This is a genomic window from Brevibacillus nigriterrae (assembly GCF_049846925.1).
Taxonomy (GTDB): domain Bacteria; phylum Bacillota; class Bacilli; order Brevibacillales; family Brevibacillaceae; genus Brevibacillus_H.
Genome location: NZ_JBNCMT010000038.1, coordinates 1 through 57631, shown reverse-complemented (window position 1 = coordinate 57631; position 57631 = coordinate 1). Strand labels below are relative to the sequence as shown.

40 protein-coding genes are annotated in these 57631 nt (G+C 38.9%); 19 read left to right on the top strand and 21 right to left on the bottom strand.

What is annotated here, in order from left to right:
- Positions 1–373: 373 nt before the first annotated feature.
- The 15 genes from ACPW7N_RS22350 (at position 374) to ACPW7N_RS22280 (ending at position 17523) form a co-directional block, all read left to right on the top strand.
- Positions 374–970: a hypothetical protein gene (locus tag ACPW7N_RS22350; RefSeq protein ID WP_425653610.1), complete on the top strand. Its 597-nt coding sequence runs from the start codon at positions 374–376 to the stop codon at positions 968–970.
- 439 nt (positions 971–1409) lie between these two features.
- Positions 1410–1481, top strand: coding sequence for a nuclease-related domain-containing protein (locus ACPW7N_RS22345; RefSeq protein ID WP_425653613.1), 72 nt, complete (start codon positions 1410–1412; stop codon positions 1479–1481).
- Between the two features lie 250 nt (positions 1482–1731).
- Complete coding sequence (locus ACPW7N_RS22340; RefSeq protein ID WP_425653607.1) at positions 1732–2778, top strand: hypothetical protein; 1047 nt, start codon at positions 1732–1734, stop codon at positions 2776–2778.
- A gap of 220 nt (positions 2779–2998) precedes the next feature.
- A complete protein-coding gene (locus ACPW7N_RS22335; protein ID WP_425653605.1) occupies positions 2999–3325 on the top strand; it encodes an HNH endonuclease in 327 nt (108 codons plus the stop codon).
- Between the two features lie 400 nt (positions 3326–3725).
- Positions 3726–4145 (top strand): DUF3010 family protein, encoded by a 420-nt coding sequence (locus tag ACPW7N_RS22330; protein WP_425653602.1) that lies wholly within the window; start codon positions 3726–3728, stop codon positions 4143–4145.
- Complete coding sequence (locus ACPW7N_RS22325) at positions 4145–5239, top strand: serine/threonine protein kinase (protein WP_425653599.1); 1095 nt, start codon at positions 4145–4147, stop codon at positions 5237–5239. Before ACPW7N_RS22330 ends, ACPW7N_RS22325 begins: the two co-directional genes overlap by 1 nt.
- A 381-nt stretch (positions 5240–5620) precedes the next feature.
- A complete protein-coding gene (locus ACPW7N_RS22320; protein WP_425653597.1) occupies positions 5621–6451 on the top strand; it encodes an abortive infection family protein in 831 nt (276 codons plus the stop codon).
- A 207-nt stretch (positions 6452–6658) separates the two neighbouring features.
- Positions 6659–7204 (top strand): hypothetical protein, encoded by a 546-nt coding sequence (locus ACPW7N_RS22315; RefSeq protein ID WP_425653595.1) that lies wholly within the window; start codon positions 6659–6661, stop codon positions 7202–7204.
- Positions 7205–8059: 855 nt separating this feature from the next.
- Positions 8060–8512 carry a GmrSD restriction endonuclease domain-containing protein gene (locus ACPW7N_RS22310; protein WP_425653593.1) on the top strand — a complete coding sequence of 151 codons (453 nt, stop codon included), beginning with the start codon at positions 8060–8062 and terminating at the stop codon, positions 8510–8512.
- Between the two features lie 210 nt (positions 8513–8722).
- Positions 8723–10501: a type I restriction-modification system subunit M gene (locus tag ACPW7N_RS22305; protein WP_425653591.1), complete on the top strand. Its 1779-nt coding sequence runs from the start codon at positions 8723–8725 to the stop codon at positions 10499–10501.
- On the top strand, positions 10498–11703 hold the full coding sequence (locus tag ACPW7N_RS22300; protein WP_425653589.1) for a restriction endonuclease subunit S: 1206 nt from the start codon (positions 10498–10500) through the stop codon (positions 11701–11703). Before ACPW7N_RS22305 ends, ACPW7N_RS22300 begins: the two co-directional genes overlap by 4 nt.
- A gap of 5 nt (positions 11704–11708) precedes the next feature.
- A complete protein-coding gene (locus tag ACPW7N_RS22295) occupies positions 11709–14762 on the top strand; it encodes a type I restriction endonuclease subunit R (protein ID WP_425653587.1) in 3054 nt (1017 codons plus the stop codon).
- A 172-nt stretch (positions 14763–14934) separates the two neighbouring features.
- Positions 14935–15690 (top strand): ABC-three component system protein, encoded by a 756-nt coding sequence (locus ACPW7N_RS22290; RefSeq protein ID WP_425653586.1) that lies wholly within the window; start codon positions 14935–14937, stop codon positions 15688–15690.
- Complete coding sequence (locus ACPW7N_RS22285) at positions 15672–15926, top strand: ABC-three component system middle component 7 (RefSeq protein WP_425653585.1); 255 nt, start codon at positions 15672–15674, stop codon at positions 15924–15926. Before ACPW7N_RS22290 ends, ACPW7N_RS22285 begins: the two co-directional genes overlap by 19 nt.
- Positions 15904–17523, top strand: coding sequence for a DUF2326 domain-containing protein (locus tag ACPW7N_RS22280; protein ID WP_425653584.1), 1620 nt, complete (start codon positions 15904–15906; stop codon positions 17521–17523). Before ACPW7N_RS22285 ends, ACPW7N_RS22280 begins: the two co-directional genes overlap by 23 nt.
- An 871-nt stretch (positions 17524–18394) precedes the next feature.
- Here ACPW7N_RS22280 and ACPW7N_RS22275 read toward each other — a convergent pair.
- From ACPW7N_RS22275 to ACPW7N_RS22265, 3 genes are read right to left on the bottom strand one after another with little or no spacing between them, the layout of a single operon-like run.
- Positions 18395–19363 (bottom strand): tyrosine-type recombinase/integrase, encoded by a 969-nt coding sequence (locus tag ACPW7N_RS22275; protein WP_425653582.1) that lies wholly within the window; start codon positions 19361–19363, stop codon positions 18395–18397.
- On the bottom strand, positions 19344–20456 hold the full coding sequence (locus tag ACPW7N_RS22270; RefSeq protein WP_425653580.1) for a tyrosine-type recombinase/integrase: 1113 nt from the start codon (positions 20454–20456) through the stop codon (positions 19344–19346). The genes ACPW7N_RS22275 and ACPW7N_RS22270 overlap by 20 nt, the downstream gene beginning before the upstream one ends.
- Before the next feature lie 55 nt (positions 20457–20511).
- Positions 20512–21780: a tyrosine-type recombinase/integrase gene (locus ACPW7N_RS22265; RefSeq protein ID WP_425653578.1), complete on the bottom strand. Its 1269-nt coding sequence runs from the start codon at positions 21778–21780 to the stop codon at positions 20512–20514.
- A 603-nt stretch (positions 21781–22383) separates the two neighbouring features.
- Here ACPW7N_RS22265 and ACPW7N_RS22260 point away from each other — a divergent pair.
- Positions 22384–23289 (top strand): hypothetical protein, encoded by a 906-nt coding sequence (locus ACPW7N_RS22260; RefSeq protein ID WP_425653576.1) that lies wholly within the window; start codon positions 22384–22386, stop codon positions 23287–23289.
- A 350-nt stretch (positions 23290–23639) separates the two neighbouring features.
- On the top strand, positions 23640–24764 hold the full coding sequence (locus ACPW7N_RS22255; protein ID WP_425653574.1) for a tyrosine-type recombinase/integrase: 1125 nt from the start codon (positions 23640–23642) through the stop codon (positions 24762–24764).
- A 437-nt stretch (positions 24765–25201) separates the two neighbouring features.
- Here ACPW7N_RS22255 and ACPW7N_RS22250 read toward each other — a convergent pair whose 3' ends face one another.
- From ACPW7N_RS22250 to ACPW7N_RS22225, 6 genes are all read right to left on the bottom strand, one after another.
- Entirely contained in the window at positions 25202–25327 is a 126-nt protein-coding gene (locus tag ACPW7N_RS22250) for a hypothetical protein (RefSeq protein WP_425653572.1), read from the bottom strand.
- 172 nt (positions 25328–25499) lie between these two features.
- Positions 25500–26402 (bottom strand): tyrosine-type recombinase/integrase, encoded by a 903-nt coding sequence (locus ACPW7N_RS22245; protein ID WP_425653570.1) that lies wholly within the window; start codon positions 26400–26402, stop codon positions 25500–25502.
- Positions 26403–27056: 654 nt separating this feature from the next.
- Complete coding sequence (locus ACPW7N_RS22240) at positions 27057–27554, bottom strand: arsinothricin resistance N-acetyltransferase ArsN1 family A (RefSeq protein ID WP_425653567.1); 498 nt, start codon at positions 27552–27554, stop codon at positions 27057–27059.
- Between the two features lie 29 nt (positions 27555–27583).
- Positions 27584–27742, bottom strand: a complete 159-nt coding sequence (locus tag ACPW7N_RS22235; RefSeq protein ID WP_425653566.1) for a hypothetical protein — start codon at positions 27740–27742, stop codon at positions 27584–27586.
- 14 nt (positions 27743–27756) lie between these two features.
- Entirely contained in the window at positions 27757–28623 is an 867-nt protein-coding gene (locus ACPW7N_RS22230; protein WP_425653564.1) for a permease, read from the bottom strand.
- A gap of 55 nt (positions 28624–28678) precedes the next feature.
- Complete coding sequence (locus ACPW7N_RS22225) at positions 28679–29128, bottom strand: MarR family winged helix-turn-helix transcriptional regulator (RefSeq protein ID WP_425653562.1); 450 nt, start codon at positions 29126–29128, stop codon at positions 28679–28681.
- A gap of 236 nt (positions 29129–29364) precedes the next feature.
- Between ACPW7N_RS22225 and ACPW7N_RS22220 the strand changes: the two genes are divergently transcribed.
- Together ACPW7N_RS22220 and ACPW7N_RS22215 are read left to right on the top strand one after the other, a co-directional pair.
- A complete protein-coding gene (locus ACPW7N_RS22220; RefSeq protein ID WP_425653559.1) occupies positions 29365–29691 on the top strand; it encodes an ArsR/SmtB family transcription factor in 327 nt (108 codons plus the stop codon).
- 345 nt (positions 29692–30036) lie between these two features.
- Entirely contained in the window at positions 30037–30231 is a 195-nt protein-coding gene (locus tag ACPW7N_RS22215) for a hypothetical protein (RefSeq protein ID WP_425653558.1), read from the top strand.
- 80 nt (positions 30232–30311) lie between these two features.
- Here the strand turns inward: ACPW7N_RS22215 and arsC are convergent, their stop codons facing one another.
- The 12 genes from arsC to ACPW7N_RS22155 all read right to left on the bottom strand — a co-directional run.
- Positions 30312–30740: an arsenate reductase (thioredoxin) gene (gene arsC, locus ACPW7N_RS22210; protein ID WP_425653556.1), complete on the bottom strand. Its 429-nt coding sequence runs from the start codon at positions 30738–30740 to the stop codon at positions 30312–30314.
- A gap of 75 nt (positions 30741–30815) precedes the next feature.
- On the bottom strand, positions 30816–31454 hold the full coding sequence (locus tag ACPW7N_RS22205) for an aquaporin (RefSeq protein ID WP_425653554.1): 639 nt from the start codon (positions 31452–31454) through the stop codon (positions 30816–30818).
- A 2-nt stretch (positions 31455–31456) separates the two neighbouring features.
- Positions 31457–31786: an ArsR/SmtB family transcription factor gene (locus tag ACPW7N_RS22200; RefSeq protein WP_425653552.1), complete on the bottom strand. Its 330-nt coding sequence runs from the start codon at positions 31784–31786 to the stop codon at positions 31457–31459.
- 340 nt (positions 31787–32126) lie between these two features.
- On the bottom strand, positions 32127–34034 hold the full coding sequence (locus tag ACPW7N_RS22195) for a serine hydrolase domain-containing protein (RefSeq protein ID WP_425653550.1): 1908 nt from the start codon (positions 34032–34034) through the stop codon (positions 32127–32129).
- A 106-nt stretch (positions 34035–34140) separates the two neighbouring features.
- Positions 34141–35223 (bottom strand): sensor histidine kinase, encoded by a 1083-nt coding sequence (locus ACPW7N_RS22190; protein ID WP_425653548.1) that lies wholly within the window; start codon positions 35221–35223, stop codon positions 34141–34143.
- Positions 35213–35911, bottom strand: coding sequence for a response regulator transcription factor (locus ACPW7N_RS22185; RefSeq protein ID WP_425653545.1), 699 nt, complete (start codon positions 35909–35911; stop codon positions 35213–35215). The genes ACPW7N_RS22190 and ACPW7N_RS22185 overlap by 11 nt, the downstream gene beginning before the upstream one ends.
- Positions 35912–35989: 78 nt before the next feature.
- Positions 35990–39724, bottom strand: coding sequence for a non-ribosomal peptide synthetase family protein (locus ACPW7N_RS22180; RefSeq protein WP_425653543.1), 3735 nt, complete (start codon positions 39722–39724; stop codon positions 35990–35992).
- Between the two features lie 18 nt (positions 39725–39742).
- Complete coding sequence (locus ACPW7N_RS22175; protein WP_425653542.1) at positions 39743–40660, bottom strand: CPBP family intramembrane glutamic endopeptidase; 918 nt, start codon at positions 40658–40660, stop codon at positions 39743–39745.
- 35 nt (positions 40661–40695) lie between these two features.
- Positions 40696–44244, bottom strand: a complete 3549-nt coding sequence (locus ACPW7N_RS22170; RefSeq protein ID WP_425653539.1) for a condensation domain-containing protein — start codon at positions 44242–44244, stop codon at positions 40696–40698.
- Positions 44231–45529 (bottom strand): ACP S-malonyltransferase, encoded by a 1299-nt coding sequence (gene fabD / locus ACPW7N_RS22165; protein ID WP_425653537.1) that lies wholly within the window; start codon positions 45527–45529, stop codon positions 44231–44233. The genes ACPW7N_RS22170 and fabD overlap by 14 nt, the downstream gene beginning before the upstream one ends.
- 26 nt (positions 45530–45555) lie before the next feature.
- The gene (locus ACPW7N_RS22160; RefSeq protein ID WP_425653536.1) at positions 45556–55041 is read right to left on the bottom strand and encodes a non-ribosomal peptide synthetase; all 9486 of its coding nucleotides are present in this window, start codon (positions 55039–55041) and stop codon (positions 45556–45558) included.
- A 72-nt stretch (positions 55042–55113) separates the two neighbouring features.
- A partial coding sequence (locus ACPW7N_RS22155; protein WP_425653534.1) for a condensation domain-containing protein occupies positions 55114–57631 on the bottom strand: 2518 nt, incomplete at its 5' end.

Here is a 57631-nt window from a genome sequence, read left to right as displayed (position 1 = left end):
ATCATGAAAAAGTTACCCACCCAGCGGGTGGTTATATTTTGCCATGGTGGTCAATTTTTTGATGAGCACGGTGGTCAACTTTTTGGTTGACATTCACATTCTTTGTTATTATCAAGATATTATACGAATTTATTATTACATTTTGGTTTTCTTTCGTAATAAAATTTCTAACTTTCTTTTTAATAGGTATTATTTCTATTGCTCTAAGCTTTATTTTACTAATTTTAGTTTTTCGTTTAATTTATTTAATTTGTGATAGGTGTTACTTAAGTTTAGGTAAGATTAAAAGTACTGATCAACAAAAGGTTACTGAAACTGGTTGAAGTAATAACAAAACCATTTTATATACAAAATACGATAAGGGGAATTTAATATGTTAACTTCTTTAGAAATAGACGGTGATATTGTAAAGAAAAGATTACAAAGTGTTGATTTAATCGAATTTACTAATTTAATTAAGACTACACTAAATATTACAAGCGAAGAGTATGTAACAGAGTACGTTTATGAATATGCAGTGGTGGATTGCGAAGGATTCCAAGAACCGGAAATTAAAGCAGGCTTTGGAATTGAAACAAGAAAGTTGAATTTTTTTGTGAAGAGTATTGCTCAAGATTTTAATTTAGTCTTTGGTCATCGTATCCACGACTGGCAAACGTTTTATAGAATTCTTGATGTTATTTTAAAGTTATACATCGTACATGAATTAATACACATTCAGCAGATACAACAAGGGACACTTACATTAGAAGTTAAAAGAAATTTTGAGAGAACTACTCCGTATTTACAGCGTCCTTATGAAATAGAAGCTCATGATCGATCGGAAGAAATTATCGCTGCATTAGGAGAATTTGAAACGGAAGTTCTTAAGTATGTAAGAGCTAGAAGTCCAGAAATTCTAGTTAATGATTCTGGACTGCAGCTTGAAAGATTATGTAAGTCGCTAAATTATCCTGAAATCAATATTTGAAGGATTAATAAAATTCGATAATTTTGGGTATAAAACACGTAATTATTCGTCTAGTTGAATGCTAGAATCTGCACGTATTGTAGCTATTTTTATTTGAAAGATGAACTCTTCAACAACAATAGGTCCGATAAGGTTTAGTATCGGGCTTTTTATTTTTTGATTGTGGATTTTATTGTATAATACCCTATTGTTGGAATCTAATATAATTAAGATCTAGTAGGCTAAAGTGAGAGGAACATTAAGATGATATCTAATTTGATCAAACTTTTTCAGCGGAAAAACAAAACAGAAGAAAAAACGTAAAAAGTTAAAAGTAAAGAAATACAAAACAAAAAGGCAATTAGAATAGGGAGTTAGGTGAATAAACAGTTAACATTCAATTAGACCAAATGCCTAAAGAATATTAACATCTCACTGATTTGCTCTTAATTAACCCTAAATCAAAATCGGGATTTCTCAAATAGACCACGTTCTCCTTACTCCATATGCTGTTTTTATAATTGAGACATAAAATTACTCCGGAGAGATTAAAGGGAGTCAAGAAGAGAAACAATGGAGCGTAAATAAAAGGTTCAAGATGATGAATCCTTTTTTCAAAACTTTGGTCACACAGAGTCCATTCTTATTCATTATTTTTTATTGTATTTTGATGAATATTTGTCCCAGAGTGTTATTTTAAAATATGTAGTGTATTATGTAGTCAACCTTACAATCAATATTAATTTCTTTAAAAATAAGGTAGATCAAGGGAGAAGTGTGCAATGACTTATTCAGAATATACTTTAAGTTTTGAAACAGTTTTAAAAGGAGTAACAATAAATGGTTCTCTTGATGAGTCATTTCTAAATTCTTTCAACACATCTTACTCAAGATTACATAAGGTGAGTTTCATTAATGTTGATGACGATGGACACTGCCATACAATTATTACAGGATGTGTAACAACTACAATTTCATCCTCAAATATAGATGTACTATTAGACGGAGAAACATTAATCAGTAGTTTTTATAATAAATTAAAAGCTGCCATAATGTTTAATATGGTTTCTCCAACGTATGGTAGCATACCAAGTTTGCAACAAGGTGAAGCTCTAAAAATCACAACAATTAATCAAAAAGGTGCTCAAATTCCTGAAGGGCCAAGATTCTATCCTTCTTCGACAATGGTAAAACTTAAAGAAGAGTTTAAGGTACCCGTACCTATTAATGATATTACAACTGTAATGACAAATATGAATAAAGTGATTACTACTCCATTACAACAAAAAATTATCGATTCTATTCAAACCTCTTCATACTGGCTACGTGGAGCTAATGAAATAGGTGAAGGAAATGGACTTACTTTCTTTAATCTTGTGTCAAAATTTAGATTACTTTGGACTTCATTTAATGCACTATATAATCTTGAAGTTGGTTTAAATAGTGAAAAGGAGCAAATAAAGAACTATATAAATAATAGATTTTATGCGAGAAAACTTTTGAAAGACTATTATGATAACAATAAAAGCCCGATTCAAAGACTTGCAGCAAGTGCTTTGACACTAAAGAGTAGACGTGGTCCTATCAATATTTCAGATGAATTACAATATCATATTGATACAACTGAAGGTGTTACGACTTCAATTTCGATTTCTCCTTCACAAACTAGTAATCTCCAAGAAGGCATTATGCTTGCGCTGTATGCTGTTCGAAATCCGATTTTCCATGGTAATAGTGACAGACAACCATTGGAACATACGAGGGAATGTATTGATATTCTTGATACACTTGTTAAAACATGTATTAAGGAAGAGTTGGCGAATGTTTAATGAATTAGTTTTTACAACCGAGATTAAACTAACGGTAAATTATTAGATTGGGTATCAATGTGTACGCAAAAGTTACATTGGTTTAGCAAGATTACTTTAAGCTTATTTGAGAAAAAACTGGAGCAATTTGGCTTTGGGTTTCACTTCGCCTGGAATTACATCTCTGGGCAATTAGAAGGATTTTACCCAGACGAAGTCTCTGATAGTTTTAGAAGAAGGTATGCGAAAAACGGTTACGGTCAATGTATATGAAAGAAATCCGATTGCTCGTAAGGAATGTGTTGGTCATTATGGGGTTCAATGTCGAATCTGTGATTTAGATATTTATAATACATATGGAGAAATAGGAAAAGACTTTATTCATGTCCATCATATTAAGCCTCTTCACGAAATAAAACAGGATTATATTGTAAACCCTATAAAAGATTTAATTCCTGTTTGTCCGAACTGCCACGCTATGCTCCATAGCAGAGAAAATGGTGTGTATTTATCGATAGAACAATTAAGAGAACGTATCTTTTATAAAATAATGGGGGTTTTACTTTAAGAATGAGTTGCGCACTTTCTTATTAATCTAAAGAGGATTTATAGTAGAATTAAATGACCTATTCCTAATAAATAGGGAACTAATCAAAAATACTCTCCTGTAGTTTTTCTGCATAGAGAGTTTTTCTATATTCTGGTACCGATAAGACTTATTATCGGAAGTAATATTAAATCCACAACTAGGGTGTCTGGCCATTTATGGATCACCTGTACCTTAATGCTGCATGTCCACCTCTTTGGATTCAATAAAAACAATTATAGAAGTATACAGGACATAATGGCAAAATGTTATAAATAGTCGAAGTTCTGTGAGGAAGTCGAATAGTACAGAATAAGTTTGCAGAACATTGTCAGTAATCTTATCATAAGATTATAACGTTTTTTTAAGAGGGAGGAAACAAATGTTGAAAGTAGTATGCGGGGTAGATATACAAGGGTCTACAGCTGTAGTAGTCACATTATCGGGAGACAGAAAAAACCCAGAGTTAATGTTAAGTGCGGTTAAAAAAATCGAACTAAAAGATGATAATAATCAAGCAGACATACATTCTTTTAGACAAACGATTGCCAGCTATATTAACAGTGAAGGCATCACTGATGTAAGTATCAAGAAACGGGCTTCCAAAGGTCAATTCAGTGCTGGAGCTGCCTCTTTCAAGATTGAAAGCATTTTTCAAACGTTAGACGTACCGGTCACACTTGTACACACTGCGACAATTGCAGCTACTTTGCGTAAACAACCTATTGATCTCGACAAATTTAATTTGCTAAAATACCAGGTCGATGCATTTACAGTTGCATATTATCTTCTGGAGGAATAATGGATATTCAGCAGATTTCCGCACCAGCAGTCATTATCGACTGTTTACATACGTTAAATGATATAGAAATTGATGGTTATTCAGAAAAAGGTGGAAATGGCTATGTCTTTTTTGGATACCATAAAATAATGAAAAAAAGAGTTGCATTAAAGTTCTATTACTATGGGGATGATGCAAACAAAGAAGTTGAGTTGTTAGCACAAATAAAACATCCAAACATAATCGATGTTTGGGATGCTAGAAGTGTCGGCGATGGTTGGGCGTATTTTACGACCGAGGAAATTCGAAGTGGCGACTTGGATAAACACATTGAGGCTAATAACATTGGCACGAAGAAAGCATTTAACATCATTAGAGGCCTTCTTGATGGAGTAGGAGCCATGCACAATGAACCCAATAACATGGTTCATAGAGATTTAAAGCCAGCAAACATCTTATTGGATTTTTCAGGAAATCCATTGATTGCAGATTTTGGTTCTGTCAAGAGAATTCCCGAAGGGCAAAGCTTTGTTTCTGGTTCTCAACACGCAGCATTATACCGACCACCGGAGGTATACGAACAAGGTTCATACACTTATAGCTCTGATATTTATCAGATAGGTATGGTTCTTTATCAGCTTTTGGGAGGGTATTTGCCTTACGGTGAACAGGATTGGTTAAATCAAGCTCAGCAAAAAAAATACAATGCTTTGCCGGACGATTTTGAAAAGTCAACTTTCGTTGATAATCTGCTTCATACAAAAGCGAAAAAAGGTCAGTTGTTACACTTGGACAGTTTGCCCGCCTATGTTACGCAAGCAGTAAAACGTATTATTAGAACTGCTACAAACCCAGATTTCGGTAAAAGATACCAAACAACTACCGAATTTCTGTTAGCAATACATAAGTTAGGTGAAATTCCAGAATGGATAACAATAGATGAACATATTGCTTTGATCAACTACAAAGGCAAAGACTACCGCGTTGTTCGCAGAGGGGCGGATTTTGTTTGTGAAAAGAAGTTGTCGCACTCCGCTTGTTGGCGAAAGGAAAGTGGTATTCAAGAAGGTACTGAAACGGGGATTATCGAAAGCATCTTGAATAAGATAACTTAATGCTTCTATCAAAAAAAAGGACTTCGGTGCTTTTTGAATGGGCAAATGCAGCAACAATTTAGGAAGCTCAGGCAAAATAATTAGATATTTATTCTTTGTGTTTCAAGGCACACTTCTACTAACTTTTATAGTATATAATCAATTAACTGGAGCTTCATTTATGGATATTTATAACAAAGTTAAGATTATGTTAACTGAAAATAAGAAGAAAAAGCTAATAAAGACTTAACTAGACTTATAACCCCGATAATGTCTATTATCGGGGTTATTTAATTTTAGAAAATGGCGATTGTTGTCAGGATATAGTAGTTATTGGAAAATGATTAAGAAGCTATTATAATATTTATAGTTACAATAAAATATCCTTCAAGGAGTAAAATAATGAAAATAACCTCTGCTCCTATTAATGATTCAATTATCTTGTCTGTTTCTAAAATGATAGATGATTCTTTAACTGAAAATAAAAGAGAACCTAGCCATTCGGAACTTGATTTCTTGTTTGGACAAGTTAAATTACAACATGTTGACCCTAAGTCACTAGGTCAAACTGTTGGAAAATATAAAAGAGTTCGGGCAGTTTTGAATTGGGCAATGGAGAATGATAATGATGCAGGAGAAAGATTACTTACAAAACTAATTGAATTAATACGTGGTTGTGGCGGATTCAGGCAAGATTCACCGAATTACGTGGGGAAAGAAGCGATAAATAATGCGATTTCTGCTTTTCGCTCTGAAGGGTACGATTTATCATTAAATGGTGAGTTGAATTCATTAGTGCTAGATAACTTGACTGAAAAAGACATGACTGAAGCACTTCAAGCTTACGTTCGAAGAGCGAAGCGAGGGTCGATGGATGCTGCTTTATTAGCAGGGACAGGTAAAGATTTGCTTGAAGCTGTAGCTAAACATATTTTATTAGTAAAGTGGGGACAAACAAACACTAATAATAATTTTCCGTTTCTTTTAGGGCAAGCTTTTACGGCTCTTAATCTAGCAACTTCACAAGCAAAAGCGGAGCCAAACGAATCACCAATGAAACGCTACGAAAGATCATTATATGAATTGGGTTGTTCAGTTAATGCAATACGTAATAAAGAGGGAACTGGCCACGGACGTCCATTTTTGCCGAATATTAGTCAAAAAGAAGCAGCTAATTTAATTCAATCTATTGGGATAGTTGCTGATTACCTACTAATGAAGTTAAAAAGTTAACTTATTAATTTGAGATTTAGCTGTCTCTATTTTTGGGGGACAGCTTTTAGATTATCATCTTTAATTACATATGGTAGATATAATCTTATAAGAATAAATGATGTAGCTATAATAAATTATCCATTTAATACTTAAGGCATCTGGATTTGTAGATACACAAAAGTTGTCTGAAATCGTCATTAGGTACTTACAAGAAGGAGATTTTTAATGATTAATAACACTATATTTAATAGAGTTAATAATGCCATCTCAAAACTATTTGAAAGAGATCAATATTTACTCGTTAATAATTTAAATGAAAGAACAATAGCTCATAAATTTGCTGTTTATCTCCAAGAAGAATTTTTCGACCTAAATGTCGACTGTGAGTATAACAAAAATGTTGATGAAGATGATGGCTCTAAGAATATATATGTGGTAAAAGTTGAGGCGGAAAGGTTAAGAAAGAGTATTAACAAAGAAATTGTTATTGATGAAATTATTCACTCTGTTATTTCAATTTACCCGGATATTGTGATTCATAATAGAGGTGAAAATAACAGTAATCTCTTAATAATTGAAATTAAAAAATCAACAAATTTAATTGACAGATATTATGATTTTAAAAAATTACAGTGTTATACAGATAACACTCCCCATAACAAACTCAAATATCAATATGGTTTATTTATAGAATTTGAAACAAATGTACCCAAACCCAGAAAACCTGAACTAATTTGGTTTAAAGATGGTGAAATAGTGTCACAGGAGTAGGTACTAAACATTTTAATGTTATATAAATTATATTCATTTTAACCAAATGCACATACTCACTATTATCGGATTTTCTGATTTCGACAGGAGAAAAGAGATAACAAATAGAAAATGTTTGAAAACAGAAACTTAGCGAGGTAATACTATGGGGGACATCAATTAATAGCAGCAATGTGAATGAACTTCAAGGACATTCCGTAATTGAAAGTTACGAGTGGAGTTAATCGTTAACTACATAATGGTTCCACATAATTGACATTATGTGATCTGTCTATTATTACAAACCCTTTTTTTGTATTTAGATTAGAATTAGTTGCGTAGAACCTTATCACAAATAATGGTAAACTAACAAATAAAGCTCGTAATTGATAAATTGTTTAATGAAAATATAATAACATTAAAAAGGTGAGAAGGTTTCTTGAAATGCAAGTCGTACGTTCGAATCGTAACGGGTACGCCGCTCAATAAAGTAAGTTGGTTCTTTGCGATTTTAGCGATATTGCTTTTAAAGTCGACAACTTTGGTACAGAGACTATTCAAAAGATCGAGAAGAATTGGGATGACGTAAAAAGGCGATTAGATTGGCAATCAGTCTAGTCTCCAATTTTGGGTTTAACCAAGAAACATTAACGTCAAACAATGCCATCATTCCAATAGCTTATTATTTATTGAAAAGAGGTTTGCCCGCAAACTACGTTCAATCTTCCGCATACGAGAGCGACAGACAGCTGGTACATAAGCGGTTGATTCTGGCGTTGTTAAAAAGAGTTTTCAGTGGTCAGCCAGACAACGTGCTCAGACCGTTAAGGAAAATTATAATGAATAATTACGACAATTTTCCACTGGATATTATCATTGAAGAATTTAAGGGCGGAACAAAGTCTTTCACGTAACCTGCTGACTTATCAATATGGTCAGAAGCATACATTCTCAGTGTTGGCTCTACTTTACCCGACTTTAGATTTTAGAGATAAGTTTCATTTGGATCATATCTTTGCTAAGAGCCTATTCACAAAGAAAAACTTATCAAAAATTGGTGTTCCAGAAGACAAACAAGATGCCTTTATTAATGAGTGTAATGTCATTGTAAATTTACAATTACTCGAAGGAGTGCCTAACCAACAAAAGTCGAATATGAATTTTAATGAATGGATAGTTAAGACGTATCCTGACCTATCAAAGAGTAAAGATTATATGGAGAAACATTATATACCTAACATCGATTTGAAACTAACGAATTCTGACAACTTTATTGAGCAGCGCAGGCAATTATTCATAAGCCAGTTGACTTCTATATTAACTGTATAAATAGATCAACAAATTTTCTGAGCCTATAATCGTTATAGGCTTATTATTCTTTAAAAAATCACCTTATCGCTAAGAACAAATACTTGCTGACAACGTAATGACATTATTTCGTCGTATGATTATGGTGCCAATTGTCGAATGAAGGAGAATATAGACAAACTGTGGAATAAGTCTACGGCAGTATTTTTCAACGAAAGAGGGATAGGCAGAATGTCAGAAGTTTATTCAAGCAAACAAACAACAGTAAACATCCAAGAAAAATCAAATATGATTTGGAACAATGCAAATCATTTAGTAGGACTATATAAACCACATGAATATGGCAAAGTTATTCTCCCGATGACAGTTATTAAAAGGTTTCACGATACACTTTTGCCAACAAGGGAAAAAGTGCTTGAAACTTACGAAAAGGTCAAAAACTTTGAAGTTAAAGATGGCTTTTTGGAAGCAGCTTCAGAACTAAGTTTTTATAACACAAGCTCATTTACCTTCGAATCTCTCTTGGCAGATTCATCTCATATTGAAGAGAACTTTCGCGCATACCTAAATGGTTTTTCTGACAATGTTCAAGATGTACTTGCTCACTTTGATTTCGATAAGGAAATCACTAAACTTGCTAATAATAATATTCTTTTCTATATCATTCAGGAGTTTAATAAAAAATCAAGCTATCTAGGTGCTGACATAATAACTGCTGTCGATATGGGCTACATATTTGAAGACTTAATCAAAACATTCTCAGAAAGTTACAACGAAGAGGCGGGGGCGCACTTTACAAGCCGTGACATTATATATCTAATGACGGACCTTCTTATTTGTGATGAGAAAGATGCTCTTATAGAAAATGGTGTTGTTAAAACTATATATGACCAAACTATGGGAACATCACAGATGTTAGGGTGTATGGAGGAACGCCTGCGCGCATTAGATGCTGATGCAGAAATTCGTTGTTTTGGGCAGGAATTCAACCCTGAAACATATGCTATCGCAAAAGCCGACATGATTATCAAGGGTGGTAACGCTGATAATATGCGGTTTGGCGACACACTTTCAGATGATAAATTCTCTGGCTATACCTTTGACTATTGCATTTCAAATCCACCGTTCGGTATTGATTGGAAACGTGAAGAAGCCGCAGTTAAGGCAGAACATAAGCTTGGAGATAAGGGTAGATTCGCCCCAGGACTGCCCAAAATATCTGATGGTCAAATGCTATTTATGTTGAATGGTGTAAGCAAGCTAAAGGACACAGGTGGCAAAATGGCGATTATTCAAAATGGCTCACCATTGTTCTCTGGTTCTGCAGGTTCTGGCGAAAGTGAAATTCGAAGATACTTAATTGAAAATGATTGGGTTGATGCCATTATTCAGCTTCCAACCGACTCATTTTATAACACTGGTATAACAACTTATATATGGATAATTACAAAAACTAAGCCGTTCCATAGAGAAGGGAAAGTTCAGCTTATTGATGCTTCAAATATGTATGAACAAAGAAAAAGATCTATAGGTAATAAGAGAAATGATATAACAGATGCTTGCAGAGATCTTATTGTGAAGACTTATGGTGAACATCAAAATAAGATCTATTCACTAGGTGATAAAACTTGTGAGTCCAAAGTTATTGAAAATGTTGAGTTTGGTTTTAACAAGATAACTGTTGAAAGTCCACTTTTTGATGAAGATGGTAAACCCGTTATGAAGGGGAATAAGAGCGTACCTGATCCTGCAAAAAGAGATACAGAGAATGTGCCATTAATAGAGGATATTGATATTTACTTTGAAAGAGAAGTCAAACCGTTCAATCATAATGCTTGGATTAATAAGAACAAAACAACTGTTGGTTATGAAATACCTTTCACAAGATATTTTTACAAGTATACATCTCCAGAAATAAGTGAGGTTATTGCAGAGAGAATTCGTGAACTGGAACAAAGCATATCCACATCCCTTGAACGCTTGTTTTCAAAGGATGGTGTCAACAATTGAGCCGCAAAATGAAAGTAAGTGGCATTGAATGGATAGGCGTGATACCAGATCATTGGAGAATTGTGAAAATAAAGAACATCTGCTCGATGAAAAGTGGTTTAAACTTGATATCAGAGCAAATAGATGAAAAAGGTAATTATCCAGTTTATGGTGGAAATGGGTTAAGAGGATATTACCATGATTATAATCAAGACGGTGAATTCGTACTTGTCGGTAGACAAGGCGCTTTGTGTGGTAATGTAAATTTGGTAAGTGGTAAATTTTGGGCAACAGAACATGCTGTTGTGACTACTTGTAATTTAAATAGTAATGTTAATTACTGTTATAGGCTTTTATACGCAATGAATCTAAATCAATATTCAATTTCTACAGCACAACCTGGATTGGCTGTAAACATGATACTTAACTTATATACCTGCCTTCCACCTATGACCGAGCAAATAGCAATAGCACAATATCTTGATCAAAAATGCAATGAAATTGATAGCATTATTCAAAACACTAAATCATCAATTGAAGAATATAAAGCGTATAAGCAATCGGTTATTACAGAGGCGGTTACTAAGGGATTAAACACTAGTGTGTCAATGAAAGAGAGTGATGTTGAGTGGATTGGGGAGATGCCAGAGCATTGGAGCCTAACAAAAGTTAAATATTTATTAGACGAAAGTATTGAAAAATCAATCGAAGGTAAAGAAGAACCGCTTTCAATGAGCCAACAATTCGGGATAGTCAAATCAACCGAACTTTATATTCCACACGCTACTTCTAGTTATATTGGTGGGAAATTAGTATATAAAAATTATTTGGTGTTTAATAAGTTGAAAGCACATTTAGGTGTTTTTGCAGTATCTCCTTATAACGGAGTTGTTAGTCCAGATTATGCTGTTTATGTTGGAAAACAGGGGACTTTTGTTAAGTTTCTTGAATATCTTTTTAAAACAAAAAAATGCATACAACAATTTAAAAGATACATCAGAGGTGTTGGTGCAGGTTTGAGTCGTCTTTATACAAGCGACTTATTTAATATTCAAATTGCTTTGCCAAGTTACGAGGAGCAAATAGCTATAACGGAATATATTGAAAAAAAATGTGTTGGAATTGACAGATTAATAGCCGAAAAACAAAAGTTGATATCAGAACTAGAAAACTATAAAAAATCTTTAATTTATGAATGTGTAACAGGAAAAAAGGAGGTGTAGAAAAAATGCAGGACAATGAGAAGCGGTTCGAGCAGGATATAGAAAGTTTTTTCCTTTCCCCGATGGGTGGTTATATTAAAGGAGATCTTAGTACATATAACCGTGAAAAAGCAATTGATATGGACAAACTCATTACCTTTATTTCCAATTCACAACCCAAAGAATGGGAACGCCAAGTTAAACGTGATGGAGCAGATGCTCAAACTCGTCTTTATCGTTGTTTGCAGACCAATATTGATAGTGAAGGCTTAATCTATGTTTTGAGGCACGGCATTATTGATCGTGGCATCAAGTTTAAACTTGCCTTCTTTAGACCAGAAACAGACCTTAATGATATCGTTATCAAGAAATATAGTGAAAACATACTAACGTGTACTCGTCAATATAAGTATTCCATACAAAATGAAAATTCAATTGATATGGTGTTATCCCTGAATGGTATACCTATTGTAGCCGTGGAACTAAAAAACCAGCTAAAAGGTCAATCCGTCGATAATGCCAAAAGGCAGTTTATGTATGACCGTGATCCTAAGGAGTTCATTTTCGGCTTTAATAACAGAATCCTTGTATATTTTGCTGTTGATCTTTACGAAGTTGCAATGACAACACATCTAAAGGGAAAGGATACTTTCTTTCTACCCTTTAACCAAGGATCTAATGGCGCAGGCGAAGTAGGCGGTGCGGGTAATCCTGTCGGTGATGGTGAAAGCTATATTACCTCTTATTTATGGGAAAAGGTTCTGCAAAAAGATGCCTTACTGGACATACTTCAGAGATATATACACTTGGATGTCTCAGAAACAACCGAAAAAGTGAACGGAAAGCGCAAAACGAAAACAAGCAAGAAAATAATCTTCCCACGATATCACCAGCTGGATGTTGTGACAAAGCTGGTAGCTAACGTTAGAGTTAATGGTAGCGGAAAGAACTATTTAATTCAGCATTCCGCAGGATCGGGGAAAAGTAATTCTATCGCCTGGCTTGCTTACCGCCTAGCTACCCTTCACGATAAGGACAACAAAAGTGTGTTTACTTCCGTAATCGTGGTTACAGACAGACGTGTGCTTGATAATCAACTACAAAATACGATATCTGGATTCGATCATATTGACGGCGTAGTCGAAACCATTGACGAGAAGAAGACCTCAAAGGATCTGCGTGATGCAATAAACGATGGCAAAAAAATCATAATCACTACGCTTCAAAAGTTTCCTGTTATCTATGAAGAAATAGATGACAACAAAGGCAGAAGGTTCGCCATTATTGTGGATGAAGCCCATTCCTCCCAAAATGGGAATAGTGCAAAGAAATTAAAGGCAGCTCTGGCTGATGTAGAAGAAGCATTAAAAGAATATGCCGATATTGAAAACCAAGCAGAATCCGAAGTGGAAGATGCTGAAGATCAGCTTGTTAAAGAGTTAATTACGCACGGTAGACACAAGAACTTATCTTTCTTAGCTTTTACTGCAACTCCAAAAGAGAAAACCCTTGAAATGTTTGGTGAAAAGCAAGGCGATGGCACTTTCCGTCCATTTCATATTTACAGTATGCGACAGGCTATCGAGGAGGAATTTATTCTCGATGTGCTTAAAAACTATATGACATATAAAACTTGCTTTAAAATTGCCAAGAATACACCTGATAACCCCGAAGTTCCAGCAACAAAGGCGGTTAAAGCGGTTCGCAGATATCAGGAGCTGCATCCGCATAATCTACAACAAAAAACAGCTGTTATGGTGGAACATTTTAGAGAGATAACAAAGAAAAAAATTGGTGGAAACGCAAAAGCAATGGTGGTTACTGCATCTCGCCTTCATGCTGTTCGCTATTATCACGAGTTTAAGAGGTATATTGAGAAAAATAAATATGACGATATTGATATATTAATCGCTTTCTCAGGTGTAATAAATGATCTAAACGAGTATGGAGAAACAGTAGCCTATACTGAAGAAGGTATGAATAAGCGTGCCGATGGATCCACGATTAAAGAAAAGCAGTTGCCTGAAGAATTTCATCATGACTTCAACTGTCTAATCGTTGCGGAGAAGTATCAGACTGGGTTTGATGAACCATTACTGCACACAATGTTTGTAGATAAAAAACTTGAAGGTGTAAAGGCAGTTCAGACACTTTCAAGACTGAACCGTACTTGCCGTGGCAAAGATGACACGTTTATTTTGGACTTTGTGAATTCTGCAGAGGATATGAAAAAATCATTTTCCCGTTTTTACGAAGCTACCATTCTTGATGAGGAAATAAATATCAACTTAATTTATCAAACACAAAGTTTGTTGCGAAAATTTAAGCTTTACAATGATGCTGACATTGAAAGTTTTATCAAAATTTACTATAAGAATGGCGAGCAGACAGATAAAGACCTCGGCAAAATGACCGCCCTGTTAAAGCCAGTAGTAGATAGATACAACAACCTTGATGTCGAAAAACGTTACGAATACCGAATGACGATAAGGAATTTTAACAAGTGGTATTCTTATATCGCTCAAGTAGTAAGAATGTTTGATAAGAGCCTCCAAAAGGAATTTGCCTTTACTTCTTATCTTGCCAAAATGATCCCTAAAGAAAACGATAAAAAGATTATTTTAGAGGACAAGTTGCGCTTGGAATTTTATAAGCTCGAAGAAACATTTAAAGGAGATATTGTCCTAGAAAGCAATACGCAGTATCAAATTCTCTCAAACCCCAAAAGGTTCGTTCCAGAGTCTGTAATAGTTAGTGATGATGACCTTTTGGAGAACATCATCAGAAAAATTAACGAGCGGTTTAATGGTACATTTACAGAGGGCGATAAGGTTATTGTAGAAACGATTTATAATAAGGTTGTTAAAGATAATAAGAAGCTTAAGACGTATGCAAAAAATAACGATGCTGAGGTTTTCGAGCGGAGTATCTTCCCTGACATCTTCAAAAAAATCGCTCAGGAATGTTATATGGAGTCAATGACTTCTTTCTCAAAATTATTTGAAGATAAGAAGTTCTATAACTCCGTAATGGAAGAAATCGCAAGGGAATCTTATAAGGACTTACGAAGTGAAAAATAGTATTGCAATGTTTACGAACTAGGGGCATATTGCTTCTGGTTCTATTTTATGTTTGCCATGTAGGACATTAGATTATTTGTTTGGAAGGAATTAACTGACAAATGTCGAATTCTTCAACAGGATTCGACTTTGAATAATAGATCCAATGATGTGAATGTGGGTGATCGGAAATATGGATGATAACAGACGGGAGTTTAGTCCGAATGAAAAAATGCTTTTATTCAATGAAGTAGGCGGATATTGCCCGTTGTGTGGGGACGAACTAACCCATCGTAAAAGTGGAAAAATATTTAGATCTTTTGAAGTCGCTCACATTTATCCAGCTAATCCTTTGCCAGTAGAAGTGGAGTTATTAAAAGATGAAGAAAGATTATCGGAAGATGTTAACGACTTAAAGAATGTAATTGCTGTTTGTGGGAAATGCCACGGGCGTTTTGATAACCCGCGAACTGTTGAAGAGTATCGGAAATGGGTTAGATTAAAAAAAGAACTTCTTCAACAGGCAGAGATTAAAAGTACATACTACCTGTTTAACATAGAAAGCGAAATAAGAGTTGTATTGGAAAAGTTGCAAAATATTGATGGGGAACCCGTTCCCTTAAGTTATGAGTCTTTAAAGATTGCTGAAAAAACAAACGATACGCTACCGTTCATACTAAAGCGGAAAATTACAAACGATGCAGTCGACTATTTTGATTTTATAAGGAATATTTTTGTAGCAATCGATCATGCTACTCCACATAAATTTCAAACACTTGCTTCACAGGTTAGGAGTTTTTATTGGAAATGTATGCAAACTAATACTAACCAAGAATATATATATAATGCATTAGTGGAATGGCTCAACGAAAAAACTGAACGCTTATCTCGTAGGGCTTGTGAAATTGTGATTGCGTACTTTGTCCAAGATTGCGAGGTATTTTCTTGATATTACCTAATAAGCTATTTCCATTTAAGGAAAGTATCCTAGCAAAGATTGTATACTTACTAAATGTTTTGATAGTAAATAATGAAAGCGTAGAGAGTTTATTCGAGAAAACTAGACAGAATTTTGAAGATATAAACCAATTTATTTTGGCTTTAGATGTTTTATTCGTTCTAGAGAAGATTGAGTTTGACGAAGAATTGAAGGTGATTCGATATGTTAAAACAGATAATTTGTAATAAATTTGTTGAGCAAAGGGTTATTTTTCATAATGGTTTAAATGTTGTTTTAGGAGACGAATTAGCTTCCAATTCTATCGGCAAATCAACGATGTTGATGATTGTTGATTTTTGTTTTGGAGGTGATGATTACATCACCAAAAACCGTGATGCCATAGAGAACTTGGGTCATCATGTCTTCAAATTTTCATTTATATTTGAAGAAGAAGAGTTCTTTTTCTTACGTAAAACAGCAGAGTATAAGTTTGTTTCTGTGTGTAACGAAAACTTTGAGGTTCAAAATGCAATCAAAATAGATGAATATATAAAACTTCTTCAGGTGAAATATAACTGTGAAGTTGATGAGTTGTCATTCCGCAACATTATAGGAAGATATTTTAGGGTGTACGGAAAAGAAAATCTAAATGAAAGAAAACCAATACAGTATTTTGAAAAGGAAAAGCAAAAGGACTCCATTGTTGCCTTATTGAAACTTTTTGACAGGTACAAAAGTATTAAAGAGTTTGAAAATCAAATCAAGGATTTGACTGAGGAAAAAAATGTAATTCTAAAAGCTGCAAAGAAAGAACTGATTCCAAAAATCAATAAAAGCTTATTTAGCCAAAATGAAAAAAGAATTAAAGTGCTAAATGAAGAACTCACCAAATTAAAGGATAGCATAGTTAGTGCTACTTTAGATATTGAGGCATTAGTGTCAAAAGAAATATTAGCTTTAAGAAAGAAAAAAAGTGATCTCGTTACACAAAAAAATATGTACGAGAGCCGATTGCAGAGAACATTAACGAATATTGCAAACAGAAATATTAACATAGATTCTGAACTGGAACAACTAGTAGAGTACTTTCCTAATTTTAAAATTGATCAGGTAAGAAAAATTGATCAATTCCATACTTCAATCACGAAGATCTTGAAAGAAGAGCTTCAGAAGACTGAAATAGAAATAAAGCAACAAATCGCTCTAATTACGAGTGAGATCTTCGATATTGACCAGGTAATTAAAGAAAAATTAACTATTCAAAACGCTCCTAAATATACAATAGAAAAAGTTGTAGAAGTTGCATCTAAAATCAAGCAGCTGACAGACGAAAATGGTTTTTATTCGAGAAAGAAAAACCTTGAGGGTAATATAAAAAGTGCAAAAGAAGATTTGAGTCTTCTCAAGGAGAAAATTTTATCTGATGTTTGTAATCAGATCAATATCAAAATGTTTGAATTGAATAAAGAAATCTATGATGATAATAGACGTGCGCCTACGTTAACGATTGTTGGAGAGAGGTATTCATTTAATACGTTTGGGGATACTGGCACGGGGACAGCATTTGCAAATCTAATAACATTTGATTTGGCATTGCTAGATTTAACTTGTTTACCTGCGGTAACACATGACCTGCCACTGTTAAAAAATATTGAAAATCCTGCATTGGAGAGCATTGTTGAGCTTTATAGTAATAACAAGAAACAAATATTTATTGCGATAGATAAAATTAATTCATATAAAGCTGAAACTGCAAAAATTATTATGGAACACAAAGTACTTGAGCTATCCAGAGATAAAATATTATTTATAAAAAATTGGAAAAAAGATGGGCAAGGATAAAAGGATTAACTTAGACGAAAAAAGGAAGTCGCTCGCGTTAGTTTTGGGCAGCCAAAGCAAGTGCGTAAAAAGTTTTGTGTAAATGGTTAAACCTTCCATTAAGGAGATGATCATTTATGCAAGACAAAAGAGATCGTACGATCAAGGAATTAGCCAAAAAATTGCCGTACCATCGAGGTCGTTTACGTTATGTTTAAAGACCTGTTTCGAGACACGATTTAGCTGTAAGAAGCTGAAATGGAAGACCACTTGGACTATGCCAAGCATCATACTGATGGCGTTCATACAGTGAATAGTCGAAGCGGATATAGTAAAAAAGCTGAAAACCAAGTTCGGCAATACGGAGCTCCACGTACCCGTAAATCGAAACAGTGAGTTTGACTCACAAATCGTAAAGAAGCATGAGGCAGCGGTCAATAGCACATGAAGGACCTCTATGGTATTGATGTGTCACCTACGATGGTGAGTAAAGTGGCAGATGTGAAAATGCCAATGGTCTCAGAATAGCAATGCAGACCGCCCGTTCGTGTATACCCTATCGTGTTTCTAGATGCCAATCAATTTAAGGTTAGTCAAGAATAGTAAATTGTTATCAAAGCAGCCTACAGTGTCTCGGCTTTTCCATGTCTGGTGACAAGGACATTTTAGACATTTGGATCGGCAAGCACGAGAGAATTACATAGATTTCACATAATCATTGTTATGTGAACTAATACAAAAAGGGAGCGGGGTAGAGGAAAACCGCTCCTTTATATGCAGCTGAGACTCATTATCTTCGTTTCAGTGCTATTCCAATAGGGAGATATAAGGTCCATCCGTAAGATTACACTCCTTTTATACTCATTAATTTTTACGAGTCAATCTATTTAATTTAACACCAATTTATAACTTTACTTGCTACACCATAAACTTCCTTATTTTCTTTGATTACTATTCCATAATTCCGTATATAATTTGGGGTTACGTAATTCTGTGTTGAACTTAAAAAACTATGATCTAATAACTGTTGAATAACTATTAACTCACTATCACTTTCATACATAAGGGTCGCAAATGAATGACGCAATCCATGGATATTCATCGGTTCTAACTTAGAATATGATAAATACTTAATTAATAGTTTCTGAACATAATATCGGGTAATCTTTTCTTTTTCATCTGTACAAAAAAGGAAATCTTGAGAAGTTAACTTTTTCAATTCGATGTATTTTTTTATCGCGAGTCCAAATTCGTCCCTAAGCATTACTTTACGTTGTGATTTTTTCTTCGTATTTCTTAAAAAGAGAGAGTCTTCTTCACAATTTACATCGCATACTTTGAGATTAAGTATTTCAGAGATTCTACATCCGGTGCAAATCAATATCGAAAATAACAAGGGTTCTAAATACAGATCTTCACAATGATGAACAATATTGTGCATTAATAATAAAATTTCATGTCTACTGAGTATCCTTTGTGGTCTTTTTGATTTTTTATATTCGCTAAGATCAAACTTCATATCTCTAGGAATATTAGGGAAATCATAATTTCTGTGAAGATAAAGAAACAAGCTACAGATAGCAGATCTAGATTTTTTCAACCAGTGGTATCCTTTTTCACTATGATCAAAAAGATATTTATCTAATAGATCTGCGTTTATAGGGCGGAAGAATAGAAATACTCCCGTTGAGCTATGAACCTTATAGAAGTCTTCTAAATGCAATTCACATAAATTCAATTTGGTGAGAGCAGACAAGTAGTTTGCAAATTTATATAGGTGATTGAAATAATTCTTTTTGGTCGAGTTAGCAAGTTTACTTTTAGTAATAAATTTATTTATTTCAATCAGGATTGTGTCCATGTTCGTTTTCCCCTATGCCATATAATTGAATTAGTAATTTTTCAAGTGGAAATGGAAACTTTTCCATAACTTCACGTTTTAAATCAATCGGGAGCATTTGAATATATATGTAGGTTGTTTCGGGATTCTCGTGACCCAAAATTTGACTAAGATATTCGATTCTCATACCTGCCCGTAAACAATTAACAGCAAACGTATGACGAAAGGAATGGACATTTAGATGGTCATCAAGTTTTAGATTTTTAACAATGTCATGTATTTGATATTGAACACTACGTATGGATACTTTCTTTTCTCGAATCATTCCATGGTCTCTAGCAAACAAATACCCAGTAATATTTTTGTTCCATTCTTTTACACCTGAAAGAAATAAGTATTCTTTAATTACTTCTTTAACATGAGGGTATATAGGGACATAACGTTCTTTTTTCCCTTTCCCCTTTACATAAAGAAGATTTGATTCAAAATCGAAGTCTTTTACACGTATACTTACTAGTTCACTAACTCGGCAGCCTGTTCCTAGTAAGAACCAAATTATTGATATCCAAAGGTAAGCATGCGTTTTATGTTTTGTGTAATCTAATATTTTTTTAATTTGTTTTTCTTGAAAATATCGAGGGAGGAGCTTAACTGAATGTCTTTGAAAACGGTAACGGAGATCTTTGTTTATGTAGCCTTCATTGAGTGCAAAAGATAATAACTTTCGTAAAATCGAAATATATGTATTCAAAGTGCCTGGAGATAGAGTGGTATTTTTCCTACCATTGCAACCTAGAATAAACTGATCAAAGAGCCTTTCATTTAACATATTTACTTTCAAATCAGGTTCATTTTTAGATATAAACCTTTGAAATCTATTCAAAAAATTTAAATAATACCTTATGGTTTGTTCAGATTTTCTCCCAGAATCCCTTTGATTTATAATCATTTTTTTGAAGTGTTCTATAATTTTTAGAATTGTATGCTCATCTGTTTGTGGTGTTGTCTCTGACTTTTTTTTGTTATTTACTAATGAAAATAAATCATCGAGTAAGATCCCCAATTCTGCACAAATTTCTTCATAGTTATATTTTGAGAAAATATCAAGCGACATTAGTTTACAACTCCTTTTATCACGAGAGTAGGATCATGCATAATTGTATTAGCTATCAATCTTTTTGGTGAACGATGTAAGTAATATAAAGTTGAAATCCAGTGTAGATTGATTTTGAGACCTTATTGAAGTCATTTCCATTTTCAAGAGCATTAGTTGCATAAGTGTGACGAAATGTTTTTGCCGAATACATATTTTTCGAAAACGCTTTAACGTTAATTCTTGAGAATAGAGATCCTATTGTATTAGGCCTTAAAGGCTCTCCGAAATAGGTAAGGAATAGAAACTTATTGTTTACATTTTGATTTAAGCGTATTTTCAAATATTGTTTTAATATATTTAGTACAAAGGGATCAATTTTCATTTTACGTTGACCAGATTTCTTGCTATATAAGGTAACTGTTGATTCTATAACGTCTATATCCGAAATATTCATGGAACAGATTTCAATCGGTCTACATCCAGTTTCAAGTAAAAGGAAAAAAATTGAAATATTTCTCTCAACTAATCCTTTTGAAAATGAGGTAATTGTTTTAATAAGACGAATAACATCGTCTTTTGGAACATATTCATTAGCTCTATTTCCATGGGCTATTAAATGCTTGGCAATAGAATACGTTAATTTTATATTTTTTTTCTCGTTTAAAAAGCGTACAAACAAACGAACACTCTTTAATATTTGATAAGCATAACCTGGAGTAATCTCATCCCTAACAATTCTACCTCCTAGAAAATCTTCAAATTCTATTAGATGTGCTTTTGTTAAATTCAATATCGATTTATCATTTAGCTTATGTCTTATAATGGAGAAAAAATAATTTACATACTTTTCATTCTCATAAATTCTACTGTAGTTTTTCATTTGTAAATCTTGAATAAATTCCTTTATGATTTCTTCACGTTTATTATCATTTATTTTCCTTGGAGAAGGGCTTCTTTTAAATTGAAAGCTTATTAAATTATTGAGGTGCAAGTAATTAATAAATCTCTCTACGGCTAATAAAATGCTGCTCTTTTTTTTACCAGAGAGTTTGTTTGTCTCAATTAAGTAATCAATGTATTGCTCAAAATTTCTTAAGTTTTCTAATTGAAGGTTAGGAAAATAATTATCTATATCTATTTTAGTAACATTAATTTCCTGTGAAAGAAAACGATATAGTCTTAATAGGTAGTTTTTCTGTTCCATAATAAGATTATATTTTTTTCCATTCGTTTGTAATTCAAACAAGTACATATTCAAAATCGGCGGAAGTTTTGCGAGTGACTCTGTTGAACGATAAGAATTCGGTACTTTAATGTTAAATAAAGATTGTGCGCTTTTCACTAAAATCACCTCTTGTATTAGAAATAACTTGAATAAACCTAGAGTTTTGCTAAAATAATTAATAAGATTATTTTTCTTGCAACCTTCAGGGTTAGCGTATAAAAAGACGGGCAAGTCCATTTGTTGGACATTTCTTGCAGCCTTCGGGCTAGCGTACAAAAAGACGGGCAAGTCCATTTATTTGGACATTTCTTGCGGCCTTCGGGTTAGCGTACAAAAAGACGGGGCAGTCCAATTTTTGGACATGATTAAAGTGAGCGTAATCCATCCGTATATGGCATGGATTTTTTTATTGTTTGTAACCTCCTCCATTATCCATTATTTCCAATTACTGGCGTATTATTTGTGTAATACACAGGAACCCTTTACTGAATTAAAGTATTTCTATAAGGGGGAGATTTCTTTCTTAATCTTTCTCAAGTTCAGTTTGTACTATATTGTTATTTTGTCCTTGTATATTTATGGAAAACTTTTGGGCTGAATTAGGACCAAAGCAAGTAGATGATGGACGGAGAATAGGTGAAAATGAGGGGCATTGGTCTATTTGGGGACCACCTTGGCTAGACATAGATCGTTTCTATTATTCTGGCCTTGGTGATAAAGATGCCGAGCAACCGAAAAAAGAAGCGAGACAGTGAATTCATAAATCGTTATATAGAAATTGCCTTTGATCTTGTTAAAGGTAAACAAAAGGTTAAAAAAAACGATCAAATTAAATTTGAAGATTATACATATAGTAAATATAAAGAAGATAGATCTGTACACAATGAGCAATATGCTTCAGAGGCATTTTTGTTATCCACTGAAACATTCTATCTAGATTTTCTTGAAAAAAATCCAAAGAAAACAGCACTATGTTATATTAAAGACTCCTTAGGACTTACAAAGCGGGATATCTTATATAATCTGAATAACGCTGGTGGCCCATTTTACTCTAACTATTTTAACTACAACTCGAACCACGATGATAAGCCAACTCCAGTTAATTTATATCGTGAAGCTGAGCTAGCTATTATTCTAGATGTACCGCTCTCTCAAATTACGGGTTACCACTTCCACGGCGTACCTTTTATTGAATATATTAATTTAAATCTTGACATTATCTTGAAGGGTAATTTGGAAAATACTATTCAACAAATCCAAAGTATCGAACTTGCTAGCCATAATAAATACGTAAAAAGAATAATTAAAGGATTTAAACTTATTAGAGTAAATGAATGGTTTTCATTTGCCCAAGACTTTTTACCAGTACGAGTTGATTACCGAATTAATCAATTTTTAACGGTCGAGATATATGTGCCATCAGATACTATATTATCCTATGGAGATTTGTCCAAAATTCAATCAAACTTCCCAAAAGAACTTCGTTACATTTATTCCTATGGAACTCCTTTTACCACCTTTCGAAAACTCTGCTTTCTCATAGCCGAAAAGAAAGATCATCCAGCAGTTATTGAGCACTTAGAAGACATTAATCAACTTCGCATGTTGCAAAAGTATGAATTGTAATCTGGTCTATTTTAGAACCAAAAGTAATTCCATTTCAGCACTGGACATCCTCCTAGTAAGAAACGCGATGGGAGGTAGCCGATGTGAAAACAAACATTGAAGAAACAAAACCAAAAGATTTGAATCACGATGATAAACAAAGAAAGATTGTTTTGGAAATCCTCACAGATTGGATTAAAAAAATTGAAAACGAAAATAAGTAAAGGAAATGGCCAACGTAATTTCGTTTGGCCTTTTTCCTTTGATAATGGGGGAGGGAAAGCACATAATGTATTGCTATACGAGTAAAATTTGAACTGCAGTTTTTAGGTTGTACCACTCGAAGACCACATAAGGAAGGTCGGAAATTAATGGAGATTTTAAAAATCTCAATTGAGGAAAAGATTAATTTGAAGTCCACAATTGCTGAGGCATTGGAAGCAATGAAAGATTATAAAAACTGGTCAAACTCCACCTTTATTTGTTATCAGAACGATGTATTACTATATGAAGATTTCTTGCACGAAAATAGGATTGAACCGATTTTGGAAAATGGCAAACTTCATCTTATTCAAAGATGGATTAAGAACCAACGTGATCGAGGCGTTTCAAGCACTACTATTAAGCGAAGAATAGCAAGTTTATCATCAGTTTTTTCATTTTATCGTGACCTTGGTGTTGTACAGCAAAATTGTTTTAAAGCGGTAGATGTTCCACCTGGAAATCAAGAACACCACTCAAGGGTTTTAGAGATGGATGAACTAAAGAAAGTATACATGTATGCAGATGAATTAAGGAAGACTGATTCACTTATAAGTCCGACTATTAAAATGTTAATTTTTACTGGTTTGCGAAATGAAGTACTTTCAGAATTAAGAGTTGAACATGTTAACTTCGAAAAATCACTTTTGTATGTGTCACATAGTTTTGAAAAAATTAATTCAAAACATAGAGTGCAAATTATACCGATACCTCCGAAACTCCTTGCTGAGCTTGAACAGCATGTCGTTGATCAACAACTGCTGTCACAAGACAAGCTCTTATTTGGATTGGCTGGTAAGCCACTTGGGGAAAAAGCCCTTAATCGTTTAACGAATCGAATATCACATGATTTGGGATGGACGAATGATAACCGTGTGACGCCACACGGTTTCAGAGCCACAATAAGCACGATCCTTAGTGAAAAGGGAGTAGACCTGGCAGCAATTAAGTTTCTGTTGGGACATTCGGAACAAGACAATTTACAGTTCTATATTCGACGTTATGGACGGCACATCCGGCTGCTTCAGAGGGAATTAACGTGTATCGAAGAGGATTTGTCCCAGGAACCTAAGGTCATTAAAGAGATCCAGTATCCTGATGCAACAAAAGAAACTGAACACCAGAAAACTACACAAATGACATATTTACTTCCAAAGGAAATATTGCTGAAATTACTCGATACGGATCCGGAACTTGCTAGTATTCTGATACAAAAAGGGTTGGCCCATGTATGAAAGATAGTGTGGTTGTGTTTTGAAAAAATAATTAATCAATATCCATTTTAAAATCATAGTTAGAAGGAGTGCTGTTTAATAACCAGTTGCATATGAATTGAACAGAAGCAGGATAGTACTATTATTGATTTCACTTGTCACAATAGCATATTAAAAGGGGGATGTAATGAGGTATACACTCAAATATCATTCACTGAGGAGAAAAGAGAAGAATAATCAACTCAAGGAATCTCGTGTTGTAATGAAACCGTTCCACGAAATGAATAAAAAACAATCTAAGTTTGTAGAAATAAATACATTAACATTTCTTGATATTATTAATCGGAAGAAAGAGCATACGAGTAAAATGAATGCATTCTTAGCATCACGTCTTAACCTAAATATGAATAGAGGATTGAAAGAATGAAAAAAGGTACCTAATTTTAACTAGGTACCTTTTATGTTAATACTTTCAATTTTTGTTGTTCAAGAAGTTTGGCCAGGTTATCGAGTGTTCGCTGATGATTTCGTTTGGGTGGAGGAGTGAGGTGAATTTTTAGTAGGTTGTTATTTAATTGATTCATGTTCAAGACCTCCATTTATGTATTTGGTATTTTTTTACATTTATCCTGACTTTATCATACAACGAAATAAATTTAATGTAAATATATTTTTTAAAATTATTTTTAATTTCATTAAAAATACCTGTCGATAGTGAGGTTCACTATAGACAGGTACTGATATTATAATCACTCGCTATATGGATAACGCTTGGATGGCCTTCCGTTTTTGATCAAAATCCACATGGGTGTAGATAGAGGTCGTCGACAAGCTTTCGTGACCCAACAATTCTTGTAGGGTGCGAATATCCACTTTGTCTGCTTGCTGTTGCAACAATAACGTAGCAAAGGTATGGCGCAGGTGGTGCAAAGAAAATTGACTCGGAGGAAGACCTGCTTTTTTTAATTCTTCTTTAAAAATCCGATGCAATCCATGCGGATCTAACCGTTGTCCTTTGTAATTGTAGAAAACGGGCTGTGTAGGATGAAGTTGGTATTCATCTAATTCCTGGCGATATGACACAAATAATGGGAGTACCATCGGATGAAGAGGAACCAAACGTTCTTTATTACCTTTCCCATGAACTCGAATGGTATTCCAATCAAAATCCAATTGCATCCAACAAAGATCCACCAATTCTTGCCGACGCATACCGGTAGTTGCCAACAGCTTAATCATGAGCTCGTTTCGTTTGCAGAACTTTCCTTGGTCATTTTCAAGCGAATGAAACAACTTTTGCAACTCAGAAATCGTTAGATACACCGGCAGCTTTTTATCCGATTTGGGTGATTGAATACCAACCATAAAATCATGATCAATCCAGCCTTCTTTGGCACAAAACCGGCTAAAGGATTTCAAGCAGGAAATGCGTCGCTGCATGGTTTTCGGCCGTGTTTTCTTTTGAAGCACTTGCTCTTGAATAAACCTGCGAACGGTTGAGTTTTGTACATATTCCAGTTCGTTCGTATTGTGAACCTGACGTAAAAATGAACAAAACAACTGCAAATCATACGCATAACTTCGGTACGTGTGCGTGGAAACATTTCGCTCAATTTCGAGATAAAACAAAAATTCGTCCGCTGCTTTTTTGATTTCCATGTGAACGACCTCCAAAAAAATCGATTATGAGGATGCAACCAAACCTTATGAACCGTCCTTGGGAGTTTTTCGAACGGTCCTGGAAGTTATCCGGACGAGACCGATGATTATCAGGAACTCCTAGGAACACTGGTTCCTGATAACGATTATTATCAAAAGCACGACCCTCGACTTATTGGTACGACTGGTTTTTCTTTTAGTTAACATAATATATATTATCGGACTCAAAATGAAAACAATAAAAGAACCTCACCCGTCTATAAGTGAGGTTACTGTAGTCCAACTGTCTGGAGACACAATCATTGTACTATTAAGCGACACAAATATAGTTCCAAAAATTGCAATAGTATCATGTTTGTGTTGCTATTTAATGACACAAACATGATACTTTAACAGAGTAAAAAACTAATAAGAAAAGGAAGACATTTTTTTAAATGCTGCTCTCATAGAGTGTTCAATATGCTCGATAGCTTGGTAAGGGTAATCTCTTTTTTCCTATTTGTATCAAAGGGGCATTTTGGAAAATTCATCTTTGGTTTGTCTCTGTCCGTCCACCAATGAAATTTATACACTTCCCTTTTTTTATTGGTGTCTCAATAATATAAAATGGTGCATAGCTGTGACCAAAAATTAGTCCTTTTTTGATTTTCAACATTACCTTCTAAGTAACTTCTCCATCGCCATGATATCGATATATTCCCCATCAAGAATACCTTGGTTTTGGAAAATCCCCACTTCGCGATAGCCAGATCTCCGGTACAACCCTTGCCCTAATTGATTAAAGGGAAAAGTAAACAACACAAGTTTATGAAAGCCATTTTCGAGTGCTACTCTATCTAACTCTTGTAATAAACAATGACCAATTCCTTTCCCTCGATGTTCTCGATCAATATAGATCGAGATATCTCCGACACTATTATAGGCACACCGATGACTGTATGGATTGATCGATGCCCAGCCTATCACCTGGGGTTCAATTTCAGCCACCAAGACAGCATGACGTTCTTGCCTTTGCTCATACCAGGTACGCATATATGCTGCATCTTTTTGATCAGTCTCAAGCGTTGCAATGCGGTCAGCTATCCCTTGATTGTAGATATTACGAATTGCTTCAATATCATCTACTTGTGCCTTTCTGATTTGAATCCCCATAACTGATCACCCCCAAATGTTTGCCTGCCTCACTTGCAACAAGTCCCTTTCGTGCTTTCTTGTTCATTCTTCACAGTTTCTTGTTCCTTTTTGTCACAACATTTTCCATCTGCTTCCTTAACTTCTTGAATGACCACATTACAACAAGAACTATCCTTCTTGCCAAACAAATTTTTAAAAATACTCATTACAATTTTCCTCCTTAAATTAGGTAAAATAATAAGCCTGATATAGTGGACATCGTGAATACTGATACAACAAATGCACCGACCAAACGCTTCTTAAATATGGAATGTAATAGTGTGAGTTCCGGTAAGCTTGCTCCAGCAGAACTTATCATCAAGGCCATTGCAGGAGCAAGAGCCATCCCTTTTGCGATCATGATTTGAGAAATTGGAATCATCGTTGAGAGTCTGATGTAAAGTGGTATACCGATGATTGCGGCAACTGGAACCATCCACCACTGTTCTCCCCCGATGTAAGTAGTGACCCATTCTGTTGGTACAACTCCATGGATAACGGAACCAATAGCTGCACCGATAATCAAGTAAGGATACACAGTTTTCATTAGTGCTAGGGTCTCTAAAAGAGCTGCATTGATGTTAAATTTTTTGTGTTTCTGTTCATAACCTGTCATTACTACTTGTTTCACCTGATTCTCAAATCCAAGCCGTTCCAAAGTAAATCCTATAATCACGGATAGAACAGATGTAATCACTGTATAAGCAATTGCTACCTTTACCCCAAGCATCGCCCCCATTAAGGTGATTATCGTTGGGTCTAACACCGGTGATGAGAACAGGAACACCATTACAATTCCAAAACGTATACGCTTGTTTAACAGGTTAACCACTACAGGGATAGTTGAACAAGAGCAAAACGGTGTAATAAATGCGAATACCAACGCCATAACTGCTCCAAGAACTGTATTTTTTCCTGACAGGTACTTTTCTAACTTCTCATATGGGATAAATCCTTGTAGCAGACTAATGACAAAAGAAATCGCGATAAATAATATGGTTAACTCTAAGGCAATCGATAAAAAACTCTTTAGTACTTCCAACCACATTCTAATCACCTCTAATTATTTGCTATTTGCAAGTATTGTTCAAAAAGATAATGGGTCATACACCCATTGGATTGCAGCATTGTTTTGTTTTCCCCATGGCCTCGTTCAGTAACCTTAGCGATCGGACTACTGTTTCTTTTTCAAATTCAGTCATGTGGGAGAAAACATCTTGATAATACGAGTTCATCAACGTTTCAATGTAATCATTGATTTTCTTACCTTTTTCCGTTAAAGACAGGATTTGGATTCTACGATCATCCGGAAATGGTGTTTTCTTTACTAACTCACTATCCACTAATGCTTGGACTTGCCGACTAAACGTAGTAATATCCATCCCTAAAGCATCAGCAATTTGCTGAATAGATGGTTGGTGTTGCCTATTGATCTCGTACAAAATATGACTCTGTGCAACGGAGATATCGATTCCATCGACACTACAACAGTATTTATTTAGCACACCATTTCTTCTAGTCATGGTCTGCATAAGCTCACGGATATTTTCCATATCGTCACCTCTTACCACATTTATACACAATTTATTTGCTGTTTACAAGTATTAGACAAATAATTTTTGTGCATATTTTGTCCTGTTAAACAAAGTTTCTTATCTTTCCTTTCCGTTAACATATGACTTTTCTTAATGTGTAATATCAAAAAAAATTGATTTTAATGTTGCAAACTGGTTCAACATGGAATAAAGTGTAACTACATCAAGAAAAATTGATGAAAAGAGTGAACCTAATGACAGAACTACCATTGTTTAACCAGCCATCATCTTCATTCTTCGAAACATACGAAGCGAAGTTTAAGGCATTAGCAGATAAACAAAGATTAAGGATCATGTATGAACTAACGCAAAAGGGCAGAGTTTGTGTTTGTGATCTTACAGAGATTATCGACATGGCTCAATCTAAGCTTTCATATCACCTTAAAATCTTGCTTGACGCGAACCTTATCATTAAAGAAACAGAAGCAACGATGAACTATTACTCATTAAATCATGATGAGGTGAACTTACTTTTATCTGAACAACTTTGCTGCGTATTTCGTCGTGACATCTGCTGCTAAATTTTTTTCTTTTCTATATCAATTTTTTTTGATGTTTAAATAAAATTATTTTGATGAAAGGAGTGAAACTAAATGATTTACAACGATTATGTGGCGAAGCTTCAATTGTAAGATCAAAAACAACAACTAGATTAGGTTACGTGTATGGTTGGCAATTTAGCAACCAGAAGAAAAAACGATTCCCGTTCTTGAACTTCATGAAAACCCCTCTCCCTGTCCAACAATAGAGTTGCGTGACTAGCTAACTGTACTAACTAACAGACTTCTTTCACTTCAGTTACTACGTTGATCTGCTCAATCTTTTTGTGGATTGAGATCAAATAATATAATTAGGAGGAATTAGCTATGACAAACTTCAGTAAAAAGTTTGAAAACGGTGGAACAGAAAAAGGACAAGGAAATTGTTGCGACGTTGAAATTAAAGAAGTAACCAATGAAAACAAAGAAAAAGCTTCAGAGTCTTGTTGCGGAACTGAATCAACAGAAAATAATTCTTCTTGCTGCAGTACTGATACTAAAGAAAGCTCTTCATGTTGCTGATAAAAAAAGGCCGTGGATTTAGTCCATGGCCTTTATCTTTGTGTTATACATTCACGCACTGTGAAAAGTATGGGTTAACTTTATTTACCTGTTTCAAGAAACTGTTCAATTCTCCCCTTTATTAAATCACGAACAGTACGGAAACTAGTCATGATCTCTTCTTCAGTTCCAGTAGCTTTTGCTGGATCATCAAATCCCCAATGCCATTTGACTACATTCTTATTGGAGATTACAGGACAGTGTTCATCAGCGTGTCCACATAACGTAATAACATAGTCTGCACGATTTAATGTTTCTGGGTCGATTACATCAGATGCATGGCTGCTGATGTCCACTCCTGCTTCCTTCATCACTTGAACAGCTCGAGAATTTAAGCCATGTGCTTCAAGACCAGCACTCTTCACTTCGTAACGGTCTCCTCCCAGTGCTTTCAAAAACCCGTCTGCAATTTGGCTTCTGCAAGAGTTTCCGGTACAAAGAAAGTAAATGAGTGGTTTAGAGTTTGTCATGTTCATCTGCTCCTTATATTTGAGAGGTTTATTATAATCACTTTGGCCTTATTTTTGTCATGATCGTTCTCTTCGTTATTCATGAAGGGTTTTGTATACAAATGTTGCCGCAACTGCTCCCAAAATCGTTGCCAACAAATAAATCCAGAGATGTTGGAGGGTTCCCGAAACCAAAGCAGGCCCTAATGATCGAGCAGGATTCATGGATGCCCCGCAAATCGGGCCTGCGAACATCGCCATCAGTCCAACAGTTCCTCCTATCGAAATACCTGCAAATTGCTTAATTGCCTTCCCATGAACCGCTGATCCAAGGATCACCATCATCAAAACAAAAGTAAGTATAAATTCCAAAATAAACGATTGTTGCCATGAATTTCTTGGAAGCGTTGACCCCAAGTGAGCAACGTTTCCAAATAGCATGAGCAGAGTTGAACTAGCTGCTACAGCAGAAATCAATTGGATAAGGATATATTGAAATGCTTCTTTGGATAAGATGCTCCCTTGGACAAGAAATCCTATCGTTACTGCTGGATTAAAGTGTGCACCCGAGATGTGCCCAAATGTGTAAATTAACGCCATAACTACAAGTCCAAATGTAATTGCAATTCCAACGTGCGTCAGAGATTGGGTCAGCTCGTTAATGATAATTGCACCCGTCCCTGCAAAAACAAGAAAGTAAGTCCCGATAAATTCTGCTATGAGTTTCTTTTTCATAATCAATCCTCTTTACAGTTAACTAGTAAACCTTGCTCTTCAAGCTTTCGTAGATCTTCAGAAAGATCAGGTAAATGCATAAGTCCCATACCAATCTCGTCTAACTGTTTGCGATTTAATGAATAAAACACCCATTGGCCCTTTCGTTTTTCTGTCACCAGGTCAGCATTCTTTAAACGACTCAAGTGTCTTGAAATAGCAGGTTGTGAGATCCCAAAAATGGGAACCAGTTCACAAACACAGCAATCACGTGTGTTTAGTAATGCAATAATCTTAATCCTTGTTGGATCTCCTAAAGCTTTTAGAGCATCGGCTAATTTCTTTAACTCCAATGATCTTCACCTCGCACAAAGCAAATAGTAATATAACAATATTGTTATTTCAATATAAGTATTGTTAAGGTTTTATTAACCATAGTTTTAATACTTAGTGTTTTTCCTTTTATATTTTGTCTTGTCTCGTACTGCTGGCCAGCGGACGCTTCCTCGTTGGTATGATACAATGTTTGTGTCGTTACACTGTTAATAGATCAAGTTTGTGTCGCAATATTAACGACACAAACTTGATCTATAAAAATAAAAACCCTTTATTATCAAGGGTTTGTGATTTCATTTATAGAATCATGATTGTGTCGCCAGACATTACAGTCCAACGACACAAAGAAAGTTGAGTTTATAACAAAAACAAATCTAAAAAATAGGCGTATGAAATTGCTCCTATACCTGCAAACATGACACAAGTATAAAAACCGATATTCCAGAAAGGCAAGAGTCTTTGTCTCGTGACATAGGCTAATGAAATCGAAGACAGAACCACACCAGCGGCGAGAATCGTAATGATCACGTTAACCGCAATCAGCACATTTTGACGAAAATCATCGCTCTGCGTGAACATGATCAGGATCAAACTGATTCCAAACAACAATATGAATAAACAGATGAGGCTGCTGATTCTTTTCGCTCGAAGCGCAACACCCTCGTATTTCTTTGTCTTTCTTCTTCGAAATAACTGGAAGAAGCCAATCAAACAGCCGATGAATGAGACTGCAAAAATAAATGGTCTTATATAGCTTTCCATAAAAACTTCGGACGGACTTAACTTTACAAGAGTTTGCAGTGGCACCTTCATGTTTACTGTCAGATATTTGTTGCCCTCCGAACCCTCTTTCAAATAAATAAGTTTATTCGTTTCTTTATTAACAAACAAATTTTGATCTACCCGTTCGTATTTTCCATTTAAGCTGGTATCAAATACCTTTAGATGGATATCTCCTTTTTCATCCGTTTCGATGCTCGTTTTCAAAAACAAGCCTCTAATCTTCAGGGGTCCCTCTAACAATCTTTGGGCAAAAACGTAATCTCCATCAAATTTTTTTATATCCTCATTCGAAGTGGCATTTGCCGGAATTGCCTGGGTAGTCGGACTTATTTTGTCTTGAAGTTCAACACCAAAGAACTTATACAATTCTTCTTCAAAACCATCTCGCAAAAGTCCGTCATCCTGCGTGTTGTAGGAGATGAAGTAACCCAGATTTTTTTCGGGCAACAAAGACAGCTGGCTTGTAAAGTAGTCGGTATCCCCGTCATGAAGCATAATATTGCGATTTTTATAGCTTTGATAAAAACCGTAACCGTATCCGGGCATCATCGGATGAGAGGTAAACTGAAGGCTTTTCATATCCTTCGCTGTCTTTTCCTGCAAGATTCTGGCCTCACCATATTTTCCATCTTGAAGGTGAGCCAAAATAAATTTGGACATATCTTCCGCAGTCGCGCAGATGGAACCGGCCGGATGCACCAGAATACTGCCAAGTTGTTTCGGGGTAAAGCCCTCATTTTCATAGGCAAATCCTTTAGTCGTTCTCGGTAAAATCTCTGGCGATAAAAAATAGCTTGAATTGCTCATCTGCAGGGGCTGAAAAATCTTTTCCTGCACATATTGGTCAAACGGCATTCCGCTTACACGTTCAACAATATATCCGATCAGGGCATATCCGTGATTACTGTACTGAATCACTTCCCCCGGACGCCTGACCAGCTTGGGCAGATGATTTTTGATCGTGCCGTCCAAAGCGGCAGGTTGATTCAGGAGCTGCTCACTGTAAACACCATTGATGCTTTCTTCAAAGCCGCCTGTTTGCGTTAATAAATGTCTCATCGTTAAGGGAGTGCCGTATTTATTTTCGATCTTTACATCTTTTAAATAGGTTTGGATATCCGCATTCAAATCGATTTTTCCCTCATCAACCAACTGCATGGCCGCGGTGGCCGTAAACAGCTTTGTTACCGAGCCGATTGGAAAAAGAGTTTTGTCTGCATCTACCGGTATCTTGTGTTCTACATCCGCAAAACCATATCCTTTTTTTAATAGCACGTTTCCGTCTTTAACGACAACCACGGTAGCGCCAGCAATTTTATTTTGGGTCAAGCTTTTTTCCATGTATCGATCCACTGTTTTTTCAAGACTTTCCGCACCTTTGGAAGCCCCTTCGGCAAATGCCGACATATCCATCATACTCAGGCCGAGCAGCACGATCAGAAAACAGTATATCACCTTGGTCAGGTAATCATTCTTGTTCATTTCTTACACCTCAGATCATCAGTTTTTACCTTTTATTGGCTCTTTCGATGTAAGAAATTCTAAACGAAAGGAATTACAATACAGTAAAGAAAAACTTACAACTTTCTTACGATCTGGTGGATAATGGCAACGAAACCAAAAATGCGGTTTCTTTTTCATTGCTGCTCGCCGATATGCTTCCCTCATGAATCACGGCAATGCTTTTCGCAATGGCTAGTCCCATCCCTTTTCCGCCGGTATTGGCACTTCTGGATTTTTCACCTCTGTAGAACCTTTCAAAGATATACGGAATATCTTCCGGATCAATCGGCTTGCCATAGTTGGCGATTTTTATGAGTACGTCTGCATCTTCTTTTGAAATCGCAATGTCGATGTTCTTTCCTGATTTTCCATAAAAAATACTATTGCTAATAATATTCTGCAATAGTCTTACGATCAGGCTGATATCAGCTTCGATGTTAATTTTTTGCGGTTCGCATGCGATCGAAAAGCTCATCCCCGCTTCTTCCAGTTGTGGAACGAAATCAATCATCACCTGCTGGATTAATTCTTTTACCCCCACGACTTCTTTCGCCAGATGTATTCCCCGAAAATTAATATGGCAGTACTCCAGCAAATCATGAATCTGTTTCTTCAGCTCGTGACATTTTCTCTGCGAAATATCTACATACTTATAGCATTGCTCCACATCGTTGTGAATATTGGTTTTGATAAGCTCAATGTATCCAATTAATGATGTGAGCGGCGTTCGCAAATCGTGTGAGATGTTGCTGATCATCTCATTCTTTATGGCTTCTGCTTGTTGCTCTCTATGTATCGATTCCTTCAGGCTTTGGATCATGCCATTAATGTTACGAGCCAAATCGCCAATTTCGTCTCTTGATTGAATCGGGATTTGAATATCCAGATTCCCTTCTTTCATCCTGTTGACCATCCTGCTGATATTTTCCATTCTGGTTATCATTCCTCTGGAAAAAATGTAAAAAAACAAGGTAGTCAGCAGCAGGAAAGCGGTGAAATAGACAAACGAGTATTTTTCATCCCAACTGGCGATATCTCCGTAATATACACTCATTTTTGTTTCCAGCAGCGTCTGAATGATCACGATGCTTGTGACTGTCGCTATAATACTGGATGCAAATATCATTAAGAACTTGAATCTTATGCCGATATACCATCTAATTTTCAATCTTGTACCCTACTCCCCAAATGTTTTTTAGTATTTTTGAATTTTTTGGGTCATCCTCAATTTTTTCTCTCAATCTGGCAATATGGACCATGACCGTATTGTTGCTTTCATAGTATTTATCCCTCCACACTTTTTCGAATATTTCTTCCAGTGTAAAGACTCGATTCGTATTTTTGGCCAACAGCAGCAGAATATCGTATTCCGTTTTTGTCAGCTTAACAGGTCTGTCATACAAGCGAACACTTCGCGATTTTTCATCAATTTGCAATCCCTTGATATTGATGATGTTTTCCTCAGGTACATGAACCTTGGTGTTCAGATAGGTGTATCTTCGCAAGTGGGCTTTCACCCTGGCTGTTAGTTCAATGGGACTAAACGGCTTCACGATGTAATCATCTGCACCTGTACTGAGTCCAATCACTTTGTCCGTATCCGTCGTTTTGGCACTAAGGAATATTATCGGAATATTGGTTTTCTCCCGTATTCTTCTGCAAACCTCTATTCCATTGATTTTGGGCATCATGATATCCAGTATCACCAGATGGATATCTGTTGACTGGAGTATCGCCATTGCCTCTTCGCCATCCCGCGCCTTTACTGTCTTATATCCGTCATTGCCCAGATGTACTTCGATCAAATCGACTATATCCTGTTCATCGTCAACGATTAATATGGTTTCGTGTATCATACATCTACCTCATTGGGTTATTTAATGGCAGACAGCCCCCACTCTGTTTACCAGTGAAGACTGTCCACAAAATGTTTTTCATGAAAGAAACTGCACCGTTTCCCAGTACTGAACCATTTTTTGTATCGCATCTTTATCCAGTGCTGACCACTGAAAGCCCAAGTGCTCAAGGAGGTATATGGTTTTATCATTTACATGGATCATTTCTGTTCTGTTTTCCTGGCTTCCACTGCCCATGTACATCAGGATATGGTCGAGATAAGGTCTCAGTTCTTCATTTTGGGTATTCTGCAAAAGGGTTGCCAAAAATTCGTCCAGGCTTTTCACTTCCAGCGTAGGATATTTTTCCTGTAAGAGTTCCGCCAACTCAGCAAGACTTACTTGATGAGGATTGTAGATATGGAAGGTTTCATTCGCCAGGTCCGCCTTATCAAAGAGAAGAACGATAGACTTTGCCACCTGATCAACATAAGAGAAATTAAGCTCTTTTGCTTCTATGAACGGAAAGGTATTGAGCTTTATATACGATTTGATTGATTTGCAGATGGCATTATCCTCAATATTTTCCTGAAAAGCACCTGTTTCATAATGAAAGGAGACATTTCCCAACCGGAATATTTTTACCTCCAATCCATTGTTGGCAGCAGCCATAACCAGTTTTTCTGATTCAAGTTTTGTTAGCGAATAGTAGTTTTCCGATTTTTGCCCCACGTCCATCTCGTATTCGGTAAATATCATCGCATTGTTGCCAGCCACCTCCCCATCAGAAATGGTAGTCGTGGACATAAGATTAAAGTCTTTCCTTCTGCCCTGTTGAGCAAATTGAAGCAGATGTTTCGTACCCTGTACATTGCTCTTGTAAAATGTTTCATATTCTCCGTAATGTTTTACGAAGGCTGCCGAGTGAATGATACAATCAATCTCCTGTGCCAACGCTTCATAGGCAGTTTCTTCAAGACCAAAGGAAGGCTCTCCAATCTCTCCATTCAGAATGATGACCCTGCTTTGCATGTTTTCATAGTACGAATCACCGAAATAAAATAATACTTTCTGTTTGAGGCGTTCCTCTGCCAACCTCAAATCCTGCCCTCTGATCAATAGATAAAACGTACTGTCTGATCTGTCAAAGAGTTCCTTTAGAAGATGGGCACCAACGTACCCTGTAGCCCCGGTCAATAAAACCTTCTTGTATTTCTTGCTTTTTACAAGTTTTATATCTCGGTACCTCTCAATCTTCCTTTTGTACCGATCATACTCTTCTTCCAGATTGATAGAAGGAGACTCTTCCACGGCAGCTGCGATTTCATTTTTGACCTGCTCTATTTTTGCTGCCAGATCACCTTGCGAATGCTCGATGTGAGCCGCCAACTCATAGATGGTCTGATGCTTATAAATATCGTTGATTGCTATAACAAATTCTTCTGACAATAAACTGGCAGCACGAATTGCTTTGAGTGAGTCCCCGCCTTTCTTGAAGAAGTTGTCATGAATCCCTATGTTATCGATAGAAAGAACCTTATTCCATACGTTGGCTATTTTTTGCTCTTTCTCATTTCCTGGTGGGATATGTTCTCGACTGGTATCAAGCGGCAAAGGCAATGTTTTTCTGTCAATTTTTCCATTCGCAGTAAGCGGCAACTCGGGAAGCTGCATAATATGAGCCGGGATCATATAATCCGGCAGTTGAGCTGATAAATGACGGATGATTTCTTGAGCCATTCCCTGCTCGTCTGCTACGAAATACGCACATAAATACTTTTCGCCATTCGCCTCTTCCCGGTCTATCACGACGGTCTGTTTGATCCCGGGATATGCCAGCAGCTTGGATTCAATTTCTCCCAATTCAATTCGAAAACCTCTTATTTTTACCTGAAAATCTTTTCTCCCGATGAAATCGATATTCCCATCCTCATCCCATTTCGCCAGATCGCCAGTTCTATACATCAACTGTTCCGGATAAAACGGATTTTTTACGAACTTTTCGGCGGTAAGATCCGGTCTGTTGACATATCCTCTCGCCAATCTTCCCCCGGAAATGCAAAGTTCACCGACGACTCCAATCGGGCAAAGATGGTCGTCCTGATCCAGAATATAGATTTGCGTATCATAAACTGGCTTGCCTATTCTGGTATGCTCCGGGTCATTCATATTTCGAAAGATCGTGGAAATAATCGTATTTTCCGTTGGTCCGTACTCATTGATCAGCTCTATATTTTTGATCGAGCAGGCATGTATCAGGACGGGTGTCGCCCGATCTCCTCCAACTGTGATGACCTTCAAGCATTTTGCCTCATCATCGCTGATTCTTTCCATAATCACGCTCATCAGTGCCGGCACCCCATGCAGATGGGTAACTTTCTTCTCCTTTATGCACTTCCGAATCCGGTTGACATCCTTGTCTTCTTCATTTCCCAGCAGTACAACCTTGCTTCCTGAAAACAGAGGTGCAAAAAAACCGCCAATAAATCCGTCAAAGGAGTAGGACACCAACTGCAATATCGTATCTTCGGGGGTAAAATCATATTCGGCTTTTCGCCAAAGCATGGTTTTGGAAATGGTGCGGTGCTCAATCATGACTCCTTTTGGCTTACCCGTTGATCCCGAGGTGTAGATGATATAGGCCAGGTCTTCTACGCTTTGTGCAATGTTTAGGTTACTTGTGTCGAGCAAATCGTTTTCCCGACTGTGAACATCTGCCAGTTCGATATGGTCTGCAAACCTGTCAGCGTATTTTTCTTCTGTCACAACAAATCGCATGCTGCTGTCCTGCATCATAAATTCCAGTCTGTCCTCGGGATAGCGCGGATCAAGCGGAACATAAGTCCCCCCTGCCTTTATAATCGCGAACAGTCCGATCGCAAGCTCCACAGATGGATCAACCATGATTCCAACGACATCCCTGGTTTGAACACCTTTCGCCCGTAACAATCTTGCCAGCTGGTTTGCTTTCACGTTTAGCTCATGATAAGTGAGGGAATCATCTCCTGAAATGACTGCGACCTGGTCTGGCGTAATGCCAACTTGCTCTTGAAACAGTTGATGCAGAAGGGTTTCTTCGATGTTCCATTCCGGCTGTTTGTGATAGGCGGTAACGATTTCTTCCTGCTGTTCCTTTGTCAAAATGTGAGTATCCATGATTTTTTGATCCATGTTTTGCGGTAATACATGGAGGATATGATCGACGCCTTGTGCTATTCTTTGAATCGTAAACTGTCTGTAAAGGCTCGCGTTGTATTCTATCTCTATTGAAATTCCTTCGCCATCTGCCAAAAAGCCGAATGTCATATTCCTTGGTACATGCTCGACATACTTTCTGTCATGAATATGATCCACGATGATCATGACATCAAGGATCGGACTGCTGAGTTCTTTCATGACGGGATAGTTCTGGTTCTCATTGGCCTCCAGCACTGTTTCTCGAACCTGCAACAGAAGCTCCTTTACAGTCATATCTCCACAAACCTGATCTCTGAAGGGAAGAAGGGTATTCAAAAATACCCCTTCTTTCTTCTGTTTATAGATGGGCGAACCAACAAGAATATCCTCACACCCTGAATATTTATACAACATGATCTTGATAGCAGTCACAAGCAGAATGTGCAGTTTGTACTGTGAATCTCCGCACAGCTTTTTCAGCCCCTCAAACGCATCCGTTGACAAGCGGAACATCCACGCTTTTTTTACGTTTTCAGACGTTTGTCCTACTTCCCAATCATAGGGAAACGTAGCTCTTTCCAATGCTCCGGCCAGTTTCTCTTCCCAGTATTTTTTTTCATTTTTCAACAAGCCGATACCGGAATTCTGTTCATTCATCAATCCAGCAGCCTCCTTTTATGCACTAACCTTCGCTATGCTAACACCAGCAGCCTTCCTTTTATTGAACAAGTACAAGAGGATAATGGAAACCGTGTTGACAAATACCGTACATACTCCCGTTGAAGAGGCGAAGTCCATCGTTACCTGGGAGTTGAAGGTAAAGAGAGTCGGCAGTCCGTAGTCGTACTTTTGCAATGTCACAATGTTCAGTAACAAGAAGTGTAAGGTTGAGTGAATACCTGCCGTAATGAACAGCGATGAGGTGCTCATATACAAATATCCAAAGAAAATTCCTGTCAGGAACAGCCCCAGCAAGTCGAGGGGTTTAATCACATTCGTAATCTCGGAAAGCATGAAAATAATCGAAGAAATAACAAGAGCATATTTACGATTCCATTTCAAAAGCTGATTTAAAATGTATCCTCGAAAAAAGATTTCCTCATAAAATCCGGTAACAACGCTAAAGAAAATGCCGCTTGCCAGAAACGCCGCAAATTTTCCATTCACAGCCTGCAATGATTCTTCGCTTGCATATTTGATCATACCCGTAACTGTTCCAAACAAAATGAATACAATCATCGTAATCAACGCGATGGCAACCCCATACCGGAACATGGCGGCATTTCTATTGGATGGGTCCGTAAAAATCATTTGTTTCATGCTTTGCTTGTCTACCTTTTTGACAAAGAAATACAGGAAGGCGAGAAATAATATATTCGCAAATGAAGAGACTCCCAAAAAGAGAGGATTTTGCAGAATCATCTGGCCGAGATCATTTTCGCTGATTGGGGAAACATCATGCAGCATGGAGTAAACACTCTGAAAAAGTGTGAAAATACCAAAGTTCCCCCCGTTAATGATGATGAATGAAGCGATAAAGAGAATTGCGATTTTGCCTATGGTTTTAGGAAAAGAAACAGCTTTTTTATCCATTCTGACCTCCAACAGTTTGCTTGATTTGAAATGGTCTAAAAATCAAACGCCAATTCAGCTTCACTGATTTGATCTGTATCTGCCGTAACAAAGTTGTTTGTCAGTTGTATTTGGCTTATATTTACGTCACGGTTTTCTGTAACCTGGGATAAAATCTCGACAAAATGATTGGCTATTTGCTCAATCGTGCCTGATTTGAAGAGGGCTGTCTGATATTCAAAGCTCAATTCCAGTTGTCCCTTGTTTTCAAATACAATCAGTGAAAGGGCATATGGTGATTGATCCACCTTATATTCCAACGTAGTTATTTTGGCTTTGCCAAGGACAAAGTCGCTTGACCTGATGTTTTGAAGTGTAAAAGTGGCATCAAACAGCATTCCGTTTTGAGCGTTTCTCTCCAACCCCAACTTATCCACCAGCTTTTCAAACTGATAAGCCTGATTGTCAAAAGCCTGGATGGAGTTGCTTGTGACTTCAGCCAAAAATGCGGAGAAGCTTTTATCCTTCTGCGGATAATTTCTCATCGCCAGCATATTGACAAACATGCCGATGATCTTTTCACAATCTACATTTTGTCGGCCGGCACTGGCAGAGCCAATGATGATATCCTCCTGCCCTGAATGCTTCATCAGAACGATTTGATAGGCTGCGAGCAGGACATTATAGAGCGTGGTATTGGAGCTTTTGGCGAGCAGATTCACTTTCTTTGCCAGTTCTTGCTTCAATGTGATTCGCAGCGTATCGCCTTCGTAATTCTTTGCGGACGGCCTTGGGAAATCGTACGGCAAATCGAGTACAGGGATTTCACCAGAGAATTTGTTCAGCCAGTATTCTTCCTGTTTTTTCATCTCTTCTGATTCAAATAGCTGATTTTGCCAGACGGAGTAATCTTTATACTGGATTGGCAGATCAGGAAGCTCCTCGCCGTCATAGAGATTCATAAATTCGTCTACAAAGATACTGATGGAATAGCCGTCGGTAATAATGTGGGGCATGTCAAACAGAAAGACATGCTTGTCCTCGTGAATTTTCAGTACCTCGCAACGAAGCAACGGCGCTGTGGCAAAGTCGAAGGGTTGGATAAAATGTTTCAGTTCCTGTTGAATCTGCCCTTCACCCGCTTCCTTCACAGTGATGGTGATTTTCCCTTCAGGATGGATGATTTGAACAGGTTCGCCATTGACGATCTGAAAGGAGGTTCTGAATGCTTCGTGTCTGGCAATCATTTTGTTCAACGTGCTCTCAAATCTCTCCAGGTGAAAGTCGCCTTCCATGATGCAGGCGCCATACATGTTGTAAGCGGTGTTTGCTTCTTCCAGGATGCTCGTGATATACATTCTTTTCTGGGCAGAGGATAAGGGGTAATGCGGTTTTTCATCTGCCTTTTTGATGGTGAGAAAATGATGTTCTTTTGCTGATTTCAGCTTTTCGCTGATGATTTCAGCCATCTTTTCAATGGTTTGTGTAACGAGCAGATCGCTTAACGAAATGTCCGCCTGCATTTGATTGCTCACTTCATTGACCAATTGAATTCCGATGACGGAATCTCCGCCCAATTCATAGTAGTTATCAGTCACCGATAATTCCTTGTAGCCTAAAGCTTTCCCCCAGCTATCCGCCAGAATCTCCTCGATTTCTGAATAAACGCCGCCCTCCCTTCCCTTCAGGATGACACGGGATTCACGTACGGTATGGTTTTCGATTACCTTTATCATTGGCTGGTCCGCTGGAATATCAACCCAACACCTGATCTTGTCGAAAGGATACGCTGGAATGCTGACTTTCTTTCTCTTTTCTCCGTGGTACAGCTCCTCCCATTGGATATTTGCACCTTGAAGATAAAGCTCGCAAATCTCCCTGAGCAGCTTCTCGTCCTTCTTTCCGCTCTCCCTGTATAAACGAATCATGTTTTTTGCGGCTTCACTTCGTTCCCTTATCTTTTCTTCCGTCCATTCTTCCTGTTGGCTGCCTGTTTCAGACGCATTTTTGAGAGCGTCCAGCAGGCTTTGCTTGCTGTCTGCCATTACGGCAAGCCTGTAGGAATAGTGTCCTCTTCCGGTATTTGCGGTAAAGCAGATATCGGCCAAACTGTTTTCCGTACCCTCCAGCATTTCTGCATATGCGGCAACCAGGTTTTTCAAGGCGCTTTCTGATTTTGCCGAGATGGTCAAAAACGGTTGGGTTTGCTCCTTTTCATCGGTTTCCGCCTGTTCACAGACAGGTGCTTCTTCCAACACGACGTGACAATTAGTACCGCTTAACCCAAAAGAGCTGACTCCGCATCGTTTCGGCCCGCTGGAGGAATCCCATTTTTGCAGCATATCATTTACATAGACAGGGGAGTTTTCAAAGTCGATCTTCCGGTTTGGCAGCTGCAAATGAACGACGGGGGGAATTTCGCTGTGTTTCATTGCCAAAACGGCTTTTACCACTCCGGCAAGACCAGCCGCCGCTCCCAAATGCCCAATATTTGATTTCAGCGCACTGATCGCGCAAAATTGTTTTTTATTTGTAAATCTCTTGAACGCTCTTGATATACCGTCAATTTCAATGGGGTCGCCAAGGTTGGTAGCTGTGCCATGGGCTTCGATATAGGAAATGGTTTCCGGGTTTATCCCCGCATCCTTCCACGCTTGCACGATTGCATCTTCTTGCGCAACGGAGTTGGGAGCCGTGATACCAATCGAATTTCCATCCTGATTGATGGCCGTTCCTTTGATAACAGCATAGATATGGTCTCGATCCTGCAAGGCTTTGTTTACCGGCTTTAAAACAAGCGAGATTACCCCTTCCCCCACTCCGGTGCCGTCAGACTCATCATCAAAGGCTTTTGTTCGATTATGCTTCGATTCGATCCCCATTTTCTGCTCAGTTTCTACCGGAAAAACAACCAATTCCGTCGTTCCCACAATCGCAATCTCGCTATCCCCGTTTCTCAGACCTTGGCATGCCTGATGCAGGGCAACAAGAGAAGAAGAGCAAGCTGTGTCGACATAAAAGTTCGGCCCTCGAAAATCCATGAAATATCCGATTCTGCTTGGTATCATCGAAGGCATATTGCCAAGCATCCCCATCGAGATGAGGGAAGGATGCGCATTCTTGATAATGTCCATGTAGCTTCCGACGATGGGATGACAATATCCTGAATAAACTCCGGTCCTGCTTCCCTTTAATTTATCCCCTCCATATCCGGCATCTTCAACAGCCTGCCATGCTACTTCCAGAAACAGTCGTTGGTTTGGATCCATCAAACTTGCTTCCTTGGGGGAGAGACTGAAAAAACGATGGTCGAATTTGTCAATTTCGTCCAGATACGCCATTTCGCAGAATTTCATATCGGAATTCTTTCCCAGATAAGAGAAGTAGTTATAAACGTCCTCTTTTCGCTTCTCTGGAATATCAGCAATGCAGTCGGCACCTTCACGCATATGATTCCAAAAATCCTCTATCCCTTCTGCCCTGGGGAGCTTGAAAGCCATACCGATGATGGCGATATCTTTTGCCCGATATTTTTTCTCTTTCACAGTGCTCTCCAGATTCACATCTGGCTTGGTTACAACATCAAAATTCTTAAAATCCAGCATGGCTTTCCTCTCTTTCAACCAGGATTCGGGATTGAACAGAATCTATTTTTATCTGTACATCCGGATGATCCGCCTCTCTTCGAAGCAGCTCCAATCTTTGCTTTTGCTCTTCCGTGGATACCCCTTTGGCTGACAACACTGTCATCATCAGTTCCAACGCTCGACTCATTTCTTCAGGCTGCGGTTCTCTCTGTTCTTCTTCAAGTATGGATAACAATTGCCTCATGTTTTTTACAGGCAGAACAACGCCTTGGTAATATGCCTGTTCATCGTAATTGCCGTTTTTGGTGCATAAGGATATGGACAGACATCTTCTGATAAAGTCTTTCAGCATTTTGGGCCGATTTGCAGGGAGCCAGATTTTATCCAACTGCTGCTTGTCCTCTTTCTTGTCCAAAGCGAACACTTTGATCGCTTCTTTGCTTCGTTTCAACAGGTTTTTCAAAACATGCTTGGGACCTACTTCAATCGCTACCTGAATGTCCTCTTTCTCCAGCTCATTCATGATATCGATCCACAATACAGGATGGACAATTTGCATCTTCAGCTTTTGAATGATTTCTTCACTGCTTTGATACGGTTTGGCGTCAATATTGTTGATAACCGGATATTGCATGGAATGGTATTCGTACTTTTGCAGTTCTTTTTCCAGACGATCTGCTACCGCACCCATCAATATGTTATGAAACGGAGCACTTACCTTGAGCGGAGTAACCTCTGCCCCCTTCTCCTTCAGCGCTTTTTCCATTTCCATGATTCCTTTACGATTGCCTGAGATGACTAGCTGGTTGGCCGAGTTGTAGCAGGAGATGTTGACAATCGAATCCGGGTCAATTAAATCCGAAATCATTTGCTCTACGGCTTGATGCTCCATTCCGCTGACGGCTGTCATTCCGCCCAATCCAAATGAGGCAGCCTCCTGCATCAGTTCTCCTCTTCGTTTGACAATATGCAAGCCATCCCGAAAAGAAATCGCACCGCTGCAGGATAATGCGGAAATCTCCCCAAGACTGTGACCTGCCAGGCAATATGGAGGACGGTCGTACTCCTCCATATAGGCCTGAAACATGGCTACACTTACCGTATAGATAGCCGGCTGCGCATTTTTCGTCTGGGTTAATTCGTCCACATCGGCTTCAAAGCAAAGCTTTTTTATATCGAAGCCCAGAGTGTCGCATGCTTCTTCAAATACTTTTTGAACCACAGGGTATTTCTCGTAAAACACTTTTCCCATTCCCGGATATTGAGAGCCCTGCCCCGGAAACATCAAAGCGGTTTTTGGCACTGAGCTTCCTCCTTCCACAGAAAGATTTAATAACGTTGAATAACCATATTCATCGTCCGAATAAAAGCGTCAAACAATTCTCTAACCTTTCTCTCGTTCAGCTTTTCCAGATTGCAACTGCATTCAAGTGCGACGGAATGATTCTTCATTTCCACTTCTATCGCAATATCGAATACTTGCTTCGCTCTGCTCTCAGCAAGATTCGCTTTGTTATACAGAGAAGCAATCACTGACTCGTCAGCTTTTCTCATGTGTTCGAAGCGGGCAATCGCATATTCTTTCTGGTGAACGCCCTCTTCAAGCTTCGTCCGGGTTATTTCAAACAGAGTCGTAAAGTTGTCCAGCGATGAGAAGTTGCATTCTATCGGAAGGATGGTCTTGTTTCTGCCATCGATGGTGTACAGGGTAACGATTTCTGCTTCGAACACCTTGTTCAGCACGAATGCTTGAACAGACAGAAGAATTCCTTCGATGGTTGTTCGCTCTTTTTTTGCTATCTTAACCAGTTTTTCATAGACGTTTCCTGTAACTTCGAATGCAAAGGTTTCTCCCTCTATCGCGGACCGTTCATCGGTAAAATAGCTTTGCGGCATCGGTATTCCCTTCAGCGTGATAGAAGGCGATGCTTCGTTTGCACCTCGGGCGTCTATACACTCCGCCAGCTTATGGATGGTTGGATGGGCAAAAATGTCAGCCACCCTTACTCGATCCTGATATAGGGAATCGATATGAGAAAGCATGCCGAGAACCAGAATGGAGTTCCCGCCGATATCAAAGAAATTGTCGTGCAGGCCGATTTTGTCTACTGCAAGCACTTTTCTCCAAATTTTCTCCACTTTTTTCTCCGTCTCTGTATGAGCCGCCGCAAACTCGTTTTCTTCGAGTCGAGGCACATCCATTTCCAGCAGCTTTGTCCGGTCCACTTTGCCATTGGCCGTAAGCGGCATTTTATCGACCTGGATGAACGAGGCGGGAACCATATAGCCGGGGAGTTCCTTTGCCAGATACTCCTTTAGTGATTTAGACGAAACTTCTTCATCAGCGATATAGAAGGCGCACAATTGCGTATTGTTTTGGCTTTCTCTTACCAGAACAACCGCTTCCTGGATTCCCTGACAGCTCATGATCTGTTCCTGTATTTCCGCGATTTCTACCCGATAGCCGCGTATTTTCACTTGGTGGTCGATTCTTCCCAGATACTCCGCCGTACCATCTGCCCGCCATTTTCCGAGATCCCCCGTTTTATACATTCTCTCTCCGGGTACAAACGGGTTCTCGATAAATTTTTCATTTGTGAAAGATTCGTTATTCAAATATCCCCTGGCAAGGCAATCACCAGCGATATAGATTTCACCGGGGACTCCTACCGGCTGAAGCTGCAAAACTCTGTCCAAAATGTAGAGACTTGTATTGCCAATCGGCTTACCTATCGGCGGAATGCTCGGAATCTCTTTCTCCGGCTCCACAACACTAGTGGTCGTGACGTGCGTTTCCGAAGGTCCGTAATGGTTATGCAGCAGCGCGTTTGAGTCCCGGAGGAATTTCTTCAACAGATCAGATACCACTAACGCTTCTCCAGCCGTGATGATGTGTTTGACCTGTCTTGGGAATGTCTCGCTGTAGATCCTGTTGGCAAAGATGAATTTCAGGTAGGCGGTAGGCAGGTAAACAACTTCCACCTGATGTTCCGTGATGAATTGGTATAGTGTTTTCACATCTTTTTTGTCTTCATCATTGATGATGCAAAGCTGTCCGCCCCGAAGCAATGCCGAGAATACCTCCTGGAAAAACACATCGAATCCGATGGCTGCAAACTGGATCACCTTCCCCGAAAAATCGATCGTTGTCCGCTGATAATGATCGTGAACCAGGTTGATGAGTGTTTTGTGGGTTTGCATGACGCCTTTTGGCTTTCCTGTAGTCCCGGACGTATAGATGATATAGGAGAGCTCGTCAACAGAGTTTGATCCGTTATAAGAAAAGACAGGTTCCCGATCCCACAGCTCTTTGTCATCAAGACAGATCCATTCCCGTTGGCTATCGCAAGCCAATCTGTCCTTATACGTATGGTGTGTGAGAATGATCGCAGCTCCACTGTCTTCGATCATATGATTTACCCGATTTTGCGGATATTCCGGGCTGATCGGCAAGCATGCACCGCCCGATTTAATTACTGCGATTACCGCAATGATGGTATCTACGCTGCGATCCATCAGGATGCCAACTGCATCACCCGGCATAACACCCTTCTCTCGTAACAAACCTGCCAGTTGATTTGCTTTTCTGTTGAGCGTTTCATATGTAATCCGCTCTTTTTTATCGAGGACAGCTACATGATGCGGTGTTCTCTCTGCCTGCTGCTCAAATAAATCTTTCAACGTGATATGTCTGGGGTGCTCGACCCAGGCATGGTTAAACCGGTTGAGGATCGTCTCTTTTTCTTCTTTTGTGATCAGGCTGATTTCTGAAAGCGGAGTGCCCACATTATTCACGATTTGTTTCATGATTTGTTTGTAGTGCCCGATCAGTCTTCCTATCGTTTCTCTTTTGTAGAGATCCGTTTTGTATTCCAGCATGCCTGAAATTTCGTTATGGGTATCGTCCGCAAAGATAAACAGCGATAAGTCAAATTTTGCCGTGTTGTGATCACGCATATAGCAAAGTAACGTCGCTTCACCGAGAGTCATTTCACTTTTTGCAGCATTTTGAAGGGTAAACATCACATCAAACAGCGGATTTCTGCTGCTGTCATACTTCAACTTCAGCCTTGCGATCAATTTCTCAAGATCGTAATCCTGATTCTCAAATGCTCCTAACACGTTTTCTTTTATCTCTGCCAAAAATTCCTGAAAGCTTTTGTCTGGTGCAGCAACATTTCGCATGGGAAGAGTGTTCAAAAACATCCCCACTGTACGGTACAAGCTTTCATGGGTTCTTCCTACTGTAGGACTTCCGATGACAATATCGTCCTGACTGCTGTATTTGGACAGCAAGATGTGGTAGGCTGCCAGGAAAAACATATACTTGGTTACACCTGTCTGCTTTATGACACGATTGATCTCTGCAGCAAGCTCTGGTTCTATCTCGAAATGGCAGACGCCGCCTTCAAAACTTTGATTGGACGGTCTCTTCTCATCCGTCGGCATGTGCAATACCGGGATTTCACCTTCGAACCGATTCAGCCAGTAGTCTTCCTGTTTCTGAATCGCTCCGGTTGTATACAAAGCATTTTGCCAGCTTGCAAAATCCTTGTATTGAATCGGAACCTCTTCCAGCTCTTTTCCGTGATACAAATCCGCTAGTTCCGAAAGCACGATTTCGGTTGAGATTCCATCGCCAATGATGTGGTGTGTATCGATGATCAAGATTGATACATCTTCCAAGCCGATGATTCCGGCCCTCATGAGCGGCGCTTTGCTCAAATCAAACGCCTTTACAAAATGATGAATCTGTTGCTCGACCGCTACTTTCCTTTCCGCAAACGAGCCATTCATCAGCTGATATTCCAATGAAAATTCCACATCATCATGTACCTTCTGCACGATTTCACCATTGATAACATGGAAGCTTGTCCTAAAAGACTCATGTCTCTTGACGAGCTCCTTCAAGACATTTTCAAGACGCATCCATTCAAGCGTGCCCTTAACGACAAACACATCTGGCATATTGTAGTTCGTGCTTTCTGTATCCAGTTGATTGATCGCATACATTCGTTTTTGAACGGATGATGCAGCATAATACTCTTGCTTCCCTACAGGTTTGATTTCTTTGAATGCTGGTGCAGTTTCCCCTGTCTGGTGCTTGTCATGGATCAAAAAGCCGGACAGTTCTTCGATAGATGGATGGTTAAACAAGTCGGCTATCTTCAGCTCTATCTGGAAGGCTTTACAGATTTGGGACACCATTTTTATCGCGTTAAGCGAGTGTCCTCCCAGATCAAAGAAATGATCCTTGATGCCAACCTTTTCAATGCCGAGTACCTCACTCCAGATGATGGCCAGTTTTTCTTCTGTTTCATTTCTCGGGGCAACGTATTCTGTTGTTTCCCAATCCACTTCCATTTCAGACAATTGCTTTCTGTCAATTTTCGCGTTTGGAGTTAATGGCATTTGATCCAGTTGAATCACTGTTCGCGGAACCATATAATCCGGCAGCTCTTGCCGCAGGTATTGCAAAAGCTCACTCTCAGACAATTTGCCGTCTCCTGTGACAAATCCAATTAAATCACTGGTTCCATTGACATGTTTTTTGACCACAACCACTGCTTCTTTTACGTTTTCGTGTTTGACCAGCTGATTTTCAATTTCACCCAGCTCGATTCTGTAGCCTCTTATCTTGACCTGATTGTCCATTCTTCCGATCAATTCCACGTTTCCGTCGGGAAGCCATCTCGCCATATCTCCTGTCTTGTACAATCTGGCGCCTTGTTCCCAAGGATTTTCGATAAATCTCTCTTTTGTCAGGAGATCATTGTTCAAGTACCCTCTCGTTACGCCATGCCCGCCGATGTACAGCTCACCACATACTCCAATCGGAACAAGCTGGAGGTGACGGTCCAGGACATAAAACTGTGTATTTTGCATCGGCTTTCCGATGGGAACGTTAGCTGTTGCGATTTCTTCCCCTTCTTTCCATTCAAAGAAGCTGGAATCTATGGTTGTCTCTGTAATGCCAAAGCTGTTGATGATTCGGATTTGGCTACCGAAGCGTTCCTGTAGTTTGTTGAAGTCTTCCACGGAGCAAATATCAGACCCCAGAATCAGTACTTTCAGGCTATCCAGCGACAGATGGTTGTCATGCACATATTCCATAAAGGCAAGGATCAACCCAGGTGTTGATTCGAAAATGCTGATTTTGTTTTGCTGGATCAGATTGTACAGTCCCAGCGGATCGACTCTTGCATCCTTGGGACAAATCGTCATTTGTCCTCCGCTCAAGAGCGCTCTGCATACATCCCCCGTCGCAACATCGAAGGAAAAGCTTGCCATTTGTAGCAGCCGTACCTCTATTTCGTCCAGTCTGTAATCCCGTATCCAGCTTTCGGCGATATTGACAAGATTGCGATGCTCCACCATGACCGCTTTCGGCTTTCCTGTCGTGCCAGAGGTATAAATGACGTAGATCAGATCATGCTCTTCATTGATATTTTCGAGATTGCCGACAGGATTTTCATAGACGCAAGGATCGTCTATCTCCATTACTTCTCCTTCAAAACAGAGTCCGTCCATGAGACCCTTTTGGGTTAACAGCAAATCCGCCTTGCTGTCAGTCAGCATAAAGTTTATTCGTTCTTCCGGATAGTCTGGATCGATAGGCAGATATGCGCCCCCTGCCTTTATGACGGCTAACATTCCCACCACCATAAAAATGGAACGGTCTGTCATGATTGCAACAATTTTCTCCCGCATGACCCCTTTTTTCCGCAGCAGCCAAGCCAGACTGTTCGCTTTCTCATTTAACTCTCGATAGGTCAGGCTTGCGGTTTCATCGGTGACAGCAATCTGGTCAGGGGTCCTGGCAGCTTGTTGCTCAAATAGCGTATGAAGTGTTTTTTCTTTCCATTGCCCTGTATTTTTATGATTGAACTGGTGAACGAGACATTGTTCAGACCCCGTTACGATCCCAATGTCCTTTAACGTAATTCCGATATCGGCGACAACAACCTTGATCACTTGGACAAAGTGGGAAGCGAATCTCTCTATCGTCTCTTTTCTGTATAGACCTGTATGATAGTTGAAATTCAGGACGACCTCTTTTTCATCCAGCGCATCCTGGAAAACATCCAACGAAATATCGAATTTGCAGATGTCATACGCTGAATCGTAGCGTGTCAAGGAAAGATCCCCTAGGCAAAATTCGTCCTCTTCAAAATTTTCAACGGAAAACAGGACATTAAAGAGCAGATTGCGGTTTTTTTCTTTCTTGATCTTTACTTTTTCCAACAGCATCTGCAATTCGTAATCCTGGTTTTCAAACGACCTGATCGCATTTCCCTTGACCTCCTGTAAAAATTGGGAGAAGGTTTTGTCGGCGCATGGTTTGTTCCTCATTGCGAGGGTGTTGACAAACATCCCCATGACATTCTCCAGGATGGCATGGGTTCTGCCTGCCATTGGACTGCCGATAACGATGTCTTCCTGCATGCTGTATTTGGACAACAAAATATTAAATACAGCCAGATAGAACATATATTTGGTGGTAGAAGTACTCTTCAATACTCTTTTGATTTCCTTCGACAATTCTTTTTCCAGCCGAAACGTGACATTTTCCCCTCTTAGATTTTGTACGTTTGAACGTTTGAAATCGGTCGGCAAATCAAGTACAGGCACCTCATCGCCAAACTGCTGCAACCAATAGCTCTCTTGCTTTTTCATCATCCCGCTTGCGAGCTGTCGATTCTGCCAGGAAGCGAAGTCTTTGTATTGGATGTTTAACGGTACAAGCTCTTTTTCTTCATACAGCGCCTGTAACTCTTTCATGAAGATTCCCATGGATATTCCATCGGTAATGATGTGATGGAAATCCAGCAAAAGAACATTCGCATCTGCTAGTTGAACCAGTCCACATCTCATCAATGGCGCTTGATCCAAAGCGAACGATCGGATGAAAGAATCGATGATACGATCAATATCGCTTTTCTTATCCTCCAGCTTTCCAGTCACCTGGAAGGATTCTATGGCAAAATCCACATGATCGTGGACGTGCTGCATGACTTCTTCCTCTATGACATGGAAGCTGGTACGCAGCGATTCATGCCTTGCTATGAGTTGTTTCAGGACGTTTTCCCATTTGGCAACAGAAAGGTTTCCCTTTACCTGGAATACACAAGGCATGTTGTAGTTTCTACTGTCCGGGTCAACCTGATGGATGGCGAACATTCTTTTTTGAACAGCAGATGTTGGATAATATTTCATTGGTGCTAAGGGTTCAATCTCGCCATACGCCTGCGTGTCGCCTTGCTCTCTGGATGTCTTTTTCTCTTCGATGTACTCCGCCAGTTTTTCAATGCTGGGTTCCTCAAAAATGCGGGATACCGAAATGTTCACATCAAATACTTTATTGATTCTGGAAATGAGACTGACTGCTTTAAGAGAATGACCTCCCAAATCAAAGAAGTTGTCTTTTACCCCTATTTGTTGATGCGATAATAGTTCGCGCCAAAGCATCGCCAGTTTTTCTTCGATTTCATTTCTTGGAGTGATGTATTCAGCACTTTGACTAGCCAAATCCGGCTTCGGCAATGCCCGTTTGTCAATTTTTCCATTGGGGGTAAGCGGCAGCTTTTCCAGCGTAACCAGATATGCGGGCACCATGTAATCCGGCAATTCCCGGTGCAGATGTTCTTTTACCTCTGCTACGGAGAGTTCTCCATCTCCGACCAGATATCCGCAAAGGTAGCTCACACCCGAGTCGTCTTTCCTGTCGATGACAACCGCTTCCTTCACTTGCGGATGCTTCGTCAGTTGTTTCTCGATCTCTCCCAGCTCGATACGGTAGCCCCGTATCTTCACCTGCTGGTCAATCCTGCCGAGGAACTCCAGATTCCCGTCTGCTAGCCATCTCGCCAAATCCCCTGTTTTGTAAATTCTTTCTCCAGCCACGTACAGATTGTGGACAAACTTCTCATCGGTCAGCTCTTGGTGGTTCAGATATCCTCTGGCAACGCCGTCTCCCCCGACGCACAGTTCTCCCGGAATCCCGACAGGCAACAGCTTGTTATGCTTGTCCATAATGTAGGCGGTGGAATTGCTTACAGGCTTTCCAATCGGTACAGCCTTCTCTTCATTCCACTCTCCCGTAATCAAGTATGCAGTCGAGATGACCGTATTTTCCGTGGGGCCGTAGCCGTTGACGACGTTGATACTCTCAAATCTCTTCAAAAGCCTGCTTACCTGTTGGCTCGATATGACGTCTCCTCCGGCGATGACGTAGCGAATGTGCTGAAACGCATCGATTCGCTCCTGGCTAAACTGGTTAAACAGCGTCGTGGGCAATACCGTCAGCGTGATCCGATTCTCCAGCATGTATTGTTCCAATGCAGGAAAATTCATGGTCAGCTCGTCATCTTCCATATGCAAGGGAATCCCGTTTAACAGCGCGATCCAGGTTGGCAGAACGGCGGCATCAAAGGATAACGAACCGGCCTGAAGGCATCTGTCGTCCTCTTTCACGTCGATATAATCGGTGTTTTTCGCATTCTTGATGACAGACCGGTGGGCAATGCATACGCCTTTGGGGTTGCCAGTGGTGCCCGAGGTGTAGATCACATAAGCCAAGTCCTCCTGTTGATTGACAGGTTCAAGATTCTCCGGGCTTTCTGCCTGCACTTCCTCACCATCCGGGCCCACATGTTCTACGTTGATGCCTTCGAGATTCAATTGATCCGTCCAAATATGTTTGCCCACAAGAATGGTGCTGCCGCTGTCAGTCAGCATATATCTGATTCTTGCTTCTGGATAATCTTTATCGATGGGCAAATAGGCACCGCCAGCCTTGATTACCGCGAGCTTGGCCATAACGGTCTCGACGCTTTTATCGCAAAGAATGGCCACAATACTGTCTCTCGTGATCCCTTTTTTCCTCAATACACGGGCAAGCCGGTTCGCATGTTGGTTAAGCTCCCTGTAGGTGAACTTCCTTCCGCCAGAAACGATTGCGGCTCGTTCCCCGGACTTTTCCGCTTCAGCTTCGAAAACTTCACTGATCGTCTTATGTCTGGGATATTCCCGCTTGGTATCGTTAAAATGGTCGACGATTTGCTTCGTTTCTGCTACAGATACCAGGTCAAACTCACAAACCTTTGCCTTCACATCGCTTATCATCTGTTCCAGCATTTGAAAGTAGCCTGTAACAAGGCGAGTGATTGTTTCGCGTTTGAATAATTTCGAAGGATAAGTGATTTGGAGATGGATATCTTGGTCCTTCTTCTCGATGCCAAAGTGAATATGATTGGGGGCGGCATCCATTATTTTTTCCGTAATCTGTTTGCTGTGAAAGTTATCCATCCGCACGCTTAACTGGCTGATCGTCAGAATGCCTTCTTCCGGATCAATCGCTTTTACGATTTCATCCAGAGAATAGTGCTGATTCTTATAGGCTTCCATCAGTTCGTTTTTACAAGAACTGATCACTTCCCTGCCTTGCATTCCGTCTGTCAGCTGACTGATCAAAGGCACGCAAATATTATCACTCAGCGAAGGAGCATCATTTTTTTGATAAATGGGTACATGAATGATAAAATTTCGATTTGCATAGCGATAAAACTGAACTTGCAAGGCAGACAGCATGACGACATACGTTAAGAGATCGGCATTGCCGCTGATTCTCAATACTTTTTCGCTCAACGCTTTGTCCAAAGTAAAATGAATCTCCGCCTTCTCCCATTCATTCATCGGACGCCCGTCGTACATTACGATCTTATCGAAGAGTTCCCTCGATAATTTTGAATTCCAAAATTCCCTTGATTTATTAATTTTTTCCAATAAATGCAGTTCCATTACCCCATGGCTCATCTCTTATTCCTCCATGTGATTGATCTGTGATTTTTCTTTTGTATCAGACGGGATTGGAAATAGACGTCCTTCCTAGTCTTCATCCATATTAAATTGAAAATCACCTTCGCCAAACGCCATCAGATCCTGTTCATATTCCTCAATGAACGAAGTAATTGCTTCTTTTTCCTGCTGACTGATGATCTCTACGTTTTCTACCAACTCTTCCGGACAAGCAGATACCTTCTCGAAGATCATCGCTAACTGGTTGGATAATCGATCTATCAAAGCGGCCGGATAAACCTGTTCGTTGTACAGGATTTTATAAGTCAGCTCATTTCTTAGGATAAAAATGATATTCAGGTGATAATCCGTTTTCTCTCTGCCGCTTACCTCTTGTACGCTAAAGGTAGACTCGTATTCGCCATTCAGATTATTTTCCAGTTCCTCAATAGGATAATTCTCAAATACCATCAGGGTTTCGATCAATTTTTGCTTTCGATGGCTCAGATTTTGAATGTCCGCCAATGGCAAGTACTCATACGACTTGGCGACATTCCCTTTATCCTGCATGTCTGACAGCAATTGTTTGATGGTGGTCTGGTTATTTACAGTCACTCTCACCGGAATGGTATTGAGGAAAATACCAACCATTTGATCGATTCCTTCTATTTCCGGCGGTCTGCCTGAAACGACTGCTCCAAAGACGACATCCTGATTGCCAGTGTGTTTTTGCAGCAGCATGCCCCAAGCCGCCTGACACAAGGTATTAAACGTAACCTCATTTTCCGAACAAAGAGTTCTCAGCTTTTGGGTTAACTCGTGGCTTAGTTTGTTTGTCACCTCTGCTTCTATATATCCCGGCATGCTGTTTTCATTTCCAGGAATGATTGATTCTTTGTTGTAGCCTTGCAGATAGTTGCTCCAGAAGCTCAATCCTTGTTGTTCATCCTGTTGGAACAACCATTTGATATAGCTGTCGTAGGTATTCAGCGCTGGCGCTTCCGTGAGTCCCCCCGAAGCCATTTGGCGGTACGCTTTAAACATTTCATTGAGAATGATCGAATTTGACCAGCCGTCAATAATGATGTGATGGCATGTTGAGATGAGTCTGTAATCATCTTCACTCATCTTGATCAGCGTGATTGTGAACAAGAGATCCTTGCTCAAATCAAATCCCTGTTCCACTTTTGCATCGATTGCCTGTTTATACTGCTCCTCTTTGTTTGATTCCTGGGAAAAATCCTGATATTCGATCTGCTGTTCTCTATAGTCCAGAATGATTTGCGAAGGATGTTTCCAATGATTGAGGATGACCGTTCGCAAGACTTCATATCTTCTTAGCAAGCTGTTATAAACAGCATTCAATCTCTTCGCGTCCACATATCCCTTCAGCTTAAACTCGGTTTGCAAAACATAGGCTGTCGTATCCTTTTCCTGTAGGTAGGTAAAGAGCATGCCTTCTTGCATCGGTGTCAGCTTGTTGATTTTTCCTGGGACGGCGTTTTCCCCGATTTGTTCGCTTACATAGGCCTTGATCTCTTCCAGATCTTCCAGGGTGTAATCATTTACCCCGTAATCGGAAGGAGTTTGTTCTGTTTCTTGTCTTGCCTGGCAGTGCTGGATCGTCTTTTGCAGCATGTCTTCATAAATTTTCATGAAGCGATTGATGGTCTGCTCTTTAAACTCTTTTTCATGGAAATCCACCATAATGCAGAGCTCGTTTTGCTTGACCATGGAATTGATCTGGATGCTGTTCCAGGATGGAAGGTCCGGGCTTGCATTGTTTCCGGTGGAGAGATGGGAATAGGTGATTCGTTCATCCGTCATATCCTGGTCAAACTGTCCCAGATAGTTGAAGCTGATGTCCGCCTGAATCTTGAGGTCTGTGCTGTTGTTACCAGTCAACTGAGTCAGCATTCCATAGCCGATGCCCTTGTTCGGAACCTTTCGAAGGTTTTCTTTGGTTCGCTTGATCACCATGCCGATCTCCCGGTCCCTCATCTCCAGGATCACCGGATAGCAGCTGGTAAACCAGCCGACTGTCCTTGTCGTATCCACGCCATCCACGATCTCTTCCCTGCCGTGTCCTTCGAGGGCAATCGCTATTTTCTCTGCTCCGCACCACTCTTTGACTGCCAAGCCCAGCGCAGATAACAAGATGTCATTGATCTCTGTGTTATATGCCCGATTGGTTTCTTTCAGCAGCTTGGTCGTAGCTTCCTGACTCAAGGTAATGGTTCTGGTTGTCATGTCTTTCCAGACCGCTTTCGTCGGCTCCCCATCTCTCGGGATCTGATCCAGCGGCTCCTCGACCAGCTTTCTCCAATAGGCTTCTTCTTTTTCCATTTTGCTGCTGTTTACATATTCGTACTGTTTTTTCGCCCATTCCTGGAAGGAAGTAGTCTTATCCGGCAATTCTATGGGCTTTCCTTCCCTGGCTGCCTGATAACCGTACATGAAATCTTCCAGAAGGATTCTCCAGGATACTCCGTCGACGACCAAGTGATGGATGATGAGCAACAGGTGGTCTCCTTCGTTTGTCTTGAACAATCCCGCCTTGACAAGGGGGCCTGCTTCCACATCCATGGATGCTTGCAGCTCATTTGCC

Bases quoted from the DNA above. Each gene is read 5' to 3' on its own strand.
- ACPW7N_RS22185 (WP_425653545.1), bottom strand. From the start codon at position 35,911: ATGATACACGAAACCATATTAATCGTTGACGATGAACAGGATATAGTC.
- ACPW7N_RS22335 (WP_425653605.1), top strand. From the start codon at position 2,999: ATGCGAAAAACGGTTACGGTCAATGTATATGAAAGAAATCCGATTGCT.
- ACPW7N_RS22205 (WP_425653554.1), bottom strand. From the start codon at position 31,454: ATGAAAAAGAAACTCATAGCAGAATTTATCGGGACTTACTTTCTTGTT.
- ACPW7N_RS22260 (WP_425653576.1), top strand. From the start codon at position 22,384: ATGCCGAGCAACCGAAAAAAGAAGCGAGACAGTGAATTCATAAATCGT.
- ACPW7N_RS22270 (WP_425653580.1), bottom strand. From the start codon at position 20,456: ATGTCGCTTGATATTTTCTCAAAATATAACTATGAAGAAATTTGTGCA.
- ACPW7N_RS22320 (WP_425653597.1), top strand. From the start codon at position 5,621: ATGAAAATAACCTCTGCTCCTATTAATGATTCAATTATCTTGTCTGTT.
- ACPW7N_RS22330 (WP_425653602.1), top strand. From the start codon at position 3,726: ATGTTGAAAGTAGTATGCGGGGTAGATATACAAGGGTCTACAGCTGTA.
- ACPW7N_RS22225 (WP_425653562.1), bottom strand. From the start codon at position 29,128: ATGGAAAATATCCGTGAGCTTATGCAGACCATGACTAGAAGAAATGGT.
- ACPW7N_RS22280 (WP_425653584.1), top strand. From the start codon at position 15,904: ATGTTAAAACAGATAATTTGTAATAAATTTGTTGAGCAAAGGGTTATT.
- ACPW7N_RS22290 (WP_425653586.1), top strand. From the start codon at position 14,935: ATGGATGATAACAGACGGGAGTTTAGTCCGAATGAAAAAATGCTTTTA.
- ACPW7N_RS22160 (WP_425653536.1), bottom strand. From the start codon at position 55,041: ATGAGCCATGGGGTAATGGAACTGCATTTATTGGAAAAAATTAATAAA.
- ACPW7N_RS22350 (WP_425653610.1), top strand. From the start codon at position 374: ATGTTAACTTCTTTAGAAATAGACGGTGATATTGTAAAGAAAAGATTA.
- ACPW7N_RS22235 (WP_425653566.1), bottom strand. From the start codon at position 27,742: ATGAGTATTTTTAAAAATTTGTTTGGCAAGAAGGATAGTTCTTGTTGT.
- arsC (WP_425653556.1), bottom strand. From the start codon at position 30,740: ATGACAAACTCTAAACCACTCATTTACTTTCTTTGTACCGGAAACTCT.
- ACPW7N_RS22245 (WP_425653570.1), bottom strand. From the start codon at position 26,402: ATGGAAATCAAAAAAGCAGCGGACGAATTTTTGTTTTATCTCGAAATT.
- ACPW7N_RS22305 (WP_425653591.1), top strand. From the start codon at position 8,723: ATGTCAGAAGTTTATTCAAGCAAACAAACAACAGTAAACATCCAAGAA.
- ACPW7N_RS22240 (WP_425653567.1), bottom strand. From the start codon at position 27,554: ATGGGGATTCAAATCAGAAAGGCACAAGTAGATGATATTGAAGCAATT.
- ACPW7N_RS22315 (WP_425653595.1), top strand. From the start codon at position 6,659: ATGATTAATAACACTATATTTAATAGAGTTAATAATGCCATCTCAAAA.
- ACPW7N_RS22230 (WP_425653564.1), bottom strand. From the start codon at position 28,623: ATGTGGTTGGAAGTACTAAAGAGTTTTTTATCGATTGCCTTAGAGTTA.
- ACPW7N_RS22220 (WP_425653559.1), top strand. From the start codon at position 29,365: ATGACAGAACTACCATTGTTTAACCAGCCATCATCTTCATTCTTCGAA.
- ACPW7N_RS22340 (WP_425653607.1), top strand. From the start codon at position 1,732: ATGACTTATTCAGAATATACTTTAAGTTTTGAAACAGTTTTAAAAGGA.
- ACPW7N_RS22175 (WP_425653542.1), bottom strand. From the start codon at position 40,660: ATGGATAAAAAAGCTGTTTCTTTTCCTAAAACCATAGGCAAAATCGCA.
- ACPW7N_RS22250 (WP_425653572.1), bottom strand. From the start codon at position 25,327: ATGAATCAATTAAATAACAACCTACTAAAAATTCACCTCACTCCTCCA.
- ACPW7N_RS22195 (WP_425653550.1), bottom strand. From the start codon at position 34,034: ATGAACAAGAATGATTACCTGACCAAGGTGATATACTGTTTTCTGATC.
- ACPW7N_RS22255 (WP_425653574.1), top strand. From the start codon at position 23,640: ATGGAGATTTTAAAAATCTCAATTGAGGAAAAGATTAATTTGAAGTCC.
- ACPW7N_RS22275 (WP_425653582.1), bottom strand. From the start codon at position 19,363: ATGGACACAATCCTGATTGAAATAAATAAATTTATTACTAAAAGTAAA.
- ACPW7N_RS22295 (WP_425653587.1), top strand. From the start codon at position 11,709: ATGCAGGACAATGAGAAGCGGTTCGAGCAGGATATAGAAAGTTTTTTC.
- ACPW7N_RS22180 (WP_425653543.1), bottom strand. From the start codon at position 39,724: ATGAATGAACAGAATTCCGGTATCGGCTTGTTGAAAAATGAAAAAAAA.
- ACPW7N_RS22325 (WP_425653599.1), top strand. From the start codon at position 4,145: ATGGATATTCAGCAGATTTCCGCACCAGCAGTCATTATCGACTGTTTA.
- ACPW7N_RS22215 (WP_425653558.1), top strand. From the start codon at position 30,037: ATGACAAACTTCAGTAAAAAGTTTGAAAACGGTGGAACAGAAAAAGGA.
- ACPW7N_RS22170 (WP_425653539.1), bottom strand. From the start codon at position 44,244: ATGCTGGATTTTAAGAATTTTGATGTTGTAACCAAGCCAGATGTGAAT.